The sequence below is a fragment of the Mesorhizobium sp. P2_E9 genome, from assembly GCF_056403815.1.
In genome coordinates this window covers 57,672-113,723 of record NZ_JBFUET010000014.1, presented here as the reverse complement: position 1 = coordinate 113,723, position 56,052 = coordinate 57,672, and the positions used below count along the sequence as shown (strand labels likewise).

General features: G+C 60.9%; 54 protein-coding genes, 3 pseudogenes and 1 riboswitch (2 of these 58 running past the window's edge). Of the genes and pseudogenes, 23 read left to right on the top strand and 34 right to left on the bottom strand.

The window, feature by feature from the left end; translation table 11 throughout:
* Positions 1-1,065: the 5' portion of a malonate decarboxylase subunit alpha gene (mdcA, locus tag AC1D05_RS24520; RefSeq protein WP_095774262.1), read on the bottom strand. The gene continues 582 nt to the left of window position 1, outside the view; only the first 1,065 of its 1,647 coding nucleotides appear in the window; it begins with the start codon at positions 1,063-1,065; its stop codon lies off the left edge, out of view.
* A 184-nt stretch (positions 1,066-1,249) separates the two neighbouring features.
* Between mdcA and madL the strand changes: the two genes are divergently transcribed.
* The 4 genes from madL (at position 1,250) to AC1D05_RS24500 (ending at position 3,531) form a co-directional block, all read left to right on the top strand.
* Positions 1,250-1,684 carry a malonate transporter subunit MadL gene (gene madL, locus AC1D05_RS24515; protein WP_477444393.1) on the top strand — a complete coding sequence of 145 codons (435 nt, stop codon included), beginning with the start codon at positions 1,250-1,252 and terminating at the stop codon, positions 1,682-1,684.
* A 14-nt stretch (positions 1,685-1,698) separates the two neighbouring features.
* Positions 1,699-2,463, top strand: coding sequence for a malonate transporter subunit MadM (gene madM, locus AC1D05_RS24510; protein ID WP_095774108.1), 765 nt, complete (start codon positions 1,699-1,701; stop codon positions 2,461-2,463).
* 9 nt (positions 2,464-2,472) lie between these two features.
* Positions 2,473-3,159 carry a GntR family transcriptional regulator gene (locus AC1D05_RS24505; RefSeq protein ID WP_477444307.1) on the top strand — a complete coding sequence of 229 codons (687 nt, stop codon included), beginning with the start codon at positions 2,473-2,475 and terminating at the stop codon, positions 3,157-3,159.
* A gap of 213 nt (positions 3,160-3,372) precedes the next feature.
* Entirely contained in the window at positions 3,373-3,531 is a 159-nt protein-coding gene (locus tag AC1D05_RS24500; protein WP_477444306.1) for a hypothetical protein, read from the top strand.
* 161 nt (positions 3,532-3,692) lie between these two features.
* Here AC1D05_RS24500 and AC1D05_RS24495 read toward each other — a convergent pair whose 3' ends face one another.
* The 5 genes from AC1D05_RS24495 to AC1D05_RS24475 all read right to left on the bottom strand — a co-directional run bounded on the left by AC1D05_RS24495 (position 3,693) and on the right by AC1D05_RS24475 (position 8,312).
* Entirely contained in the window at positions 3,693-4,103 is a 411-nt protein-coding gene (locus tag AC1D05_RS24495; RefSeq protein ID WP_477444305.1) for a type II toxin-antitoxin system HicB family antitoxin, read from the bottom strand.
* Positions 4,104-4,189: 86 nt separating this feature from the next.
* Positions 4,190-4,372, bottom strand: coding sequence for a type II toxin-antitoxin system HicA family toxin (locus AC1D05_RS24490; RefSeq protein WP_477444304.1), 183 nt, complete (start codon positions 4,370-4,372; stop codon positions 4,190-4,192).
* Between the two features lie 1,080 nt (positions 4,373-5,452).
* Positions 5,453-6,097, bottom strand: a complete 645-nt coding sequence (locus tag AC1D05_RS24485) for an FMN-binding negative transcriptional regulator (protein ID WP_477444303.1) — start codon at positions 6,095-6,097, stop codon at positions 5,453-5,455.
* Positions 6,098-6,133: 36 nt separating this feature from the next.
* Positions 6,134-7,036, bottom strand: coding sequence for a dihydrodipicolinate synthase family protein (locus AC1D05_RS24480; protein ID WP_477444302.1), 903 nt, complete (start codon positions 7,034-7,036; stop codon positions 6,134-6,136).
* 40 nt (positions 7,037-7,076) lie between these two features.
* Positions 7,077-8,312, bottom strand: coding sequence for a trans-sulfuration enzyme family protein (locus AC1D05_RS24475; RefSeq protein WP_477444301.1), 1,236 nt, complete (start codon positions 8,310-8,312; stop codon positions 7,077-7,079).
* Between the two features lie 73 nt (positions 8,313-8,385).
* Between AC1D05_RS24475 and pdxR the strand changes: the two genes are divergently transcribed.
* The 3 genes from pdxR to AC1D05_RS24460 all read left to right on the top strand — a co-directional run bounded on the left by pdxR (position 8,386) and on the right by AC1D05_RS24460 (position 11,585).
* Entirely contained in the window at positions 8,386-9,921 is a 1,536-nt protein-coding gene (pdxR, locus tag AC1D05_RS24470) for a MocR-like pyridoxine biosynthesis transcription factor PdxR (RefSeq protein ID WP_477444392.1), read from the top strand.
* A 216-nt stretch (positions 9,922-10,137) separates the two neighbouring features.
* Positions 10,138-10,629, top strand: a complete 492-nt coding sequence (locus tag AC1D05_RS24465; RefSeq protein ID WP_477444300.1) for an MOSC domain-containing protein — start codon at positions 10,138-10,140, stop codon at positions 10,627-10,629.
* A gap of 5 nt (positions 10,630-10,634) precedes the next feature.
* The gene (locus tag AC1D05_RS24460) at positions 10,635-11,585 is read left to right on the top strand and encodes a PDR/VanB family oxidoreductase (RefSeq protein ID WP_477444299.1); all 951 of its coding nucleotides are present in this window, start codon (positions 10,635-10,637) and stop codon (positions 11,583-11,585) included.
* Positions 11,586-11,813: 228 nt separating this feature from the next.
* Here AC1D05_RS24460 and AC1D05_RS24455 read toward each other — a convergent pair whose 3' ends face one another.
* The 3 genes and pseudogenes from AC1D05_RS24455 to AC1D05_RS24445 all read right to left on the bottom strand — a co-directional run bounded on the left by AC1D05_RS24455 (position 11,814) and on the right by AC1D05_RS24445 (position 14,011).
* Entirely contained in the window at positions 11,814-13,025 is a 1,212-nt protein-coding gene (locus tag AC1D05_RS24455; protein ID WP_477444298.1) for a trans-sulfuration enzyme family protein, read from the bottom strand.
* Positions 13,026-13,064: 39 nt separating this feature from the next.
* A pseudogene (locus tag AC1D05_RS24450) lies at positions 13,065-13,181 on the bottom strand (nickel permease); the annotation flags it as partial.
* 143 nt (positions 13,182-13,324) lie between these two features.
* Complete coding sequence (locus tag AC1D05_RS24445; protein WP_477444297.1) at positions 13,325-14,011, bottom strand: B3/B4 domain-containing protein; 687 nt, start codon at positions 14,009-14,011, stop codon at positions 13,325-13,327.
* 43 nt (positions 14,012-14,054) lie between these two features.
* On the opposite strand from AC1D05_RS24445, the gene AC1D05_RS24440 reads away from it, so the two are divergent.
* Positions 14,055-14,678 carry a helix-turn-helix domain-containing protein gene (locus tag AC1D05_RS24440; protein ID WP_477444296.1) on the top strand — a complete coding sequence of 208 codons (624 nt, stop codon included), beginning with the start codon at positions 14,055-14,057 and terminating at the stop codon, positions 14,676-14,678.
* Between the two features lie 209 nt (positions 14,679-14,887).
* Here AC1D05_RS24440 and AC1D05_RS24435 read toward each other — a convergent pair whose 3' ends face one another.
* Positions 14,888-15,790: a LysR family transcriptional regulator gene (locus AC1D05_RS24435; RefSeq protein ID WP_477444295.1), complete on the bottom strand. Its 903-nt coding sequence runs from the start codon at positions 15,788-15,790 to the stop codon at positions 14,888-14,890.
* A 109-nt stretch (positions 15,791-15,899) separates the two neighbouring features.
* Between AC1D05_RS24435 and hglS the strand changes: the two genes are divergently transcribed.
* Genes hglS through AC1D05_RS24410 form a run of 5 tightly spaced genes read left to right on the top strand, consistent with a single transcriptional unit; the run spans position 15,900 to position 22,826 of the window.
* Entirely contained in the window at positions 15,900-17,300 is a 1,401-nt protein-coding gene (gene hglS, locus AC1D05_RS24430; RefSeq protein ID WP_477444391.1) for a 2-oxoadipate dioxygenase/decarboxylase HglS, read from the top strand.
* A gap of 9 nt (positions 17,301-17,309) precedes the next feature.
* Entirely contained in the window at positions 17,310-18,731 is a 1,422-nt protein-coding gene (locus AC1D05_RS24425) for an FAD-binding oxidoreductase (RefSeq protein ID WP_477444294.1), read from the top strand.
* Between the two features lie 21 nt (positions 18,732-18,752).
* Positions 18,753-20,288: an L-piperidine-6-carboxylate dehydrogenase gene (gene amaB, locus AC1D05_RS24420; RefSeq protein ID WP_477444293.1), complete on the top strand. Its 1,536-nt coding sequence runs from the start codon at positions 18,753-18,755 to the stop codon at positions 20,286-20,288.
* 10 nt (positions 20,289-20,298) lie between these two features.
* Positions 20,299-21,549, top strand: a complete 1,251-nt coding sequence (locus tag AC1D05_RS24415) for a pyridoxal phosphate-dependent aminotransferase (protein ID WP_477444292.1) — start codon at positions 20,299-20,301, stop codon at positions 21,547-21,549.
* A complete protein-coding gene (locus AC1D05_RS24410; protein ID WP_477444291.1) occupies positions 21,543-22,826 on the top strand; it encodes an NAD(P)/FAD-dependent oxidoreductase in 1,284 nt (427 codons plus the stop codon). Before AC1D05_RS24415 ends, AC1D05_RS24410 begins: the two co-directional genes overlap by 7 nt.
* A 171-nt stretch (positions 22,827-22,997) precedes the next feature.
* On the opposite strand, the gene AC1D05_RS24405 is transcribed toward AC1D05_RS24410, so the two are convergent.
* The 3 genes and pseudogenes from AC1D05_RS24405 to AC1D05_RS24395 all read right to left on the bottom strand — a co-directional run.
* Positions 22,998-23,282: a VOC family protein gene (locus AC1D05_RS24405; protein ID WP_477444290.1), complete on the bottom strand. Its 285-nt coding sequence runs from the start codon at positions 23,280-23,282 to the stop codon at positions 22,998-23,000.
* A 43-nt stretch (positions 23,283-23,325) separates the two neighbouring features.
* A pseudogene (locus AC1D05_RS24400) lies at positions 23,326-23,682 on the bottom strand (transposase); the annotation flags it as partial.
* A gap of 189 nt (positions 23,683-23,871) precedes the next feature.
* Positions 23,872-24,124, bottom strand: a pseudogene (locus tag AC1D05_RS24395) (MFS transporter); the annotation flags it as partial.
* A gap of 233 nt (positions 24,125-24,357) precedes the next feature.
* Between AC1D05_RS24395 and panB the strand changes: the two are divergent.
* The 3 genes from panB (at position 24,358) to pmtA (ending at position 26,762) form a co-directional block, all read left to right on the top strand.
* Positions 24,358-25,203 (top strand): 3-methyl-2-oxobutanoate hydroxymethyltransferase, encoded by an 846-nt coding sequence (gene panB / locus AC1D05_RS24390; RefSeq protein WP_477444289.1) that lies wholly within the window; start codon positions 24,358-24,360, stop codon positions 25,201-25,203.
* Positions 25,200-26,090, top strand: coding sequence for a pantoate--beta-alanine ligase (gene panC / locus AC1D05_RS24385; RefSeq protein ID WP_477444288.1), 891 nt, complete (start codon positions 25,200-25,202; stop codon positions 26,088-26,090). Before panB ends, panC begins: the two co-directional genes overlap by 4 nt.
* Before the next feature lie 75 nt (positions 26,091-26,165).
* Positions 26,166-26,762: a phospholipid N-methyltransferase PmtA gene (gene pmtA, locus AC1D05_RS24380; protein WP_477444287.1), complete on the top strand. Its 597-nt coding sequence runs from the start codon at positions 26,166-26,168 to the stop codon at positions 26,760-26,762.
* Positions 26,763-27,436: 674 nt separating this feature from the next.
* Here the strand turns inward: pmtA and AC1D05_RS24375 are convergent.
* The 11 genes from AC1D05_RS24375 to AC1D05_RS24325 form a co-directional block, all read right to left on the bottom strand.
* Positions 27,437-28,192, bottom strand: coding sequence for a hydroxymethylpyrimidine/phosphomethylpyrimidine kinase (locus AC1D05_RS24375; protein ID WP_477444286.1), 756 nt, complete (start codon positions 28,190-28,192; stop codon positions 27,437-27,439).
* Positions 28,183-28,788 carry a thiamine phosphate synthase gene (locus AC1D05_RS24370; RefSeq protein ID WP_477444285.1) on the bottom strand — a complete coding sequence of 202 codons (606 nt, stop codon included), beginning with the start codon at positions 28,786-28,788 and terminating at the stop codon, positions 28,183-28,185. The genes AC1D05_RS24375 and AC1D05_RS24370 overlap by 10 nt, the downstream gene beginning before the upstream one ends.
* Positions 28,785-29,558, bottom strand: coding sequence for a thiazole synthase (locus tag AC1D05_RS24365; protein ID WP_477444284.1), 774 nt, complete (start codon positions 29,556-29,558; stop codon positions 28,785-28,787). Before AC1D05_RS24365 ends, AC1D05_RS24370 begins: the two co-directional genes overlap by 4 nt.
* 1 nt (position 29,559) lies before the next feature.
* A complete protein-coding gene (gene thiS, locus AC1D05_RS24360) occupies positions 29,560-29,757 on the bottom strand; it encodes a sulfur carrier protein ThiS (protein ID WP_477444283.1) in 198 nt (65 codons plus the stop codon).
* On the bottom strand, positions 29,726-30,727 hold the full coding sequence (thiO, locus tag AC1D05_RS24355; protein ID WP_477444282.1) for a glycine oxidase ThiO: 1,002 nt from the start codon (positions 30,725-30,727) through the stop codon (positions 29,726-29,728). Before thiO ends, thiS begins: the two co-directional genes overlap by 32 nt.
* A complete protein-coding gene (gene thiC, locus AC1D05_RS24350; RefSeq protein ID WP_477444281.1) occupies positions 30,724-32,559 on the bottom strand; it encodes a phosphomethylpyrimidine synthase ThiC in 1,836 nt (611 codons plus the stop codon). The genes thiO and thiC overlap by 4 nt, the downstream gene beginning before the upstream one ends.
* 103 nt (positions 32,560-32,662) lie before the next feature.
* Positions 32,663-32,779, bottom strand: a riboswitch (TPP riboswitch).
* A 277-nt stretch (positions 32,780-33,056) separates the two neighbouring features.
* Entirely contained in the window at positions 33,057-33,794 is a 738-nt protein-coding gene (gene queE / locus AC1D05_RS24345) for a 7-carboxy-7-deazaguanine synthase QueE (protein ID WP_477444280.1), read from the bottom strand.
* Positions 33,791-34,147: a 6-carboxytetrahydropterin synthase QueD gene (queD, locus tag AC1D05_RS24340; RefSeq protein ID WP_477444279.1), complete on the bottom strand. Its 357-nt coding sequence runs from the start codon at positions 34,145-34,147 to the stop codon at positions 33,791-33,793. The genes queE and queD overlap by 4 nt, the downstream gene beginning before the upstream one ends.
* Positions 34,147-34,845 (bottom strand): 7-cyano-7-deazaguanine synthase QueC, encoded by a 699-nt coding sequence (gene queC / locus AC1D05_RS24335; protein ID WP_477444278.1) that lies wholly within the window; start codon positions 34,843-34,845, stop codon positions 34,147-34,149. The genes queD and queC overlap by 1 nt, the downstream gene beginning before the upstream one ends.
* Before the next feature lie 504 nt (positions 34,846-35,349).
* A complete protein-coding gene (locus tag AC1D05_RS24330) occupies positions 35,350-35,811 on the bottom strand; it encodes a phasin (RefSeq protein WP_477444277.1) in 462 nt (153 codons plus the stop codon).
* 680 nt (positions 35,812-36,491) lie between these two features.
* Positions 36,492-36,680 carry a hypothetical protein gene (locus tag AC1D05_RS24325; RefSeq protein ID WP_477444276.1) on the bottom strand — a complete coding sequence of 63 codons (189 nt, stop codon included), beginning with the start codon at positions 36,678-36,680 and terminating at the stop codon, positions 36,492-36,494.
* Positions 36,681-37,007: 327 nt separating this feature from the next.
* On the opposite strand from AC1D05_RS24325, the gene AC1D05_RS24320 reads away from it, so the two are divergent.
* Positions 37,008-37,442, top strand: coding sequence for a hypothetical protein (locus AC1D05_RS24320; RefSeq protein WP_477444275.1), 435 nt, complete (start codon positions 37,008-37,010; stop codon positions 37,440-37,442).
* Positions 37,443-37,507: 65 nt separating this feature from the next.
* Here the strand turns inward: AC1D05_RS24320 and AC1D05_RS24315 are convergent, their stop codons facing one another.
* Entirely contained in the window at positions 37,508-37,705 is a 198-nt protein-coding gene (locus AC1D05_RS24315) for a hypothetical protein (protein WP_477444274.1), read from the bottom strand.
* Between the two features lie 374 nt (positions 37,706-38,079).
* Positions 38,080-39,729, bottom strand: a complete 1,650-nt coding sequence (locus AC1D05_RS24310; RefSeq protein ID WP_477444273.1) for an MFS transporter — start codon at positions 39,727-39,729, stop codon at positions 38,080-38,082.
* Positions 39,730-39,798: 69 nt separating this feature from the next.
* Here AC1D05_RS24310 and AC1D05_RS24305 point away from each other — a divergent pair, with 69 nt between their 5' ends.
* Positions 39,799-40,464, top strand: a complete 666-nt coding sequence (locus AC1D05_RS24305; RefSeq protein ID WP_477444272.1) for a DUF309 domain-containing protein — start codon at positions 39,799-39,801, stop codon at positions 40,462-40,464.
* A 108-nt stretch (positions 40,465-40,572) separates the two neighbouring features.
* Here AC1D05_RS24305 and AC1D05_RS24300 read toward each other — a convergent pair whose 3' ends face one another.
* Together AC1D05_RS24300 and AC1D05_RS24295 are read right to left on the bottom strand one after the other, a co-directional pair.
* The gene (locus tag AC1D05_RS24300; RefSeq protein ID WP_477444271.1) at positions 40,573-40,995 is read right to left on the bottom strand and encodes a hypothetical protein; all 423 of its coding nucleotides are present in this window, start codon (positions 40,993-40,995) and stop codon (positions 40,573-40,575) included.
* A gap of 37 nt (positions 40,996-41,032) precedes the next feature.
* A complete protein-coding gene (locus tag AC1D05_RS24295) occupies positions 41,033-41,284 on the bottom strand; it encodes a hypothetical protein (protein WP_477444270.1) in 252 nt (83 codons plus the stop codon).
* Positions 41,285-41,909: 625 nt separating this feature from the next.
* Between AC1D05_RS24295 and AC1D05_RS24290 the strand changes: the two genes are divergently transcribed.
* From AC1D05_RS24290 to AC1D05_RS24275, 4 genes are all read left to right on the top strand, one after another.
* Entirely contained in the window at positions 41,910-44,330 is a 2,421-nt protein-coding gene (locus AC1D05_RS24290) for a bifunctional diguanylate cyclase/phosphodiesterase (protein WP_477444269.1), read from the top strand.
* A 557-nt stretch (positions 44,331-44,887) separates the two neighbouring features.
* On the top strand, positions 44,888-46,846 hold the full coding sequence (locus AC1D05_RS24285) for a putative bifunctional diguanylate cyclase/phosphodiesterase (protein WP_477444390.1): 1,959 nt from the start codon (positions 44,888-44,890) through the stop codon (positions 46,844-46,846).
* Between the two features lie 405 nt (positions 46,847-47,251).
* Complete coding sequence (locus AC1D05_RS24280; RefSeq protein WP_477444389.1) at positions 47,252-47,554, top strand: DUF982 domain-containing protein; 303 nt, start codon at positions 47,252-47,254, stop codon at positions 47,552-47,554.
* Between the two features lie 211 nt (positions 47,555-47,765).
* The gene (locus AC1D05_RS24275) at positions 47,766-48,014 is read left to right on the top strand and encodes a DUF982 domain-containing protein (RefSeq protein WP_477444268.1); all 249 of its coding nucleotides are present in this window, start codon (positions 47,766-47,768) and stop codon (positions 48,012-48,014) included.
* Between the two features lie 306 nt (positions 48,015-48,320).
* Here the strand turns inward: AC1D05_RS24275 and AC1D05_RS24270 are convergent, their stop codons facing one another.
* Positions 48,321-49,796: an NAD-dependent succinate-semialdehyde dehydrogenase gene (locus tag AC1D05_RS24270; RefSeq protein ID WP_477444267.1), complete on the bottom strand. Its 1,476-nt coding sequence runs from the start codon at positions 49,794-49,796 to the stop codon at positions 48,321-48,323.
* A gap of 440 nt (positions 49,797-50,236) precedes the next feature.
* Between AC1D05_RS24270 and AC1D05_RS24265 the strand changes: the two genes are divergently transcribed.
* Positions 50,237-50,449, top strand: a complete 213-nt coding sequence (locus tag AC1D05_RS24265; RefSeq protein ID WP_023749661.1) for a cold-shock protein — start codon at positions 50,237-50,239, stop codon at positions 50,447-50,449.
* Positions 50,450-50,689: 240 nt separating this feature from the next.
* Here AC1D05_RS24265 and AC1D05_RS24260 read toward each other — a convergent pair whose 3' ends face one another.
* The 5 genes from AC1D05_RS24260 to bioD form a co-directional block, all read right to left on the bottom strand.
* Positions 50,690-51,160, bottom strand: a complete 471-nt coding sequence (locus AC1D05_RS24260; protein WP_477444266.1) for a Ros/MucR family transcriptional regulator — start codon at positions 51,158-51,160, stop codon at positions 50,690-50,692.
* Between the two features lie 1,510 nt (positions 51,161-52,670).
* Positions 52,671-53,123 carry an aspartate 1-decarboxylase gene (gene panD, locus AC1D05_RS24255; RefSeq protein ID WP_477444265.1) on the bottom strand — a complete coding sequence of 151 codons (453 nt, stop codon included), beginning with the start codon at positions 53,121-53,123 and terminating at the stop codon, positions 52,671-52,673.
* 65 nt (positions 53,124-53,188) lie between these two features.
* Entirely contained in the window at positions 53,189-54,172 is a 984-nt protein-coding gene (locus AC1D05_RS24250) for a beta-ketoacyl-ACP synthase III (protein WP_477444264.1), read from the bottom strand.
* On the bottom strand, positions 54,169-55,428 hold the full coding sequence (locus AC1D05_RS24245) for an adenosylmethionine--8-amino-7-oxononanoate transaminase (protein WP_477444263.1): 1,260 nt from the start codon (positions 55,426-55,428) through the stop codon (positions 54,169-54,171). Before AC1D05_RS24245 ends, AC1D05_RS24250 begins: the two co-directional genes overlap by 4 nt.
* Positions 55,428-56,052, bottom strand: the 3' portion of a protein-coding gene (gene bioD, locus AC1D05_RS24240) for a dethiobiotin synthase (protein ID WP_477444262.1). Its footprint extends 11 nt past the window's final position; only the last 625 of its 636 coding nucleotides appear in the window; its start codon lies off the right edge, out of view; the stop codon is at positions 55,428-55,430. The genes AC1D05_RS24245 and bioD overlap by 1 nt, the downstream gene beginning before the upstream one ends.

Here is a 56,052-nt window from a genome sequence, read left to right as displayed (position 1 = left end):
TTCAAGGTCGATCTGCAGGGTCGAGCCAATGAACATGTCGCACGCATAAAGCCCCGCCGTCTGGCAGTAGGCGCGGTTCGAGCGAAGCGAGCCGTCGGAGCCGGTAAAGAAAATGTCGGAGCGCGCGCTGATGTACTCCTCCATTCCCACCTCCGACCCGAAACAGTGCACCTGTTCGACCCAGCCGGTTTCGATCGCCGGGATCAGGGTCGGATGAGGGTTGAGCGCCCAATGGGTGCAAATTTTGCTCTTGAGGCCGAGCTTCTCGCCGTAAGTGGGTAGCAGGAGCTCGATTGCGGCGGTGTTGAAACCGATACCGTGATTGAGCCGGCGGACGCCATAAGGGGCATAGAGGCCCTTGATCGCGAGCATCGCCGTGAGGATCTGAGTCTCGGTGATGGCCGCCGGATCGCGGGTGAAAAGTGGTTCGACGTAGAAAGGCTTGCCCACCGGAACGACGAAATGGACCTGGTCGCCTGGAATATCGACACGCGGCACCTTGTCGACAATCTCCTTCACCTGCGCGACGACCAGGCCTCCCTTGAAACTTGTCGCCTCCACGACCGTCGGCGTGTCTTCGGTGTTGGGGCCGGTATAAAGATTGCCCTGGGCATCTGCGCTCACGGCTGCGATCAGCGCGACGTTGGGGGTGAGGTCGATGAAATAGCGGGCAAAGAGCTCCAGATAGGTGTGGACCGCCCCAAGCTCGATCTTTCCGCCAAAAAGCATTCGCGCGATCCGCGCCGACTGGGGCCCCGAGTAAGCGTAGTCCAATCGCTTCGCCACGCCGCGCTCGAACACATCCAGGTGCTCGGGAAGGACCACGCCCGATTGCACCATGTGGAGATCGTAGATCTTCGTGGGATCAGCATGAGCAAGAGCTCCAGCGAGAATGTCGGCCTGCTTCTGATTGTCACCCTCCAGACAGACCCGGTCGCCCGGACGAAGGATTGCTTCCAGGAAATCGGACAGATCCGTGGCCGCAACTGCCTTGCCGCGCGCGTGGCGTGATCCGGCCTCAATGCGGGCTTGCCGGGCTTCTTTCTGCCCTTCCCAGTTTTTCATCTTGATCTCTCCGCGGGATGACAGGTCTCGATTGTATGCGGTATTGACGTAATATCGCAAGTGTGTATACATGGCAAGCAATTCTATGGGCTATAGAAATACAAACTGGGAGGATTTTTGGTATGATGTATTTTTGTTTGCGCAGGAAAACGTGTCTCTGCCATTGCCGATATGGGAGGCAGAAATGACGATTTCCGGCGTTGCGCTTCTTGCGATCTGCACCTTGCTCGGCGGGTATCTGGGCGACCTCCTCGGAGCCGTGCTCGATGTCAAAGCCAATGTTGGCGGCGTTGGCATTGCCATGCTCTTATTGATTGCCGCGCGTCTTTGGCTGGTTCGCCATGGGTACTTCAGCCATGGGCTTAGGCTCGGCGTCGAGTTTTGGGGTTCGATTTACATTCCGATCGTCGTCGCAATGGCCGCCCAGCAGAATGTTGTCGCCGCGGTTAAAGGCGGGCCCCTCGTGCTGCTCGCCGGTGGCGGAGCTGTCGCGATCTGCTTTGCTGCAGTTGCACTCATCAGCCGGCTTGGTGGAACGGCCGAAACGATGGACGAAATCGAAGCGCGCGAAGCGATCGCGCAGGAAGCCGCGCGCGTTGCCGCCGGCGATGTCCGTTAGGTTGGGAGGTCACCATGGACAAGCTCTCGCATATCTTCATCGCCAACGGCCTGCTCGTCGCCTTTGCTGCGGTGGGCCTCATCATGTGGGCCTCGCACGCGGCCTCAAAGCACCTCACATTTGGGCGCATCCACGGCTCGGCAATTGCGATCGTCATCGGCCTTCTGCTAGCCTTTGCTGGCGGGCTCGTCACCGGCGGCGAAAAGGGGCTGGCCGACCTGCCAATGCTGGCGGGCATCGGATTGATGGGAGGCGCAATGCTGCGTGATTTCGCAATTGTTGCGACCGCCTTCGAAGTTGACGTGGTCCAGGCGCGCAAGGCGGGCCTGATCGGTGCCATAGCACTGGGATTGGGGACAATCCTGCCGTTCGCCCTCGGCGTGGTCCTGGCCGCCGCGTTTGGTTACAAGGACGCCGTCTCGCTGACAACGATCGGGGCAGGGGCGGTCACCTATATCGTGGGCCCGGTCACGGGCGCAGCACTCGGCGCCAACTCGACGGTCATAGCCCTTTCGATCGCGACCGGTGTGTTAAAGGCAGTCTTGGTGATGATCGGCACGCCCTTGGTCGCCAGGATGATCGGCCTTGACAATCCCCGCTCTGCGATGGTGTTTGGCGGGCTGATGGGCACCGTCAGCGGCGTTTCAGGTGGGCTTGCCGCAACCGACCGTCGTTTGGTGCCATACGGGGCACTGACGGCCACCTTCCATACGGGCTTGGGTTGTTTGGTCGCCCCTTCCATCCTCTATCTGATCGTCCGAGCAATTGCGGGAGGCTGAGGCATATCAATGTTGCTGGCAACTGAAGAAAAAGGGAGTGAAGAACGGTCGCTGCTGTCCGACCGTATCCGCAATGCGCTAACCGACGAAATAGCAGCCGGTGTGCTGGCAGCCGGTACAGCGCTCGACGAACAGCAACTTGCTGAACGTTTCGGAGCCTCGCGGACCCCGGTGCGCGAGGCTCTGCGTCAACTCGCCGTGAGTGGGCTCGTCGAGATGCGCCCGCGCCGCGGAGCCGTCGTCACACGAGTGACGGCTGAGCGTATCATGGATATGTTCGAAACATCGGCCGAGATCGAGGCGATGTGCGTGCGTCTCGCGACCTATCGCATGACGCCGCTGGAGCGCAGTCATCTTCTCAGACTGCATGATGCTTCAAAAGCCATGGTCGAGGTCGGAGACTATGACGCCTATGACGCGTTCAATCTTGAGTTCCACGAAAGCATCTACCGCGCCACACATAACGGCTTCCTGGTCGAACAAGCGATCGCTGTCCGCACCAGGTTGACCGCTTTCCGGAGGACGCAGCTCCGGCAAGACGATCGTATCGTCCGTTCCCGCCACGAGCATGACGGCATAATAGAGGCCATATCGCGTGGTGATGGCGAGGAGGCTGCACGTCGCATGCGCGCGCATATGCTGAACGCAGCCAGCGCGCTTGACCGATACATCGCGGCACATACCACGAAGAGTTGACCGACCTACGCGAGAAAGAGGTTCGAACTCAGATACCACCGTGGCAGGACGGGGCCGCTCCCCACGTGGACCCGGAACGGAGGTACACCTGCCCCCGCGAGCCTGGGCGCTTTTGGAGGCGCCGGAAGGGTCAAGGCTTATCACTTAGGAGCGAGAAGCATCACAGCGAGGGCTTCGTGTGCATACGGAATTCACTGCATCTTAGAAAGGCGTATGGGGTTCGTCTGCCATGCGATCGCGCTCGACCAGAATAACAAGGCTACATCGGCCTTCAACACGGCGCGCGAGTTGAACTCGGCATCGATGAAGCCGAATGGCACCATAGCGGCGGTGGGAAAGAGCCCCGCCAACGCACGTCCAAGCTGGCCGTGAAAAGGTCCGCTACAAGATTTCGACCGATTGGTATGACCCTGCGGTCAAGCGCTACATCCGGCCGCGGGAGGAGCCCGGTTGCCGGTGTGTCGGCAAGCGTCATTAAGGCTTCTCTTGAGCCCCCGCCTGATCGGCATGGCAGGGACCCAATTGGGAAGTATTCAGGCGGTTCCCCGGATCTTATCCCTTAGAGCGGCCGCGACGAAAGCCGATCGAGTAACACCCAGCCGATGGGCCGTCTCGTCAGTGTCGGCAAGTAAACCGGCATCCAACGAGATATTAGCCCGAGCCGGGCGGCCCGCGTCACGGATTAAGGGTACTGACATCAAGACGGCGCCAGATGCAAAAGCGGCCCGAACGTCGGCGTCAGCGACAAGCTCCTCAACCGTGCGAGGGGCGGGAATAGGGCGGCCATCCGCGAGTTCTTCGGCCACCCATTCGGACAATGCGGCCATAGCATCATTAATTGCCTCGTCCCGGCTTTCCGACTGCGCGACGCAGCCAGGAGCATCGGGAAACGAGACGCCAACAAATCCGTCGGCAGTGTCCACGAGTGCGACATAGCGAGACATAGTTACGATAGTTCCTTACTTGGGTTTCGATTTTGGTTCGGTTTAGTTTTATAGTTAGGGTTCCGGAGCGTGGCGGGGGCCCGGGATTACTCCCAGCCCGCCGCCTTGGCGATAGACCGAGCCACCAGCGGCGTCAGGGTCTTGTGACGGGGAACCATGATCGTCGGCATCCCCTCTTTCTTGTATTTGTCGTGTTTCGTGCCACCGACGTTCTTCCAGCCGTCCTTTTTGAGGCGGCCTTTGATCTTGGTGGCGTTGGTCTCAAGCATTTCTTAGGCTCCGGTCGATGTGCAAATATTTGCACATGAACGGTCGAAAAGTCAAGGCTAATTGTGCAAACAAATGCACGAGATGCAGGCCCCCTTCATAGGGAAATCTGATGCTTGCCACTTCTGAGACCCAACGGCGCGCGATGTATGCCGCGGCCGAGGACCGGAGCACGCTCGGCATTCCGCGAACTCCGCCCCGACGCCAGGATCATCAACGAGATGAACGTCGAGGGGCGGCGCAGCTCGTGCGGACGTTGTGGCGGTTCTACCGGAACGCCTCTCGATTTGCGAGATCAAATCCGAGCGCGATCCGACAACGTCGATGAAATGCGACGGAAAATCGTCGCCTTCGGCGTCAAGGTACTCGATGTTCCAGATCCTCACCTCTACTTCCAAGCGCCGGGCGGACAGGTCTTCCGGGTCGTTGGGATCAATGAGGATCTGTCGAAATGTGAGCGGGACAATTGAGGCGGATCTCTCCGCCGGAGCTTGGGCCCCCAACCCCGCGCCGACCGATCTGCCACTACCCTAATAGTGGCAGCTGGTCAGCAAAAGATGTCCGCCACGGCGCCCTCCAAGCGTCTAGAAACGCACAGTCAACCACGAGGAGCAGCCTCCATGACCGAATTTCTCTTCCTCTTTCGGGGCAGTCAGATGGCGTCTCGCTCGCCTAATCAAATGCAACGGACATTGAGAAGTGGCGCCATATCACCGGAATGGGCTTCGCTCTACGAGAGAATTGTAAAGAGCGAACAGGACTTGGACTTAGCCCAATCGAGGAAGTCAGTTTACACAAATCTGGCTCACTCGGTCGTTGGCACTTCGCGACTTACCCGTCCGGAGTTGGCTTTCACTGAAAACTGATGGCGTGGAAGCCCTCTGCGTAGGTACGGGTTTCTCCTCACATGAATTGCCCATAGAATCGGCCACGTCTGTGAGGGGTTCTGCGCGCAGATTCATGCCGGGGTGGGGGATCGATTGCTCGAGGAGCCGCCTTTCAATGCTTGGCCACATTGGGTCTCGGTGCCCCGGCACATGAATTCGCGGCATAGTAGCTTGCGACCCGGCCGGCTCGGGACTTCAACCCCGTTCGGATTTGCGGGCTGCGGCCGCCAACATCGCCTGACCGACGCCCACGTCGCCCTGCGCGACAAGCACTTCGCCAGCATTGCGAATATCGCGCGGCTCCTTCGTCTGGCTCAACTTGGCTTTGCCGACCAGACGCGTAATCTCGATCTCCAGCCCGACGATCTCCTTGACCAGGGTGTCAATAAAGTCTCTCGGCGCATCCCCGATCTTCCATGGGACGGGCTGGGTTGATTCATGCCGATGGGTCAGTTTCGCCACGTTCCGACGCACAAAGCGCTCATCGTCGTGAACGGTGATGCGTCCGTGTGCATGTGCAACGAGGTAGTTCCAGGTCGGCACCTGTTTGTGGAACTCGTGCTTGCTCGGATACCACTGCGGAGAAATGTAGGCGTCGGCGGCCCGGAACACGACGAGGACCTCATCGCCGGTCGACACGTCCTGCCAGACCGGATTGCTGCGCGCGACGTGACATCGAAGCACGCCGAATTTTCCTGCCAAACTGTCGAGTTCGAAGGGGATGTGATTGGCGTCGAGTCCACCTGAGCCGTGGGTGATCAAAACGCCAAGGACGTTGTTCTGGATCAGATCAAAAAGAACCTCACGGCTGGGCTCTTCGTTATGCGGTGGGACATACATGAGTTTGTTCCGTTCAATGATTTGGAAGTTGGCTGTTCACGAACCGGCTTCTGATCGCAGACGTGCCAGTGCCTCGGCTACCTGGTGCTTCGCCGCGGTGGGAAGCGGCATGATCGGAAGCGGGGGTACGGCCCGGCAGACGTCGAGGACTTCAGCAAGTGCATAGACGACGCGAAGGCTCGAATACGTCTTGAAGAGTTCCCATAGCGGGACCAGCATGGCGTCGATGCGGCGCGCTTGCGCATGGTCGCCTTGCTGAGCAGCCCTGACGATCTTCAGGCAAGGCTCGGGCAAGATGCCACCCAACACGCTGTACCATGTATCGGCGCCGGCAATCATGGCCGGGGTGGCGTTCCAGTCGCCGCTGTAACCGATCGAGAATTCTTTCGGCACGATTTGCCTCTGATCCGCCAGCTGGCCTTGGATCGCATCGCCCCGGTCGGTCGGGTTCTTGATGGCGACGATGCCAGGCACCTGCGCAAGGCGTGTGACAAGCGCGGGCGTAAAGCGAAAATGCGTGGTTCCAGGATTGTCGTAGATGACGATCGGCAGTCCGCTTCTGCGCGCAACCGAGGAGAAATGCTCGAACACCTCGTCATCGGTGAGCGGGGCATAAGAGACGGCTGCAAGCAAGCCTGCGGCCGCGCCGATGGCCTTTGCGTCTCTTGCGTGTTTTATCGCCTCGTCGGTGCGCAACGCGCCGACGCCCACGATGACCGGGATACCTCCGCCTGTCTCGTCCAGCGCCTCGGAAAGGGCCCGGCGTCGTTGCTGTCGCGACAGATACATATAAGTGCCGGTGCTGCCAAGAAGTCCGATGGAATCCACCTTTGCTGTGCAAAGCCGTGCAATCAGCTGGCGCAGCGCCAAGGTATCGACCCGGCCGTCATTGTCGGTAGGCGTGATTGGGAAGGCGCAAAGGCCGCTCAGGAAGGCCATGTTCAAGCTCCCGTCGTCTGATTGGTTGCGGCGCTCGGCATCAGACCGCGTCCAGTCCCTGCCGAAGATCCGCAATCAGGTCGGCGGCGTCTTCGAGCCCCACCGACAGGCGCATCAGGTCTTCGCCGACACCATCGGCCAGATGCGCATCCTTGCGGATTGCCTTGCGCGCGCGGGTCAGGCTCGCAGGGTGATAGATGAGGCTGTCGGCGTCGCCGAGGCTGACCGCACGAGTGATCAGCTTGAGCTGATTCATCATCTGGCGAGCGCCATCGAAGCCAGTGTGGAGGCCGAAGGCCAACATGCCCGAGCCCTGCGACATCTGTCGGCGCGCGATCTCCCGATCGGGATGAGAGTCGAGAAAGGGATAACTCACCCAGGACACGGCCGGGTGCGCCTCGAGCGCCTGCGCGACCGCAAGGGCGGAGGCGCTGTGACGGTCCATACGCAAGGTGAGCGTTTTCAACCCGCGCAAGATCAGGAACGCTGACATCGGCGATAGCGCTGCGCCGGTAATATAGCGCAGGCCCGTTTCGTGCAGGGTGTGAAGTGTTTTCGCGTCGCCGAGGATTGCCCCGCCCAGAGCATCGCCGTGGCCGTTGATGTATTTGGTCAGCGAGTGGATCACGATGTCGGCCCCGTGTTGCAGAGGACGCTGTAGCGCGGGCGAGGCAAAGGTGCTGTCGACCGCGACCTTCACGCCGCGCGCATGGGCGTGTTGGGCAATGGCGGCAATGTCGAGGATGCGGCTCAGCGGGTTGACCGGCGTCTCGAAGAAGATAAGCCTGGTCCTGTCAGTGATGGCGCCTTTGAGATTGCTTGGTACGGATAGATCGACCGCAACGACCTTGATGCCAAACCGCGGCACCGCCTGTTCGACCATGGCGAGCGTGTTGGCATAAAGCGTCTTGTGGACGATGAGTTCGTCGCCTTGCGACAGCAGCGACAGGATCAGCGTGCCGAAAGCCGCCATCCCCGAAGCAACGACCAGCCCGGCTTCGGCTCCTTCGAGATTGGCGAGCCGTTTTTCAAGAATGTCGGTCGTCGGGTTGTATTCGCGTGCGTAAAGCCTTCCGCCAAGCGCTGCCGCGGCCTCGTTTGCGGCCACACTTTCGAACCCGTAGGTCGAGGTCAGAAACACCGGCGGCTGAACGGCATTGGAAAAGCCGGCCGGATCATAGCCATGATGGATGGCCCGGGTGGCGAATGCGAGATTGGCGTCGTGAGGGGACGGCGTCGGTGCCCCGGTTTCGGATTGGTCTGTGGTGCGGGGCATCGATCTTTTGAAATCCTTTTGGTTTTTTAGAACATTGCCGGCAAACTGGTCTGGATGTAACGTCCAGTTGGCGATGAAACAAATGGTCCAGTCTTCTCGTGCCGTGTCGGCAGGTCACTCGCAGGGTCTCGGCGCGCGCCAGATCTACGAAGCGCTTCGCGAGCAGATCCTGAGCGGTGTCTATGAAACCGGCAGTCAGCTGCCGTCGTCTCGCGGCCTCGCAAATGACCTCGGCGTTTCGCGAACGACCGTCACCGTCGCCTACGAGCAGCTGGTTGCGGAAGGCTTCATTGAGGTCAACCAAGGCGCACGGCCTCGCGTTGCTGCTTCCCTGGTTCGTCGCGAAGCCAGCAGCGCGTTCCCAAAACGGACTGGCCCGGTACATCTTTCCAGCTATGGCGAGCGACTGCGTGGCAGCCCGCCATGGCCCGATTATCTGCCAAACCGGTTGAAGGTCGATTTCCGTTATGGCGACCTTGCGCCATCTGATTTCCCGGCGCTGACCTGGAAGCGCGCAATGAACGCGGCAATGTCACAACGGCCAGGAAGGCTGGCCTATGACGATCCACGCGGGTCGCCTCGCTTGCGCCAGGCTCTGCAGGGATATTTGTGGCGCGCTCGAACGCTAAGCTGCGAGATCGAGCAGATTCTCGTCGTAAGCGGGTCGCAGCAGGGCCTGGACATGTGCGCGCGCTTGCTGCTGGATCCTTCAGACAGCTTCGTCATCGAGGACCCATGCTATAGAATGGCGCGCCAGGTGTTTGCCAGTACAGGGGCGACGCCTGTGTCCGTCTCCGTTGATAGCGACGGCATGAAGACGGAGCTGCTTGAGGGGATCACGGCGCGGCTGGCCTATGTGACGCCGTCGCATCAGTTCCCGCTCGGCGGCGTCCTGCCGATCTCGCGGCGGTATCAGCTTCTCGAATGGTCCCAAAGAAACGACGCCTACGTGATCGAAGACGACTATGATGGCGAGTACCGCTATGACATTCGTCCGGTGCCTCCGCTGCACAAACTGGAAGACCGCAGTTCCGTCATCTATCTCGGCACTATCTCCAAGACGCTGTCGCCTATGCTGCGCATTGGCTACCTCGTGGTTCCGCTGGAATTGCAAGGCGTCTTTGCGACGACCAAGCAGCTTCTGGACAGACATTCGCCGGTTGCGGAGCAGGAGGCCTTGGCCTCGCTAATCGAGAGCGGCGGATATGAAAGCCATGTGCGGCGCGTCCGCCGTCTCAACGGCGAGCGACGAGGAGCCTTGCTCGCCGCCCTTCGGCGCGCCTTCGCAGATCGAATCGTCATCGAGGGCGCCGACGCCGGGCTGCATGTCGTCGTCTGGTTCAAGGATCTCTCTTGGCCATTGGAAGACGTCTTGATCGACGAGGCGCGGCGGGCCGGCGTGGGCGTCCATCCGATATCGCCGCTCTATGCTCACGAAACCGACGAACGCCGTTCCGGCAGCATCGGATTGGTGATGGGCTATTCCGCCTTGACCATGCGGCAGATCGAGAACGGCGTTCGGCTCCTGGCCGGCGTTGTGCAACGGCTGAGTAAGGGCTTGCCCTGTCAGTTCAGCAACAAGCTCCGCAAGGACAGCGACATCGCCTGACGGCGCCGCCCCCGAGCTCAACACGATATGGTCGACTGGATTAGCAAGACTCGCGAAAACTGGCTCTGTCTGTCGGGCCAGTGTCCGGGCACATCGTGATGCCGGCAACGCTGCGTCTTGGAGCGTGGAAGCAAACATGGCAAACGGACATCTCGATCAGATCCTCGGATCCGGCCGGAAGCTGGGCGCCGCGACTGCGGTCTTGGAGGGCGAAGCTTGACGTGGAATGGAACACTGCTTCACATCCACGTCGCGCCGGCAGCCTCTTACGAGATGGAGGCGCTGACCCAGGCACAGCTTGTTCCTGGTCGCGGTATCGTTGGAGATCGATATTTTCTGGGAACGGGGACTTACTCTCCGAAGCCGGACGTTCGCGAGGTGACGCTGATCGAGGTCGAAGTCCTGGAAGCGATGGCTCGCGGCGAGCCAAAGATCCCGGGCTTCAAAGCCAGGCTCGAGGCGGAAGACCATCGGCGCAACTTGACCACCCGGGGCGTTCCGCTCGGCCACCTCGTCGGGAAGCGCTTCCGCGTTGGCGAGACCGTGCTGCGAGGCGCACGGATGAACTTTCCCTGCAAGTACATCGAAGAGCTGCTTGGCATTCCCGGCCTCTACGAAGGTCTGCTGAACCGTTCCGGTCTGAATTGCGCAATCGAGATCGGCGGCGTGATCCGCCCGGGCGATCCGATCTTTCCGATGGATGAATGACCTGCATGGCTGCGCCCCGCATCATCATGAAGTTGACGGTAACCGCCATCCGCAAGGAGCCCGGCGACGTCCTTGTCATCGATTTGAAGCACCCGCGCAAACCTTTGCTGCCGCCGTTCGAACCTGGCTCCCATGTGGATGTGCACCTGCCCGACGGCAAGGTGCGCCAGTATTCGCTCTGCGGAGACCCGAGCGATTTGAGCCGCTACACGATTGCGGTGAAATGCGAGCAGACAGGCCGCGGCGGATCAAGCTGGATTCACCAGGCTGTTTCCCCGGGATTCACATTGCCGGTCTCCGCTCCGCGCAATCATTTCCCCCTCGGCGAAAGCCGCGGGCCGATCCTGCTTCTGGCGGGAGGTATCGGGATCACTCCGATCCTGGCAATGGCGTGGGCGCTGGAGCGGCGGGGCAGACGCTACGAACTCCACTACTTCACGCGCAGCAGCGCACTCACGCCGCTCTCGTCGGTTATCGAGAGCGTCCTCGATCCAGCCAATGTGCGGCTGCATTTCGACGATGAGCCCGAAACCCGGCAGGATCTTCAAACCCTGCTGTCAACGCTTTCGTCGGACAAACAGCTCTACTATTGCGGGCCACCTGGTTTCATGGCTGCCGTCGACCGGGCAAGCGCCCACTGGCCGGCAGGCACGGTGCATTTTGAGGCTTTTCAGCCGCCTGAGTACGACAATGCCCCACCTGAACCTTTCACGATCATGCTGCGAGATGGGACATCGGTCCCCGTCGCAGCCGATACGACCGCGCTCGCGGCACTTCGAGGGGCGGGCGTGCTGCTCATGGCTTCGTGCGAGAACGGCGTTTGCGGAACCTGTGAATGCGGAATGCTGGAAGGCCAGCCGATCCACCGCGATGCTGTCCTGACCAGGCAGGCCCGGGACAATCGGTTTATCCCGTGCGTGTCTCGCGCGAGAGGTGTGCTCAAGCTCGATCTTTGAGCAAGTGGCGACGTCGATCAGCAGGCGAACGTTTTGGGATCTCCGTCCGACCTCTTCATAAAATACGGCCAGACGATCTCAAGCAGGCCGGCGCCGAACAGAATTATCCAGTGCATGGTATCCTCCTGGCGGACTGCTGAACCGCCGCGCGGGGCGCGTTGAAGAGAAGCGATGTGAATTGCCCGCGAGGGGCAATTCACATGAGACGATCCAGAGCCTCGATCACTCTCAGGATGCGCCGAACGTCTCATCAAGCGCGTGTCTGATGTCGGCGATCAGATCCTCGGTGTCCTCGAGGCCGATCGAAAGACGCAGATGCCCATACTTCTGGAAGCTCGCCGGGTAACGATCGGATCCGCCACGGCCGCTGCCGCCGACATGCACGATCAGGGTTTCGTCGTGACCAAGCGAAACGGCGGAAGTGATTACCTTCAGATTGGCAACGAACCGGTTCTGCGTGTCGGGATCGCCTTCGACCGCGAAAGCCATGACCGCGCCGTAGCCCTTGCCGGCGAACTGGCTTTTCGCCAGCGCGTGCTGGTCATGGTTCTCGAGCCCGGGATAGGTGACGTAGGCGACGCGCTTGTCTGTCGACAGATAGTGGGCGACGGCCTCGGCCGATGCGTACTGCTGCTTCAGGCGCAGGGGTAGCGTGACCGAGCCGCGCATGATCAGCCAGGCGTTGAATGGCGATATCGTCCCGCCAAGGTCGACAAGCGCGTCTGCCTTCATGTGATGGACGAGCTCCTTGGAGCCGATCACCACGCCGCCCATCGCGTCGCCATGGCCGTTGATGTACTTGGTCAGCGAATGGATAACGAGGTCTGCCCCCAAGGTTAGCGGCCGGAAGAAGGGGGGAGGGGTGAAGGTCGAGTCGACCGACAACAGCGTGCCAGCTTGTTTGGCGACCGACACCAGCGTTGCGATATCGGCAACCTTTGTAGTCGGGTTTGCAATCGTTTCGGTGTGGATCAGTTTGGTGTTCGGCCGCACGGCGGCTCTGACGGCATCCATGTCGCCCATGTCGACGAAGGTGGCTTCAATCTTGTAGCGCTGCGGCAGGAGTTCGGAAAAGAGCCGCCAAACCGCCTCGTAGGTGACGTCGCCGACGATCACATGATCTCCGCTTTTCAGGAAAGTGAAGAATACGGCATGTAGGGCGGCAACGCCGGTCGCGAAGACGGCGGCATCCTGACCGCCTTCCAGCGCGGCAAGCTTGCGCTGTAGGCACATCTGATTGTGGCCCGAATTGCGCGTGTAGGACGGTGTCTCGGTATCGGACCAGTCCATCGTGGAAGGGTCTTCAGGAAGGAGATAGGAATTGGCCATGACGATCGGCGTGCGGATCGCTCCGGACGTCTTGTCGATCTCGTTGCCCCCATGCACCGACAGCGTATTGAAGGAGAGCGTGGACAGTTCGTGTTTGTCTGGTCTCGACATTGTTGGCCTCTGCTTTTTGGGTTGATTGCTCAAGTGCGGCTAACGTCGAACCGGCACCGCGTTTTCCAGCTTCTGGAAGACCTGCGTGATGACAAAGGTCAGGCCGATGTAAAACACTGTTACCAGGAGGAGGGGCTCGTAGACCGGAAGCGTATCCTAGGTCCGCTCCTGCGCAGGCGGCGGAATCATTTCGCGGCTGGTCAGTGGAAGGAGCCGTTCGCACAAACCGCCGCTTGTGCGACATCGAGACATCGCAAGTCACGTCCACTTGCTTTCTTTCGGGATTGGTCGCCGGCCGGTTAGCTGACGCTGATTTTCTGTTTATAAACCTCACACCCTGGCGCCAGCTCGATTAGACCGCTCACGAGCATCTTGCCCGCCTCCTCAAGCGCTTGCTCCGGCATCGTTGCCAAGCTTTCCAAAATGAACCACATCCGGCCGCCCACGGTTTCCAAGCGGGTGCGCGTGCCCTGCCGCCAATTCCAGCGCCGACATGTAGCGCCCACGTCGTCGCGCCAGATGACTTCCCCCTTGGATGGGCTTTCGACGATCGCATCGCCATTCGCAAAAGTGTCGAAAGGCTCCGTTCCGTCGGCAACCGTCAGCCGCGGACCTCCAACATACGCATCGAAGTTTTCACCCCCTACCGGTACTGCGAAACGCAGGCTCACTGCGTTGTAAAGGTCGACGACAGGGTTGATCGATGGAATGCGACCATCCTTCTCCACGCGCTTCTTCAATGCCTGCGCGGAGCACGGCGTGCGGTTTGGTTTTGCTCCGAACCGGCTGTATACGTCACCCCAGCTGGCCAGATGCGCGGCTCCCCACTCCGGACCGCCGGAGGAGACGTAGTCGCACGCAGTCAGCAAGATGTTGGGATCGATCCGCTGCTTCTTTGTACCATTGGCATCAACGAAAATGCTGATCGCGCGGAAGTCGGGGGCGATGCCCGCAATTTCCTTGTCGATCACCGGAAAATCCAACACGGGCTCTAGCTCCTATTGACCAATTTAGTCTATGATAACGACTATGAAAAAGAAAGTCAATATATCGACCGAGGCGGTCGCTGATGTTGAGCGCGTCAGCGCCACGGTGTCTCAAAACCTCAAGACGTTCAGGCGGCAAAGCGGTCTGACACTCGATCAGCTGTCCCAAAAATCCGGTGTGAGCAAAGGCATGCTTGTCGAGATTGAAAAAGGGACCGCCAATCCCAGCATCGCGACGCTCTGCCGTGCAGCGACCGCGTTGGGTGTATCGGTGGCCGATTTCGTCGGCGTGGCGGTCAGCGTGCCGGTACGTATCGTTCCACCGCAGGACGCTTCCACCCTTTGGCGCGGTCCCAAGGGAGGCAGCGCTACGCTCCTGGTCGGAACGCAAGGACCCGACGAAATCGAACTTTGGCGCTGGACACTGTTTCCCGGCGAGACATTCGAATCCCCTGGGCATTCGCCGGGAACACTCGAACTGCTGAATGTGGAGGCTGGCGAACTGACGCTGAAATTGGGCGATAGCTTACATCTTGTTCCAGCCGGTTCGTCCGTGCTGGCTCGCACAGAAGACAAACACGCCTACGTGAACAGTGGCAAGCAGGAACTCCGGTTTGTCATGACCGTGGCGGAGTTGCAGCGACCACGGGTGAGAACGGCTCTCTAGCATTAACATCCTTGGCGCGGTGTCAGGTTCTGCGCAGGTAGAGGTCTTCGAACTCGTCGCGCAATGTGCCGAGCGACTGTTCCGTGCTCTCTCCATCCAGGATGGCAAAGCCAAAGTCGGCGCCCGTGGCAAAGCCGTAATAGGGACTGTTCTATATGACCGCCGGCAGATCGGGGGCGGTGGCCGATGTTTTGCCTGTCGGCAGCAGTTTAGGTCGAACTTGCCACCTGGCGTACCAGCCACGCCGTGAAATTTTGCCCAAGCGGATTTGTGCTCTTCGCTTCCGGCATGACGACATAGTAGCTGTTCTCGGTCTGCATCGGCAAATCGAGGACAATACGAAGTTCGCCTGATCTTAGCTCTTGCTCGATGAGGTATCGCGGAAGAAGTGCAAACCCCATGCCCGCAACCGCCGCCTCGATGATCATTGAAAATTGATCGAATCGGTGCCCCCGGTAGGCCATTTCGGCCGACACGCCTACCTGCTCGAACCACAGGGCCCAAAGTTTGGGACGCGTTGCGAGATGGAGCAACGGCTTAGTCAGCAGATCAGCGGCGGCGATCTCTTTGCAAGTTGTCAACAGCGCACCGCTTGCCACCGGCAGGATCGATTCGCTGCAAAGATAGGTACATACGCCGCGAGCCCAAACCGGCTGTCCGTAATGGATGGCGAGTTCGAAATTCTCTTCGTCGAAATCGAACGGCGCCGAGCGCGCGCCGACATTGAGGATCACGCCCGGGTGCTGGCGCAGGAAATCAGGCAAGCGCGGACTGAGCCAGCGGCTGCCGAATGTCGGCAAGGTGGCGATACTCAGGCTCGATCTAGCGTAGGCGGATGACATTGCGCGCAGCATCGTCTCTTCGGCTTGCTGTAGCAGCTTCCGGGCTTCCGGCAGGAAGCGCCGCCCATCCTCGGAAAGCACCACGCGCTGCCGGATACGCTCGAACAGCAGCGCGCCGAGATAGACTTCCAGATCCTTGACCTGACGGCTGACGGCGCTCTGGGTCAGGTTGAGTTCCCGGCCGGCGCGCGTGAAGCTCGCGTGTCTTGCCGCGCATTCGAAGGCCTGGATTGCAACCAGGTCTGGCATCAACTTTCTGCTCAATATCATGCGTATCTCGCATCAACCTAGTCGAAGTCGTCGCGATCCATGCCGGATGAAATCCGATATCACTCTTTTCCGGAATGATCTCATGTTTTCTCAAAAGCGAGACCGCACTGTGCCAAATGCTGCTTTCGTTGCATCCGATGACATTCGTTCTGCTTTTTCTGCGGCGATGTCAGCCATGTACCGGACCGAGGTTCCCGCCTACGGCACGCTGATGGAACTGGTCGCCGAGGTGAATGCCGAAGTGCTGGATGCCACGCCAGTGCTGCGCCAACGGCTCGATGCGACGGATTCGCTTGACCGCATCTCGCAAGAGCGGCACGGGGCGATCCGCCTGGGAACGCCGGCCGAACTCTCGATGATGCGGCGCGTGTTCGCGGTGATGGGCATGCATCCGGTGGGCTACTACGACCTCAGCACGGCCGGCGTGCCGGTCCATGCGACTGCGTTTCGTCCGGTTGGTGCCGAAGCGCTCAGCCGCAATCCTTTTCGCGTCTTCACCTCGTTGCTCAGAATCGACCTGATCGGCGACGAGGTTCTGCGGACGGAAGCGGAGGCCATTCTTGCCGCTCGACGGATTTTCACGGACAGCGCCATCCAACTCACCGAAAAGGCCGAGACGCAGGGCGGGCTGGGTCATGCCGATGCGGATCGGTTTGTCGCCGAAATCATCGAGACATTCCGCTGGCATGATCAGGCCTGTGTCAGCATGGAGATGTACCACAGGCTGCACCAGCAGCATCGGCTGGTCGCCGACGTGGTTTCCTTCAAAGGCCCGCATATCAACCACCTGACGCCGCGCACGCTCGACATCGACGCAGTGCAGACGGGCATGCCGTCGCGTGGCATCGAGCCCAAGGCGATCGTCGAGGGTCCGCCCACTCGCCAGTGCCCGATCCTCCTCAGGCAGACATCGTTCAAGGCGCTGGACGAACCGGTCTCGTTCAAGTCAGGCAGCGGCGGTTGGACGGCTGGCTCGCACACGGCGCGTTTCGGCGAGATCGAGCAGCGCGGCGTGGCGCTGACTCCCAAGGGCAGGGCGCTCTACGACAGCCTGTTGGATGCCACGCGCAAAATCCTCAGGCCGGCGGCCGACGGGTCAAATGCTGCTGATTACGTCGAGGCGTTGTCGCGGACATTCCAGTCGTTTCCCGACACATGGGACAGCATCCGCACTGCTGGCCTTGGCTATTTCACCTATTCGCTGACCGAGCGGGGGCGTCAGGTCGGCAGCGTCCATGTGGAAGGTGTCGATCGGCTGGTGGCGGATGGCTTCGTCCGTTTCGACCCGATCGTCTACGAGGATTTCCTGCCCGTCAGCGCGGCCGGTATCTTCCAGTCCAATCTGGGCGATGAAGCGGGCCAGGATTTCGTCGCCAGTCCCAACCAGAAGCACTTCGAAGCCGCTCTCGGCGCCGGCGTCCTCGATGAATTCGCGCACTATGCGGCGATCGAGCAGGCGTCGATCGACGACTGCCGACGCGCTCTGCGCTGCGTTCAGGCAGCGGAGTAGACAGTCGGCATGATCGGCGAGCGGCACAAGACAGCTTTGGTCGAAATCCTCGGCGAGGACGGGGTTGTCCAGGATTCCGCCAGCCTGGCCGCCTATGAGAATGGCGCGCGCTATGACCGGGGTAGCGCCGCATTGGTGCTGCGCCCTCGCGGCACGGCGGAGGTATCCGCTTGCGTCGCATACTGCGTTCGCGAGCATATCGCGCTCATCCCGCAGTCCGGCAACACCGGCCTGGTCTCCGGCTCGACGCCGGATACCAGTGGAACGCAGGTCGTGCTCAGTCTCGACCGGATGACACCGATTTTCGATCTCGATATCGACAACCGCTCGATCCACGTCGACGCTGGAACCAGACTGTCGGACATCAACGGACGGCTCGAGCCCGGCGGTCTCTTCTTCCCGATCGACCTCGGCGCCGATCCGCGGGTGGGCGGCATGCTGGCAACCAACACCGGCGGCTCGCGGTTTCTGAAATATGGCGACGTGCGCCGCAATACGCTGGGCTTGAAGGTCGTCCTGGCAGACGAGGCTGGCACCGTGATCGACCTGCTGTCGGGGCTGCGCAAGAACAATACAGGCGTCGACTGGAAGCAGCTTTTCATCGGGACGTCCGGCGCGTTCGGCATTGTCACCGAATGCGTGCTCCATTTGGAGCATCTGCCGAGGCAGGTTTCGACAGCCTATCTGGTGCCGCGAACCGGCACTGCCGTCATGCCCCTGCTGCGGGCGATGGAAGAGCGTCTCGGATCGTATCTGTCGGCTTTCGAAGGCATATCGGGGAATGCGATTACCGCAACGCTTGCCCATGTTCCGTCGCTGCGCAATCCATTCCAGAACGGCGACATTCCCAACTATGTCATTCTGGCTGAAGTTTCCCGCAGTTGGCTTCCGCGTGATGACGAGCAGCCGCTCGATGCCGTCCTGGAAACGGCGCTGGCAGAAGTCTGGGAAGCGGAGGGCGCGCCGCTCGCCAACGCCTTTGTCGGTCCAGCCCATGAGATGTGGGCGCTGCGTCACGCCCTGTCGGAAGGCGTCAAACATGCTGGCCGACTGGTCGCCTTCGATCTGTCGTTCCGCAGGGCCGACGTACTGGCGTTCTGCGACTGGATGAAGCTCGAACTGCCAAGCCATTTTCCCGATGTCGCAATCTTCGACTTCGGCCATATCGGCGACGGCGGCGTGCATTTCAATCTGGTCGTCGACGAGGCGCGGGCTGGTCCAGTCGATATCGCCTTCGAACGGCGATTGCGCGACTGGGTCTATTCGATCACGGTCGATCGTTTCGGCGGCAGCTTCAGCGCCGAGCACGGCGTCGGCCGCAAGAACCAAGGCTACTACGATCTCTATACTCAGAAAAAGCACAAGGACCTTGCCGCTGGCCTGAAGCAACTGACATCGCCAGGGCGCCTTGGTTCGGTGTGTTTCGGATAGGTCAAAACAGGAGTTTGCCGGATGAACATTGCAGTCAAATCCATCGATGTAGCCAAGGAAACGACCGAACTTCTGGCGAAACTGGGTGTCGCCAAGGAGGCGCTTGTCGGGGGCGACCTGATCGTGCGCAGCCCGGTGACGGGCGAGCAGATCGCGACGCTGAAGACGATCTCGCCGGCTGACGCGGCCAAGACCATCGATGCCGCGCACAAGGCCTTTCAGGCCTGGCGGATGGTGCCGGGTCCGAGGCGTGGCGAGTTGGTGCGGCTGCTCGGCGAGGAGCTGCGCGCGCACAAGGCCGAGCTTGGCCGGCTGGTCTCGATCGAGGTCGGCAAGATCCCGTCCGAAGGGCTTGGTGAAGTCCAGGAGATGATCGACATTTGCGATTTCGCCGTCGGCCTCTCCCGGCAATTGTACGGCCTGACCATCGCCACCGAGCGCCCCGGCCATCGGATGATGGAAACCTGGCATCCGCTCGGCGTCGTCGGCGTCATTTCCGCCTTCAATTTCCCGGTCGCGGTGTGGTCGTGGAATGCCGCATTGGCGCTGGTCTGTGGCGACGCGGTGGTGTGGAAGCCATCGGAGAAGACGCCGCTGACGGCGCTCGCCTGCGAAGCGATCTTTGCCCGCGCGGTAAAGCGTTTCGGTACGGACGCGCCGCAGGGCCTGGCGCCGGTGCTGATCGGTGACCGCGCCGTTGGCGAGATCCTGGTCGATCACCCCAAGGTGCCGCTGGTATCGGCCACCGGCTCGACCCGCATGGGCCGCGACGTTGGCCCGCGCCTGGCCAAGCGCTTTGCCCGCGCGGTGCTGGAGCTTGGCGGCAACAATGCCGGCATCGTGTGCCCGACAGCCGATCTCGACATGGCGCTGCGCGCCATCGCCTTCGGCGCCATGGGCACGGCGGGACAGCGCTGCACGACGCTGCGGCGCCTGTTCGTGCATGACAGCGTCTATGACGCCCTGGTTCCCCGTCTCAAGAAGGCTTACGAAAGCGTGTCGGTCGGCAATCCGCTGGAAACCTCCTCGCTGGTCGGGCCGCTGATCGACAAAGCGGCCTTCGATGCCATGCAGAAAGCGCTGAAGGAAGCCACCGCCCATGGCGGCAAGGTGACCGGCGGGGCGCGGGTCGAGAACGGCCACCCGGACGCGTATTATGTGCATCCGGCGCTGGTCGAAATGCAAAGCCAGGTTTCGCCGGTGACGGAAGAGACCTTCGCGCCGATCCTCTATGTGATGAAATATTCGGATTTCGACGCCGTGCTCGACGAGCACAATGCGGTGGGAGCCGGCCTGTCGTCATCGATCTTCACCCGCGACCTCCAGGAATCCGAGCGCTTCCTCGGTGTCGACGGGTCGGACTGCGGCATTGCCAATGTCAACATCGGCACTTCGGGCGCCGAGATCGGCGGTGCCTTCGGCGGCGAAAAAGAAACCGGCGGCGGCCGCGAGAGCGGCTCTGATGCGTGGAAGGCCTATATGCGGCGCGCCACCAACACGGTGAACTATTCCAAGGCGCTGCCGCTCGCCCAGGGCGTGTCCTTCGATATCGACTGAGGATCGGGCCATGACCGTCAACACAAGCATCGATGAGGCCGGCTTCGTGCCGGCGTCGCGCATATCGGCGATCGGGGTTTCGCAGATCCTGAAGATCGGCGCCCGCGCGCAAGCGATGAAGCGCGACGGGGCGCCGGTGATCATCCTGGGGGCGGGCGAGCCGGATTTCGACACGCCCGACACCGTGAAACGGGCAGCCTGGAAAGCCATTCAACGCGGCGACACCAAATACACCGCGCTGGACGGCACGCCGGAACTCAAGCAGGCGATCCGCGAAAAGTTCCGCCGGGAGAACGGCCTCGACTATGCCGCCGACGAGATCACCGTCGCGACCGGCGCCAAACAGGTCCTGTTCAATGCCATGATGGCGACGCTGAATGCTGGCGACGAGGTTATCATTCCAACGCCGGCATGGACGTCCTATTCGGATATCGTCACCATTGCCGAAGGCAAGCCGGTCTGTGTCCCGTGCAGCGCGCAAGCCGGTTTCAGGCTGACGGCGAACCAGCTCGAGGCAGCGATCACGCTGAGAACGAAATGGCTGATCCTCAACTCCCCCTCAAACCCGTCCGGTGCTGCCTATAGCGCGACCGATTATCAGCCGCTGATCGAAGTCCTCCTGAGGCATCCGCATGTCCGCTTGCTGGTCGACGACATGTACGAGCACATTGTCTATGATGATTTCCGTTTCGTCACGCCGGTTGCGTTGGAGCCACGCCTGAAGGGGCGGACGCTCACCGTCAACGGCGTTTCGAAGGCCTACGCCATGACTGGCTGGCGGATCGGCTACGCCGGCGGCTCACGCGAATTGATCAGGGCAATGGCGGTGGTGCAGAGCCAGTCGACGTCTTGCCCGTCATCGGTCAGCCAGGCCGCAGCGGTCGAGGCGCTGTCCGGTCCTCAGCACTTCCTTCAGGAACGGACGGAGAGCTTCCGGCGCCGTCGCGATCTCGTCGTTGCCGGGTTGAACGCCATCGATGGTGTCGACTGCCGCGTGCCGGAAGGGGCCTTCTACACCTTCGCGGATTGCGCTGGTCTGGTCGGCAAGACAACGCCCGCTGGCAAGCCGATCGAAACCGACACCGACTTCTGCGATTATCTGCTTGAGGAAGCCCACGTCGCGGTTGTCCCGGGCGCGGCTTTCGGCCTGTCGCCGTTCTTTCGTATTTCCTATGCGACCTCCGAAACAGAGTTGACAGAAGCGATCTTGCGCATCGCCGCGGCCTGTTCACGTCTTGGGAGCGACAGCGACCGATGCTGAATGATCCCCGCTCACACGGTCTATGGCAAGCGACCGCGCCCGAACCGCCGGCTACAGCGTCATTGGACGCAGTAGTGTCGGCCGATGTGGTTGTCGTCGGCGGCGGTTATACAGGCATGTCCTGCGCCCTTCATCTGGCCGAGGCTGGCCGGAGGGTGGTCTTGCTGGAGAGCCGTGAGATCGGCTTTGGCGGCGCGGGCCGCAATGTCGGGCTGATCAACGCCGGCTTGTGGCTGATGCCCGACGACATGATCGCCGCGCTCGGCCCTGTCCATGGGGAGCGCTTGCTGCGGTTGCTGGGCGACGGCCCGGCACTGGTGATGGATATCATCGACAGGCATCGCATCGACTGCGAACTGGAAAGAAACGGCACCCTTCACTGCGCCGTCGGCCCGGCAGGGCTGAAGGAGATCAAAGAGCGCGCGGCGCAATGGCAAAGGCGCGGCGCGCCGGTGCGTGTCCTCGATGCCGAGCAAACGAAAGCAAGGCTGGGTACGCCGGCCTATTGCGGCGCCTTGCTCGACGAGCGCGCCGGCACGCTGCAGCCGCTTGCCTATGCTCGTGGTCTCGCGCAGGCTTGCCTGGCTGCCGGGGTGACTATTTATACGTCCAGCCCGGTTGTTGCGGCCGATAAGAAGGGCGATCGCTGGGTGGTCAGCACAACGGGCGGCACGGTCGACGCCGAGTGGGTCGTGGTTGCCACCGATGCGTACAGCACGGGACCGTGGCAGAGCGTCCGGTCCGAACAGGTGCATCTGCCATACTTCAATCTGGCAACGCAGCCGCTCGGCGTCGATCTGTTGCAAACCATCTTGCCCGGGCGCGAGGGCGCTTGGGACACCAGGACAATCCTGTCTTCCTTCAGACTGGACAGGTCGGGACGGCTGGTCTTCGGCAGTGTCGGTGCGTTGCGCAACACCGGCACGGCGATCCACAAAGCCTGGGCCCGGCGGGCACTGGCGAAGCTCTATCCGCAGCTGGGCGCAGTCGAGTTCGAGCATGAGTGGTATGGGCAGATCGGCATGACTGCGGATGCGTTGCCGCGGTTCCACAAGTTCGGCAGGAATGTCGTCGGCTTCTCCGGCTACAACGGCCGCGGCATCTCGCCCGGCACGGTATTCGGCCGCGAATTGGCGTACCTCATCCTCGGCGAAAGGGCCGAAGCCGATATGCTGCTGCCGCTCACCGAGCTTCAGGAAGCTTGGTTTCGTCGCTCCAGGGAAATCTACTACGAAATTGGTGCGCAGGTCGCCCATCTGGGCTCGGAACGATTCTGAACGGTCGTCGCCTCCGCCAGAAAAAAGCCTTTGTTGTTGAGGGCAGCGAGCGTGGCCTCAACTGTGTTCGAGCACCAAGCCCCTCGGCGAGATAGGCGCTCATCATTTCGGCACAGCCGCCGTCGCAGGTGAAACCGTGTCGCCTCTCTAACTGGGGCAACTGTCGCATTACTAAATGGTTGCCGGCCAGACGATGAGCTGCTCGTAGCAGATCAGCGACGCAACCTTGCGCTGGAGGTACTCGATCGCATCAGAGATCGAATCGACTGCGAACGCAAGGTGCCTCAGGCCGCGGGCCTCCGGTCTACTCGGGCGTGGTGGGGACGTAGGGAAACTCAAAAGCTCAAGGCGCGCGCCACCGCATTCGAGATCGCACTTCGAGGATTGACGTTCGGCACGCCAATGCTCGTCGACGACGCTGAACCCAAGGTGCTCAACATAGAATTGCTTCGACATTGGGGTCGGAACAAGAGCAGTGCGAAATCGTACGCGGCCTTTATCAACCAAAGGCAGCTACGGTTGATTTGATGATGATTCCGCCGTCCGGGCTTCGGCGCATCTGACGCCCCGTGGCGGCGCGAAAGACGCTCAGTAGTTGCAGCGCCGGCGGCACGCGCGACCAGATGGTTCTCAAGACTTCACGACCATGCCGGGTTTTCCGAACGGCGCTTCCAGACACCACGCGCTGCGACCATCGGAAACCGATCTCGTGGAAATACAGGTCGGCATGCTGCGGGCTGATATGATGAAAAACCCCGGCGATGGTACGGCGGACGCGGGAGTTGAAGCCCTCCACCGAATTGACGTGGACGGCGTCGCGAACATACTCACCACTGGAATGTTTCACGGTCTCGTGAACAGACTGCTCGGCAGTTTGGGTGTCCCTTTTGCGCAAGCCCGGGGATTCGTAACGCCCAATTTAAAGCGGGCGTTGACCTCCAAACAAAGCAACGGCGATGGACTGCGCAGGTCTCAACCCGTGTCCAACCCCCACAAAAGTTACCGGTCGCCTTACGGGCGCGATACAAAGGGCACAGGCTGGACTTGGCTGCCGGGGGGCAGGATTTGTCGACCGCTCGATCGAAAGCGCGAGATAAGAAGGACAACCACAAACCTGCAGAGCGGGAAGACGCTCGCCTACCTCCCGGTCAGTCACCGTTAGTCGATGGTTTAGACGAAGATAGTCCGTCCATGTCGGTGCGGAATGTCTCGGTCCAAAGAGTCAGCTTCTGAAGGTCGCGCTGGAGGGTCCAGTCCCGCCCACCGGCACGGCTCTGAACACGCCGCCTTTCGCGCATGTCTCAGAAATTCCGCGATATTCTCCCTTTCTAGTTGGCTTTGCCGATGGCCATGATCCCGTAACTGGTTGGCAGAGTGATATGCTGCGGAGGCAGCTAAACCGATTTGATTGTTTCTGACGATGAATGGCGGCGCGTCACACACTCGCAATTGCGAATTTAGCTCTTCGCACCTGCACAAAAATGTGCCAAACGCAGCCCCTATGGTTGGTAACGTTGGGGAAGGAGCCTCGTTGAGTGCGGTTGCTAACACCAGGGCGATCACACCGCCCGATATCCGTTCCCGGAAGGGTGGCACTCCGCTTGTCTGCCTGACAGCCTATACCACGCCGATTGCAAAGCTCGTTGATCGGCATTGTGACATTGTTCTCGTTGGCGACAGCGTCGGCATGGTGCTTCACGGCTTGCCGTCGACGCTGGGCGTGACGCTTGAGATGATGGTCATGCACGGTCAGGCCGTGCGCCGCGGCCTCGAGCAGGTGCTGATGATCGTCGACATGCCGTTCGGCTCCTACGAGGAAAGCCCCGAGCAGGCCTTCCGCAATGCTGCACGTGTCATGGCGGAAACCGGCTGCGCGGCGGTCAAGCTCGAAGGTGGCGAGGCAATGGCGGAGACGATCCGCTTCCTGGTTGCACGCGGCATCCCTGTCATGGGCCATGTCGGCTTGACGCCGCAGGCGGTCAATACCTTCGGCGGCTACCGCGTCCAGGGCAGGGGCGGTGATGCGGAGCGCGTGGGGGCCGACGCGCTTGCTGTGAGCGAAGCGGGGGCATTCGCGGTGGTGCTGGAGAAGGTCCCGGAGGCGCTCGCCCGCCGGATCACCGCAGAGGTAGCGATCCCGACGATCGGTATCGGCGCCTCGGCGGCCTGTGACGGGCAGATTCTCGTCGTCGACGACATGTTGGGCATCTTCGGCGACTTCCGGCCCAAATTCGTCAAGCGCTATGCCGAACTCGGTGAGATCGCCGAGGCGGCGATTGCCGCCTATGCGCAGGAAGTGCGCGACCGCCGCTTTCCAGCGGCCGAGCATCTGTTCGGCGATGCGCCAATGACGGTCAATGGTGGAGAAGGCGCATGAGCATTCCGATCGCACGAACCGTCGCCGAATTGCGCATGGCTGTGGCCGGATGGCGTCAGAATGGCCTGAAGGTCGCTGTCGTGCCGACTATGGGTGGTTTGCATGAAGGCCATCTGAGCCTGGTGCGTGCCGCGCTTGCCAAGGCCGATCGGGTTATCGTGACGCTGTTCGTCAACCCGAAACAGTTCAACAGCGTGGCCGATCTCGCGGCCTACCCGCGCACTGAGCATGACGATGCCGCCAGGCTCGCGCCGCTCGGCGCCCATCTGCTCTACGCGCCGAACGCGGCGGACATGTATCCGGAAGGTTTCGCCACTACGATCTCGGTGGGCGGGGTGAGCGAGGGCCTGTGCGGTTCGTTTCGACCCGGCCATTTCGACGGCGTGGCAACCGTCGTCGCCAAGCTCTTTCTCCAGACGCGTGCTGATCTCGCTTTCTTCGGCGAGAATGATTTCCAGCAACTGCACGTCGTTCGCCGGCTCGTCCGCGATCTCGACATTCCAATCGAGATAATAGCCTGTCCAACGGTGCGTGAAGCCGACGGCCTGGCGATGTCGTCGCGCAATGTCAGGCTCTCGACCGCACAGCGCCTGGCAGCGCCAAAGCTCGCCGAAGTCCTCTCGGCTTCGGCCGAGCGGCTGTCGGCGGGAGCGCCGGCGGAGCTTGTGCTTGCCGAGGCCAGGCAAGCGATCCTCGCTGCCGGTTACGACGAGGTCGAGTATCTCGAGCTACGAGCAGACCAAGACCTGTCGCCGCTTTCCGCCGCGGATCGACCGGCCCGTCTAATCGTCGCCGCCTGGCTCGGCGGAACGCGGCTTATCGATAACGTCGGAGTTCTGCCCGGGCGGCGCAAAGGCGAGCTGCTCGCGGCAGCCAATGCCGCATGATTGAGCAGCCGCAAGGCTTGGACAAACGTGCGTCGTCAACATGACCCAGACAAATAGCCGTAGCAGGGAGTGGATATGGTCTTTCGATTGAAGGAGCGCCTCGCCAGAAAGTTTGAAGAAGAAGTGCAATTCTTCAAGGGCTGGCAGAAGGACAAGAAGCGAGTGGGCGCGCTGATGCCAACGTCCGTTCATGCCGGGCGTCGTATGGCAAGCGTCATTAACCCGGCATCCGGATTGCCGGTTCTTGAACTTGGCGCGGGAACTGGCGTCATCACCAAGGCAATCCTGGAAAGAGGCATCAAGCCGCATCAGCTGGTTTCGGTCGAATATTCCAAGGATTTCTATCAGCGCCTGACGCGAGTTTTTCCGGGCGTGGATTTTCGATTGGGCGATGCGTTTGCGCTCGGAGAAGTGCTGGCCGAACGGCGCGGGGAGCAGTTTGACTGTGTGATAAGTGCGGTGCCACTGTTGAGCTTTCCGATGGAACAGCGTGTTGGCCTGCTCGAGGATCTGCTGGCCCGCATACCCGCTGGCAGACCGGTGATTCAGATCACCTACGGACCTTTGTCGCCGGTGATCAAAATGCCAGACCGCTACGTCGTGTCTCACTACGATTTCGTCGTCCGCAATATCCCGCCCGCACAGCTTTGGGCTTACCGACGAGCAGTCTGAAGCGCGCGAGACGCGGAAAGCGGCGGCATTCCGCAATAGCGTGCTGAAGGACAGGACGGTGTCGTCACGAAATTCGCATCGATAGCGTTTTTGTAGCCGCCACCGTTTTGCGGTGCCCGCTATGCCTTTCGCACGGGCAGGTGCTCGATCATCTGCTACGCACATCGCGCTGCGGACGACAAACGGCGAAGCCACCACGGCCGCGAAAATCTCGCGACGGCGTCTCGGTGCCGGGACCGGCCTGCCATTTTGGAGGCGCATGACGCAAACCATGCCGTCTCGTCCCCGACCATATCATAGCTATCGCCCTGTTTCTGCCGGGCGGGCCTCCCTACCGCCGGATCGTTGATGACGATTCCCCTAGAGAATATTCTTCTTTCAAGAGCGTGACGGTCTGTTCCGTCTTGTGGTGCCTCAGCTTGTACGACGGCCTCCTGGCCTTCCGTGCCACGCACGAGATGAGGTTCGGTCACTCTACCGTGCAATGGCGTTCGGAAATACGACAGGCAAACCACAATAGTCATGTTTAGGCTGAAGACTTTTCAGCGGACCGCGAAAAAAGGAAACGCGAGTTCTTTCGCTCCCTGCGAGGCTCCTCGGCTCGCTTTCTTTGGAGGAGGGGGTTGCTCGTCAGCCATTACGGCGCGATCGGCAAACCGCCGCAAAACGGTCACTCACTGTTTTCGGCGCAGCTTCTCGAACACAAACAGCTTGCCGTCGCGCACGCTATGTTCGAGTGATCTCCCTTTCGCCAGATGCGCCGCTATCGCACTGGCCAGCATGCAGCCCGTCCCGCGCATCGACGCGGCAAGGCGCGGTGTGTCGAAGCGGACTGGTTCGTGACCGGAGCGTAACAGGATATCGGTTGATCGAGGTCCCGATGCATGGCCGCCCTTGATCAGCAGGGCCTGCGCTTCGGCGTTCAGCAATTCCTGGCCTTGCAACAGTGCGCGGTCCTCATCCACTGCCAGTTCCGAGCCAACCAGGAGCGCCAGCTCGATGAGGTTGGGTGTGACGAGACGGCAAAGCGGCATCAGACCGCGCTTCATAACGGCGATGGCACCTGCTTCCAGCAGCGCCCGGCCTGAGGTCGAGGAGAGCACGGGGTCGAGGATTGCCGGCACCTGCCGATTCTCGCGCAGCACTGCGGCAACGGCAACGATGATCTCGACCGTTGCCAGCATGCCGATCTTGATGGCCGCCACTTTGTTGGCCTGCAGCGCGGCGCGCATCTGATCGGCCACCAGGCTTGGCGACGAATGACTGATTGCCATGACGGCGTCATGTGTCTGCACCGTCAGCGCGGTCACAGCAAGGCAGGTGCGCACGCCAATTGAGGAGATCGTCTCGATATCGCGGGCAATTCCAGCTCCACCGCTGGAGTCCGATCCGCCAACGACAAGCACATGCGGTTCTCGCTTCAGCGCCATCGCTCCGTCTTTTCGATCCATTCTCGCGTGCGCGCTTCGGGGTCGCCGTTCAGCGTGATGTCGGTCACCACCGCCGCGCTCTCCGCGCCAGCCTCGAAGATACCGTCTAGCCGATCAGGGTTGAGGCCGCCAATGGCGACCAATGGGATCGGGGCGACCCGGCGCTTCCACTCGCTGATCCGTTCGACGCCTTGCGGCGCCCATTTCATCTTCTTCAGGATGGTCGGGTAGATGGGGCCGAGCGCGATGTAGTCGGGCTCGGCGGCCATCGCCGTTTCCAGTTCGATATCATCATGTGTGCTCAGTCCGAGCCTCACGCCGGCTACCCGAATCCGCGAACGATCGGCGGTCTGCAAATCCTCCTGGCCGAGATGGACGAAGTCGCAGCCTTCCTCGATTGCCAGGCGCCAATGGTCGTTGACGATGAGCTGGCATTGGTGCTGGGCGCACAAGGCCTTTGCCTTGCGGATCTCCGCGCGCAAGCGGGCCTCATCCATGGTCTTGATGCGAAGCTGAATCAGCTTGACGCCAAGCGGCACCAGCCGTTCGATCCAGGCAGCGCTGTCGACGATCAGGTAGAAGGGATCGAGCTTCATGAAAAAACTGCCCGGCCAATTGTCGGCGTCGATGGCACGGCGACGTCGCGCGGTTCGAGCATTCCCGAGCTGTAAGCTTCACGACCGGCCTCGACAGCCTTGCCGAACGCACGCGCCATGCCGACCGGATCAGCCGCCCTGGCGACCGCCGTGTTCAGGAGCACGGCGTCAAAACCGAGTTCCATGACGGTCGCCGCGTGCGATGGTCGCCCGAGGCCCGCATCGACGATCAGCGGGACGCCAGGCAAATGTCGACGCATCGAGCGCAGCGCCGGGATGTTGACCGGCCCGAGCGCGGAACCGATCGGTGCGCACCACGGCATCAAGACCTTGCAGCCCGCCTCCAGCAGCCGCTCGGCGACGACAAGGTCATCGGTGGTGTAGGGGAATACTGCAAAGCCGTCTTCGCACAGGATGCGCGCGGCCTCGACAAGGCCGAACACGTCCGGTTGCAGCGTGTCCTGGTTGCCGATCACTTCGAGCTTGATCCAGCTCGTGCCGAACACTTCCCGCGCCATGTTCGCGGTGGTGACCGCTTCCTTGACGGAGTGGCAGCCGGCCGTGTTGGGCAGGATTCTCGTGCCGAGCGAGCGTATCAACGACCAGAATTTTTCGCCGGCCCTGCCGCCTGCCATCTCACGCCGCAAGGAGACCGTCACCATCGACGCGCCCGACACCTCGACCGCATCGGCAAGGATCGCGGGCGAGGGATATTGAGCCGTGCCGAGAAGCAGGCGAGACGGGAGCGTCGTCCCGAGAAGTTCGAACATGCTAGCCTCCCTGCATGGGCGAGAGGATCTCGATCCGGTCGCCGTCACTCAACTGGAACTCGGTCCGGCTGGCCTTGTGCACGAGGTTGCTGTTGACGGCCGTCGCCAGCCAATCGCCTTCATAATCAAGCGCGGCAAGCAGCGCCGCCAGCGTTGAGGCGTCTATCTCAAGCACTTCGCCGTTGACGATCAGTTTCATTGGCAAGCTCCATGGATTTGTCGTGACTGAAGAGAATTTCGGCTGCCCGGCGCGCCATGGCGGGCGCCAGAAGAAAGCCGTGGCGATAAAGCCCGTTGATCGCAACCGTAGTTCCAAGTGCTTCGACACGCGGCAGATTGTCGGGAAAGGCCGGGCGAATGCCGACGCCGGTTTCGACGATGCACGCCTCGCCGAATGCCGGATGGAGCGCGCAGGCGGCGCTCAGAAGCTCCATCATCGAACGCGCCGTAACTGGGCCCTCGGATTGGCTTTCGATCATCGTCGCGCCAACCATGAACCGGTGGCCGGTGCGCGGCACCATGTAGAGCGGGAAGCGCGGATGAAGCAGCCGGACCGGGCGCGACAGCGAGACATCAGGCGTGCGCAGGAACAGCATCTCGCCGCGAACGCCACGCAGCCTGTCATTGGCTGCCGCCATTCCCGTGCAGTCGATCTGATGATCGAAACCGAAGACCTGACTGGCGTCGGCGCCAAAGTGGAATTCGACGCCTATCGCCGTCAGCCTGTCATGAAGTGCCACCATCGCCTGGCGCGGGTCGAGATGGGCCTCATCGGGGAAGAACAGTCCACGGCGAAAGCGGCCGGCAAGGTCGGTCTCCAACTGCGCGATTTCCTCCTCATTGACCCAACGATGACCCGAGGTGCGGCTTGCAAAACGGTCAAGCTCCCCGGCGTCCCGCGGTGCCGCAACGACCAGGGTTCCGGCTCGAGTCACCTGGCCCGGGAGCACCGCCTCCCACCAACCGGCGGCGTCGCGCCCGAGATCCAGCACCGGCTGCTCGGCGCTTTCACGCTCGCACCATGGCGCCAGCATGCCGCCGGCGAACCACGACGCATTGCCGCCGAGGGCATGTCTTGTCTCGGCGACTGCGACCGTCGCGCCGCGGGCGGCGAGTTCGAAGGCCGCGGTGAGGCCGGCGACGCCGGCCCCCTTTACCAGCATCCTCATGGTCGCTCGTGCGCCTCCGGCACGAGCGGTGCGCCGGTCTCGTCAGCTGGCATGTAGAGATCGCCGCCTTCACGGTATTTCGCCGCCATCGCCGCCATCCCCTCCTTCTGTGCTTCGGCGCGAATGTCGTGGGAGATGCGCATGGAGCAGAATTTCGGTCCGCACATCGAGCAGAAATGTGCCAGCTTGTGCGCCTCCTTGGGCAAGGTCTGGTCGTGGAAGGAACGCGCGGTTTCGGGGTCGAGCGACAGGTTGAACTGGTCCTCCCAGCGGAACTCGAAGCGCGCGCGCGAAAGGGCATCATCCCTGGCTTTCGCTGCCGGATGGCCCTTCGCCAGGTCCGCGGCATGGGCGGCGATCTTGTAGGTGATCACGCCGATCTTGACGTCGTTGCGATCGGGAAGGCCGAGATGCTCCTTCGGCGTCACGTAACAGAGCATGGCCGTGCCGAACCAGCCGATCATGGCGGCACCAATGCCTGAGGTGATGTGATCGTAACCCGGCGCGATGTCGGTCGTCAGCGGTCCAAGCGTATAGAACGGCGCTTCGCCGCAGACGGCGAGCTGCTTGTCCATGTTCTCCTTGATCTTGTGCATCGGCACGTGGCCGGGCCCCTCGATCATCACCTGGCAATCTTTCGCCCAGGCGATCTGCGTCAGCTCGCCGAGCGTTTCCAGCTCGGCGAATTGCGCCGCGTCGTTGGCATCGGCGATGGAGCCGGGACGAAGGCCGTCGCCGAGGGAAAAGGACACATCATAGGCACGGCAGATGTCGCAGATTTCCGCGAAATGCTCGTAAAGGAAGCTTTCCCGGTGATGGTGCAGGCACCATTTGGCCATGATAGAGCCGCCGCGCGAGACGATGCCAGTGACCCGGTCGACGGTCAGCGGGATGTAGTGCAGCCGCACGCCCGCATGGATGGTGAAATAGTCGACGCCCTGTTCGGCCTGCTCGATCAGCGTGTCGCGGTAGACCTCCCAGGTCAGATCCTCGGCGATGCCGCCGACCTTCTCGAGCGCCTGGTAAAGCGGCACCGTGCCGATCGGCACCGGCGCATTGCGCACGATCCAGTCGCGGATGTTGTGGATGTTGCGGCCGGTCGACAGGTCCATCACCGTATCGGCGCCCCAGCGGATCGCCCACACCATCTTTTCGACCTCTTCGGCCATCGACGAGGTGACCGCGGAGTTGCCGATATTGGCATTGATCTTGACCAGAAAATTGCGGCCGATGATCATCGGCTCGCTCTCGGGATGATTGATGTTGGCGGGAATGATTGCGCGTCCGCGCGCCACCTCGTCGCGGACGAATTCCGGCGTGACGAAGTCGGGAAGCGCCGCGCCGAAGGCTTCGCCGTCGCGTTGCAGCTTGCCGCGGACGATCTCGCGGCTGAGGTTCTCACGGATGGCGACGAACTCCATTTCGGGCGTGATGATGCCAGCGCGCGCATAGGCTAGCTGCGTGACCGCCTTGCCTGCCTTGGCCCTGAGCGGCCGGTTGCGAATGGGAAATTCCGGTGTCAGGCGCTCGCCCGTGACGAATCCATTGTCTTCCGGCCGGACATGGCGGCCGTCATAGGCCTCGACATCGCCGCGCGCCGTGATCCATTCGTGGCGAAGCCGTGCGAGGCCCTTGTCGATGCTGGTTTCGACAGTCGGGTCCGTATAGGCGCCGGACGGATCATAGACGATGACGGGCGGTTCGCCCGCCGTCGGATGGACGGAGATTTCGCGCATCGGCACCCTGATCTGCGGATGGAGGACGCCGGGCTTGTGGATTTTCCGCGAGGCGGGCAGTGGTCCCGTCGACACGGCGGGGGTGAGGGCATTCATCGTGAGGCTCCTTTGCTCGTGCATTGGAGACCCAGTTCTGTGCCGGAAGGATGAAAAGACGCTTCTGTTGACCTGCCGAAACAGGATCTCGGGCGTAAACTCCCGCAAAGCGCTTGCACCGTCCCTACGCCAGTATGAACTGGATCAGGTTCAACGGGTCACTGCGCCGCGAAAGCCAGCAGTATCTCAGCCCCTTGCCGGGACTCCCCTGGTGAATGCTCCGAATTGAACGGGCCGGCGCTGCTTTGTCAAGCGCCTTCGGCCTGAGGCGGCGATCGGCGACCAATCAAACCCAGCGGAAGCGCGTGCACGTATCGAGAGCAAGTCACGCCTGGAGGAGCGGCGATGCGCCAACGATAGGCGAGCCATCATGCGGGTTCGAAACCTTTTTCAGCACGGCATTTTCGCGCTTGCCGAACCGACGTTGCTATCGCCCAATTGGGTGAGATTGCTTTAGATGTCTGTCTCGCTCGTCATCGGCAATCCTTCCGCCTGGGCTAGACGCCCCGTTTGTTACCCCACAGCAGAACATGAAGCTGCGGCAGTACACGCGCCTCGAACCACCTGTCACGGGTCACCTTTTCGACCAGCCATTCCATGCGTTTCATCACACCGGCCATGTCGATGGACGCGTCTTCATTACCGGGACGCGGCGGCGTGTGATTGCCGGGCTGCAGATAGACGAGTAATTGCGGGTAGCGCGCCGCCGCGTCTTTGGCATAAGCATAGTCATCATCGTCGAAGACGACGAGCTTGAGCGCCATCCGCGGCTTATCCTGTGCCGCCTTTACGCAGGCGTCGAACGCGGCCCAATCTGTCGTCATTTCGCTTGAGGGCGGCTTGGGGCTGAGCACCAGCACGTCGAGATCCGCGAACCATTGGTTAGGCACCGAGCCTTGGGTTTCCAATGCAAAGCGGTAGCCCTCACCATGCCCGCGCTCGATCAACTGGCCAAGCGGCTGGATGGCCGGATTGCCGCCCGACAGCGACACCATCACGGGCTGACCGCCGGAAAGCGAAATGACCTTTTGCCAGACCGCATCGGTTGACATCATCTCCCAATCATGGCGGAAGCGACTTTCCACCGCATGCAGGCTGTCGCACCAGGAACAGCGATAATCGCACCCGCCCGTTCTTACGAACACCGTCGGCAAGCCAATCAGCATGCCTTCGCCCTGAATGGTCGGACCAAAAATCTCGCTCACGCGGATTCCGGACTGCAACGCGCAGGTCATGGCCGGTATTCCGCCCAGGTTTTCGGCGTCTCGCTCACCCGCACGGCGGAGGTTTGTGGTAACCGCACCTTGCACCAGTCGTAGAAGTGCCTGGCCAGACATTCCGCTGTGACACGGTCATGCCCCAGTACGTCGTTAAGATGCCGATGGTCGAACGTCCCATCGATGTAGTGCTTGAGCGCCGCCAGGTCGTGGTAGTCGCGCACAAAGCCATGTTCGTCCAGTTCTCCACCTGAAAGCTCCACTACGACGATGTAGTTGTGGCCGTGTAGACGCGCGCACTGATGATCTGGTGGCAAGGAGGTGAGCTGATGCGAGGCCGAGAAGTGGAACTCTTTGGTAATGCGGAACATCACGCGCTCCTTGTCTGGATAGCGTGCAGCCAGAAGTCTGCATCCTCATAATCTGTCGGGTCGGTGATGCCGGCCAGATCGAATGCTTCGCGCCGTTCGACGCATGTCCCACAGCGACCGCAGTGACGTGCACCGCCCTTGTAGCAGGACCACGTCGCCTCGAACGGTGTGGCGTACTTTGGCCCCTCGCTGACGATGTCGGCCTTCGACATATTCACATAGGGAGCGTAAAGGCGGATATCGGCGTAGCCTGCGAGCGCATGGTTCTGCATCGTCTGAAAGGCGTCGATAAAAGCGGGTCGGCAATCGGGATAGATGAAATGATCTCCGCCATGGACGGCAGTGGCCACCGCATCGGCCTTCTGCGCGGCGGCAACCCCGAAGGCGATAGCCAGCATGATGGCGTTCCTGTTCGGCACCACCGTGATCCTCATGGAGTCTTCGGCATAGTGCCCGTCGGGCACGTCCACACTATCAGTCAGCGCCGAGCCGCTCAGGCTCCGGCCGACATCGCGGATATCGACGATCTGCTGCGGAACACCCAGTCGCTTGGCGCAGATGGAGGCAAAGCCGAGTTCCTTTTTGTGCCTCTGGCCGTAATCGAACGAAAGCAGGCCAATGAGTTTCTGCTCGGTCGCCACCTTGTGAGCGAGCGAAACAGAGTCCAATCCGCCGGAGCAGATGACGAGGGCATTCATGTTTGAATCCTTGTTTTGACCGGGTAAGGCTGCGACCGGAGATTTCTCTGCGCTCCCCCTACTCCACGGAGCCGGTTTTGTGAATGGGGTGGACGCGATTGAGGCGCACGTACCTTGGTGTCAGCGTCCCCAACATGACTTGCACGCGACTTGTCGCGCATCTTCGACCGCCAGCGGCTGGGGTCGCCGCGACCTTGGTGCATTGGCAGGAGACCCCGAAGCGGTGCGCAGCGCGATTGTCGAGACGGCGACAAGCGGTGCATTCCCCGACTGGCCGCACACCACCTCATTGCATGAAAAAATCGCGCGGCTTGTCCGCTACAGCGGGGGGAACCGTGACTAGTGCCCGCCGGACCTAGAGGCTAAGAAGTGCCGAAAACAGTGAGGGCGACGTCACTGTGATGCGGTCGGGCAGACAAGCCGTCCGACCAAATGGAAGTAGGTCGGCGCGATGCGCCCAGTGGACGAGGCCACTGACCGCCAGCCGCCGATCGCCTAAAGTAATCAGGCGGCCTTGCGTTCCTTCAAAGCCTTCTCAAAGGCATCCTTGATCGGCTTGGATACGTCCTCGCCAGCTCTCAACATCAATGCCTGGATGGCCTTCGCCTGCTCGGCGGACTTCTCGATCTGTTTGCGCACGAATGCGGCCTGCAGCTCGAAGAACTCGGACGGCGACTTCACGGCAACCAGTGCTTCGAGGTGCGTGAAACCGGCCTCGGCATTGGCTTGCAGTGCGGCAATTGTCTTCAGGAGCATCTCGTTGCTGGTGGTCTTGGCCATTTCAAAGGTCGACTCTAAAGCCTTTTGAGTCGTTTCGGTGTCCGAGCTCAATTTGGAAAATATTTCCTTCGATTGCTCAACGCTCTGATCGGCAACAGCACGGACTTGCTCGCCAGCCTTGGACGGCTCGATGGTAGGGAATTCGGCGGTCTCGATCGTTTCAGTCTTGCCGGTGATCTTGGACATTTTTCCATCCTTTTCCAGGGGCGGCCGCAAAGCAAAGCCGCCTTCTCCATCTACGAAATCGCCGCAACGGATTTATGAAGCTGCCATGAATTTGCGCGAGTGGGGCTGCGCCCAGTGCTGCGTGAATAGCGGTCAGCGAGGGCAAATTGGGGCTGACCGACCGCGATGGCGGTATCCATCCCATCTCATCTGCTGCGCGCTTCGCCCTGTGGACAGCAGACGGCGAAGCCTCCACGGCCGCGAAAAGCTCGCGACGTTGACTCGACTCCGGGCCCGGGCTGCCATTTTTGGGAGGCGATCCGTGCCGGTGCCTGGTCCGGACCGTGCCATTTATCTCCTGAGCGCGTCATAGCCGTCGTCCATTCACCGGCCGAACCTCCCGATTGCCGGACCCCTGATGAAGATTCCCTCTGGAAAGTGACGCCTTCTTTAGAGCGTGACGGTCTGCGCCGTCTTTCTACCGTGCGATGGCCGTGGGAAATACGACAGGCGAACCACAATAGTCAGCTTAAGGCTGAAGACTTTTCAGCGGACCGTGAAAAAAGGAAACGCGAGTTCTTCCGCTCCTTGCGCGGCCCCTCGAACTCGCTTGCTTTGGAGAAAGGAGGCAGCTCGTCAGCCGTTCCCGTGTGATCGGCAAACCGCTGTAAACGGTCACTCGCTGTCTTTTGCGGTATGCTTCAGAGCTTCTCGAACAAAAACAGCTTGCCTTTGCGCAGCGGCGTCGCGTTTGGCAGATGCGCGCGGTCGCGCTGGCCAGCACGCAGCCCGTTCCACGCATCGATGCGGCAAGGCGCAGCGTGTCGAAGCTGATTGGTTCGACGCTCAGGGCTTATCTGATTGTCGAACTGCACGACCAGCCCGAGCACTTGCCCGCCTACCACTATGAGCACTGAACGTGCTCGGGGCCTCAAGACGGTCTGGTGCGGCTGAAACGGCACGCCGCGCTCGACTTCCTGAAGGTTGAGCACTCGCTAGACAAAGAAGCCCCCTCAACGGGCGCGTTTTTCGCGGGACCTTTTTTCCAGTTTCCGAAGCCGTGCCGTTAACGCAGCGGTTTTCGGCCTCTTGGATTCTTGAAATAATCTTCGATGCTTCCGCTACAGGATCAAAGTGAATTCAGGCATCGGGCGGTGTGGGCCTACCGCCCCCGCCCAGCGATGTGTCGTCGTCAATCGCAATATCGCACGAAAATTATGGACGCGTGGCTTTTCATCGGAGGATGCACATGGCAGAAAATGGTGCCTACAGCCGGATCGCAGGTTCCGGTCTGCCTCGATGAGAGAATTGCCGCGCTGTGTCGTTCAGATCGGGCGGCAATTTACAGCCATGAGATGACGTTCTCAGACAAGAAACAGGGCCCGTCTAACCATAGGCTTGAATTCGCGCGTGATTGTCGGAAGCCGCCCAAAGCGACGCGAGTAACCATGAAACGTGTGGAAAAAGCACGGCCTTTCGTGCCGACGGAAATCCATGTCGGCACGGTCATGGACGAGAAAGGCACCTTTGGCATTCTCTCGATCCGGACAACTGAAGGCCTACTAGACATCGCGCTGGACCGGCAAGCCGCCGACACCATCATGAAGGCGATCGGCACAATCCGCTCAAAACTGGACTCCAGGGGGAGCTAGATTCCGTCCGGCCGAGGCGAGTAAGGACGTCTTGGCAACACCGAATAGTTTGGCGGTCGGCGTGCCTAGCTTGCGATGCTGTCCTGACTGCCGGATGCCGGCCATACTTGTCTGTCACCAAGCATCAAGCGGTAGCCATCGACCATACAGCCTAAGACGGCTAATGCCTCGGCCGCCGAATAGAAAATCGCAACAGGTATGGCGCGACCATTGTCCATGCGCTCGAGGCGGTAGGCGTCGCTATGCGCTTGCTGTTCGTCCACAACGATGAATCGCTCCCTAAGGAAGACCACGTTAGCCGTCGTTCATGACACTTCCGTGAGGGAACCGAGCAACGACACCGTGTCTGTCAAACTCGTCAGCGCCGAGTTTTCGAAGAACGCGTATTACTGGACGCAAACCTGGCGCGTCACTTCGCAAGGCCGGCGGTTGCGCTGATGGCACTCGGAAAGAGCCATCTCTTCGCCGTCCGGGATCGTCGCTTCCAACTACAGTTCATAGCGCGCGCGCTCCGTAGGGATAACCCTGCGCCATGGCCGCACAGGTGTTGCGGACCCCCTGTTTCACCTCAATTTGGCTTACTTCCAACCATTCGCGGAGCACCCGCTCTCCAAGCCTTACCGGCCTAAACCTGCGATCACAGCCTGAAGAAAAATCGCGTCGATTGAGCCCGCTTTCGGGTTGCCCCGGTCGGTCGTTCAATCGACAGCTTGGTAAGAGGTGGAACTCCCATGTTCAATTCGAGCAGGTGTTGGTCTAACTCCTTGTCTGCGGTCGTGAGGCGATGATTCAGCCGCAGATAGTCCATCCAGGTCGGCGTGCGAAAGGTCTCTGTCCAAAGCAAAGGATCCTGAAGATCGCGCTGGAGGTTCCAGTGCCGCGCACCGACGCGGCTTTGCACGCGCCGTCGTTCCTGCATCCGGTCCAGGAAAGCTTCGACGTTTGCCTCCGGGATCGAGTACTCGATCTTGACGACGATCGGCCCGCTTCTCGGTTTCAGGTCGAGGGCGAGCTGTGGCGTTTCGAAGCCAAAAGGATCCTGATCAGAGTCCTGCCATTGGCGGATAGGCATCAGGAAGCCGGTGGCCGCGACCATTACGAGCGCACCAGCGGAAACCTCGAGGGCCAAGGTAAGCGAATAGGTCTCAGCCACCGTGCCCCACAGCCAACTGCCGGCCGCGATACCGCCAGACGAAAGGGCATAGTGGATCGAGAGCGTACGGCCGACGACCCACCTTGGGCTTGCCAACTGGACACTCACATCGAGCCCCGTCCAGGTGACAACCCAGCCCGCGCCGCCGAGCGCCAGCGCAATAGCCGCCACCACGACTGAAGACGTGAGAGCAAGAGATAGACAACACGCCGCACAGGCAATGCATGCCAGCGTTGTCAGCCGCTCCTGGGATAGAGACCGCCTCAAGACATTGTTGCAAATGCCGACGCACAGTGCGCCCACACCGAAGCCGGCCATCAGGACACCATAAACAATTGGGCCTCCGCCCAGTTGATCGCGGGCGACGAGAGGCAGAAGCGCGAGTATGGAGATGCTGGTCAGGCCAAAAAGAGCTCCTCGCGCGATTGCCGCCTTGATCTCCGCCGACAGGGCCGTGAAGCGCGCGCCGTCATGAATGGCAGTGGTCAATGGCTCGCGCGGGAGAGGTGAAGCGCGAACATCCCATTTGCGGCGCCCTATGGTCCACAGTAGCGCTACATAGGTCAGCGTCGCCACAGCGAAAGCTGTCAGAGGTCCAAAGGATGCAACGACGACGCCACCCAGCGCCGGGCCGACGCTTCGAACGGCGTTATATCCAACCGAGATCAGCGTGACCGCGGCGGGAACTTCGCGTTTTCGCAGGATATCGCCCACCGACGCGTGCCAAGCAGGATCGGTGAAAGCGGCCCCCGCTCCGGCCAAACAGCTGAAGGCGAGAACCATCCATGGATTGAAAATCCCCAGCGCCGCAAGAACAGTCAGCATCGCCGAGGACAACGCTATCGCACACCAGCCGGCGAACATGAGATTGCGGCGGCTGTAGTTGTCAGCCAGGGCCCCGGCGAAGATCGACAGGACGAATACGGGCAGTGTGGTCGAAGCCTGCACCAAGGCGACCATCACGTCCGAGGTCGAGATGGTCGCCATCAGCCAACTGATCGCGACAGTTTGAATCAGCCAGCCAAGGCTGGCGACCTGCGTGGCAAGCCAGATCGAACGAAAGGTCGCATTCTCGAGCGGCGCAAATGTCGCCGACGAAGCTGGACTCGCATCTTCGCGCGCCACCCTGCTCATTGGGTTGAGCCCTCCTCGGTCTATCGGTCGTGTTAGAGGTGCCCTCCCGGCGCACGTGCCCATGGAGGAATGGTCCATGAGCGCATTTTATCGGGGCAGCGCAAGATATTTCTTCACCGCTGGCACTCTGGAGCAAGCGATTACTTCATCTGGAATTGCCATCAACGCGCTTTCATGATTGCTGGGTCTATGTCACGTCCTCGCCTGCTGCCCGAAAGGAATTTCCCGGGCTACGCCTACCAGCCTGGCAAAAATCCACATCCGGTTCGTAACCCCTTGGGTCACAGTTACCGAAGCGAGCCGCTGACCGTTGTCACGGTCGAGGAATCGCTCAGCTCACACGTGTTCCGATGGGGCATCGACCTTTTCAATCACGGCTATTACTGGGAAGCTCATGAGGCGTGGGAGCCTCTATGGCATGCAGCCAAACGCAGCGCTCAGCATCGCCTGTTCTTCAAGGGATTGATCCTGTTGGCGGCGGCCGGGGTGAAGATCCGCGAGGGAAAGCGGGTCGCTGCCATGCGCCATGCGACAAGGGCTGCAGCGCTCTTTCGTCAGGTGGCGCTTCTGCCAAGCCGGCTCTTTGAGGCCGCAATCGGAATGACACCCGACGCCCTCGCGATAGAGGCCGAAGCGGCCTCAACTTTTCCGACTGTTTTGCGAGATCCGACACCTGGCCAGCTGCCTGAGCCCGTTTTTGATTTCATTCTTGCACCCAAATCCGAGAGCGGCTGATAGGCAATACCTACGGTACGGTTCAAGCTTTGCTATTTGAATGTGCTGCAGGGTCGTTATGAACAGTCTGACAAGGGCAGCTTCAATCCTGGAGCAGTCGATCTACGGCTAGGCCCGGATCTGGCGGAGCACCCAAGGCAGGCGCCGCTTCCATCGCTGACCTCGCGGCAAAGGAACATCTTTCTGCCAGCGCTTTAATTTGCGAGTTCGTCTGCCTCGAGTCTGTGCGTTCGATGCTTCCGGCATCGGCGCTTCCTCAACCGTCGGCGGCTGAGGAATCGATACGTCGGGCACGATCACGCCCTTGGCGTCGGACGCTGTTTCACCGGTGGTGAGCATTGGCTGAGGACGAACATCTTCGGGAAAAGTCGGCTGCGGTGTCGCTTCGGCGATCGCACCTTCCGTCTTCGCTTCCGCGACCTCGTTCGCGATGGCAGCCAAGTCGATGCCACCCCAGATCGACTGTGGCCGCTTCACGAGCCCACGCTTCTGTTTGATCTCGACGACAAAGGGTCGCTGCGGCTGCCTCATAGTGATCTCGCGGACTTAGGGGAGTTGCGAGTGTCCTCTAGGCGGAGCGCACGCCTTCGTCCACCCGCCGCCACGCATTCTCCAAAGGTTTTCGTAGACGTTGCCGCTGTCCAAGCCACGACTGAAGCGGCTCGCCGCCGGCACCCGGGCGCGCGCTCGCGATCTCTTGGCCAGCTGTCAGCATGATCGCCACGACGATCATATCGCCCACGCAGTCGCCTTTATTAGGCCCATCGCGAATCCGCAAAATATTCAAAATGCAATGAAGATGGCCGCCACCCTTGTCCATATTCCCATGTTCCTGAGCATATAGGACCCGTCCAACGCATTTTTGGAATCGGTCACCTGCAACTGATTCATGTTGCTGATGGAAGCATGCCGGATGTCATGGGTGGCTGGGCACGGATTGCCGCTGGGCAAGCGCTCGGCAATCCCAAAGCCGTACTTCGTGCACATCGCATCGGCTTCCCTCCACCGGGTCGAGAAGTCGCAGGAGGTGGCGCTGACCCAGGCTTGTTCCGCAGCCCTCGTTGATCCAGACGCGCGGGGTGGTACGGCACCCTGCTCGATTGGCTGGATCACCGGCCGTCAGTGTAGAGCGGCAGCGTAGCGCCTGCGCTGGACCTTGAGCTCCGCCGGCGACATCGTCGACCGCAAGCGTAGCTCGACATCGACGGCCTCCGCTGAGTTCGCCTCACGCCCGTAGCGCTGAGGCAAACATGAGGGCCAAGCCTACAATCAGGCGTTCCCATATACGGCGCCACCGGCCCGCCCATTCTGCAGCGAGCCTGTGGAGTTCCTTCACAACCTTCGGTAACGATAATCAAAGTGGATTTTCCGCTTAAGCGCTTTATTCAAGTTTTGGCCGTAGATTTCTTCCCAGACGGGGTGATCATCCTGCCTGGGGGAAGAGCATGTTGAAAGTCTACACTTGCATTGCGACGCAACACGATCTGCGTCTGGTCGCGCTAGCGGCCTTCATCTGCGCCCTGGCCTCCTTCACGGCCGTGAACCTCCTCCACCATGTCGGGCGCAGTGAAAGCGAAATGCGACGGATCTGGCTAGCCGTCGCCGCGGTCGCCACCGGCTTCGGCATCTGGGCGACGCATTTCATAGCGATGTTGGCCTTCCAGCCCGCCGTATCGAGCGGCTACAACATCGCCTTGACGATCTTGTCGTTGCTGGCCGCGATCGCCTTGACCGGGACGGGTCTCACGATCGGCATCTCACCACGCGTTCCACATGGACGCTGGATCGGCGGTGCGATCGTGGGAGGCGGCATCGCGGTGATGCACTACACCGGCATGGCCGCATTCGAGATCGCGGGCCGCGTCATCTGGGACGTGCCGCTCGTCGCCGCCTCAATCATTCTTGGTGGGCTGTTCGGCGCGGCCTCATTGCCGGTTGCCCTTCACGCCAACACGGTCAAGTGGAAGTCGCTCGGCGCCCTCGTGCTGACGGTTGCGATTTGCAGCCACCATTTCACGGCGATGGGCGCGGCCGCAATCATGCCAGACCCGCGCATTGTCATTTCCGCAACGGCGTTGCCCGCGGACTGGATGGCGGCTGGCGTAGCCCTCGTTTCGATCCTTATCATCCTTTTGGCCATCATCGGCCTCGCCCTCGATGTGCGCGATCTCCGTCGCGCCGGCGAGGCAGCGCGTATGCAGGAGCTGGCCGACGCGGCCGTCGAGGGGCTGATCGTGTGCAACGAAACCGAGATCGTGGCAGCCAATCGCAGTTTCGCCGCGCTTGCCTGCGTTGACGGCTCTCAGCCGGCGGGCCGGCCGCTCGCCTACTTCTTTCCCACGGTTTCCCAAGGCGAGTTCACGGGCACTGCGCAAACGCCGCTTGAGGTGGGGCTACGCGCGACGGACGGCAGTACGGTCCCGGTTGAGCTGATCCGGCACAGCATTCTCTATGCCGGCAAGCAACACCAGGTTCTTGCCGTGCGCGATATCCGCGTGCGCAAGCGGGCGGAGGAGGAAATTCATTTCCTTGCCCACCACGATCCCTTGACCAAGCTTCCAAACCGCACGAGCTTCAACGAAAAGCTGGAGGCCGAGTTTACGACGCATCGCGGCGCTGAGCGGTGCCTTGCCGTCCTCTTCCTCGATCTCGACCGCTTCAAGGAGATCAACGACCTCTTCGGCCATCTCGTCGGAGACGCCGTGCTGCAGTGCGTGGCCGAGAAGATCCGGGGCGTCCTTAAGCCCGGGCAGATGGTTGCGCGCTTGGGCGGCGACGAGTTCGCTGTGATTGTTCCCGGTCTGCCGAGCGCGGGCTATGCGACGCGCACTGCAGAAGCCATCCTGGACGCATTCAACGACACAGGCGCCAACCTGCCCGCTGGCGTCACCATCGGCACCAGCATAGGCATCGCTGTATTCCCGAACGATGCACCCGATCGGGAGACGCTTCTGAGCCATGCCGACGCAGCGCTTTATGAGGCAAAGATGCAGGGGCGTGGCCTCTATTGCGTTTTTGAGCCGTCCATGGGCGAGCATCTGCGCGATCGCCGCCAGTTCGAGCACGACATCCGTCATGCGATCTCGCGCAAGGAACTCCGCCTCGTCTATCAACCGCAGGCGCAACTCTTGTCCAACGAGGTCTTCGGTTTCGAAGCGCTGCTGCGGTGGGATCATCCGGAACGCGGCGCCATTCCGCCGGCGGTGTTCATCCCGGTCGCTGAAGAATGTGGCGCCATTCTGAAGATCGGTGAATGGGTGCTGCGGACCGCCTGCGCCGAAGCGGCAAGCTGGCAACAACCGCTGGCAATCAGTGTCAACGTTTCTGCTATGCAACTCCACGGCGGGAATTTACCCGAGCTGGTCGGGGCAGTGCTGAAAGAAACCGGTCTCGATCCGTCCCGCCTCGAGCTGGAAATTACCGAAACTTGCCTGATCAAGGATATCGGGCGGGCGCTCGCTGTCTTGCGTCAGCTCAAAAGCCTTGGGGTTCAAATCGCCATGGATGATTTCGGCACCGGATACTCGTCGCTATCGAATTTGCGGGCATTCCCGTTTGACAAGATCAAAGTCGATCAGTCCCTTATCCGGGCGGTGGATACCAGCGATGAGGCGGCTGCCGTCATGCGTGCGGTCTTTGGCCTCGCTCGGGGCCTCAAGCTCCCGGTCCTGGCAGAGGGTGTCGAAACGGACGCGGAGCTGACCTTCCTGCGGCAAGAAGCCTGCGATGCGATCCAGGGTTACCTACTTGGCCGACCCTGCCCGATTTCCGACTTCGTCCAGCATACGAGCGGCAAAGGCAGGACGCCCCCTTCCCGACGGCAGAGCAACCACGAACTGCGCCTGGTCAAGAACAGCGCGGCATAGTGCGCAAGCGCGTCGCACGTTTCGTTGGTGACACTTACGCAGGTCGACCGTTCCTATGCCGAGATGGTGGCGCATTTCAGCAAGTCGGTTCTGTCCGCCCGGCCGCGATCGACCGCTGCCTTCCCGCCCTTCATCGAGCGGCGTAGCGCCTGGAGCAGCGGTTCGCGGTTCGGGCGCACCCAAACGCCACCAGTAAGACAAAACGCGGTCGGGATAACGGTGTTCTCCCGAGCGACGAGCTCGAAGATGGCGAGGTCGGAACCATCGCCGAATTTCGATCACTTCGAGTATGAGCCGGCTCATTGAACCAGCTTAGCCTGGCAGGCGTCGAAACAGAAGCGCGATCGCCAGCCGCCACAATTGCGAAAACATCGATCACGTTAGGTCGACGATGTCCTAAGTAAGCATCGCGGTTTTTCGCTATCTTCGAGTACCGGAGCCCTTCGGTTCCCAACCCAGCCGTCCAAATTTGCAGTTGAAATTTACTTTTTCCGAAGTGTTCGATGCTAGGGGACCAGCACGCAGCTACTACTCTAGCGTGGGGGAGTGAAAGAGTGATGCAGCGTCTGTATGCTACAAGGTTTGGTGATCTTCTGGCGGGAGACCTGCGAGTTTTTGGCGGGCCCTCGACAATCGAACCACTTGCAGGCCGAATCAGGGCGGAGCAGGTCAGTATCGTGCTTCGCAACACGCCTCTTGGCATGGTTGCGAACATACTCAATGCGGCCACTCTTGTTATGGCGCTTTGGGGCTCCCCGGACCAAACGACAGCCATCCTCTGGGCGAGTGTTATCATCGTCGCCGCCGGGTTCGTAGGCCTAAGAGCGAGATCATCATTTCAGTCAGTGAAACCAAGGTCGGTGTCTCGCCGGACAACGCAAAACCTGGTGCGCAACGCCTTCTTGTTCGGCACTTGGTGGGGCGCACTTCCCGTTCTGCTCTTCGGTGGGGCAACAAGTGCCGCCCAGGTCGTCATTACCTGCCTGAGCGCCGGGATGATCGCAGGCGGTGCCGCTTCTTTTTCCACGATTCCTGTTGCAGCCGTCGCGTATACGCTCCCGATTTTCGTCGGTTCGATGCTTGCGATCGCGTGGGTGGAAGGCGACGTCAATCTGCCCGTCGCAATCCTGATAATGAGCTACGCCATCACGCTGTTTCGTGCAGTGCTTGCCCACGCGTTCGAATTTACCCGACGCTTCATTCTGCAAGCGGAAAGCGAAAATGCCATTCGCAGGGATGTTCTAACGAGACTGCCAAACCGGTTCAGCTTCAACGAGCGGCTGGAGAATGCGTTGGTGGACGCAAAGCAGTTTGACCAGCACTGCGCGTTGCTTTTGTTCGATCTTAACAATTTTGCCGAGGTGAATGATCGCTTTGGCCGAGCCATGGCGGATGCCCTTTTGGTCGAAGTGGCTGCGAGACTTCGGAGATCGACGCGGGAGAGCGATGGCATTGCCAGATTGGAGGGCGGCGAATTTGCAATAATTGCTACGCGCGATATCAGGCCAGATCAGATCAGGTCCTTGGCCAAACAGATCATAGATGCCATGCGCGCCCCGTTCTTGATCGAAGGGCGCGAAATATATTGCAGGGCCTCTATCGGTATCGCTTTGGCCCCCGCGGACGGTTTGGATGCCAACCAACTCCTGCGGAGCGTCGACACCGCGCTATACAGGGCCAAGACGCTGGGGGCGGGCTCTATCCAGTTTTTCAGCGCAAGCGACGATGAAGCCGCTGCAAGGCGCCGTGCCCTTGAACGCGATATGGCATCGGCGCTCGCCAATGACCAGCTTTGGCTCGCTTTTCAACCCTTTCTCGACCTCGGGAGCGATCGCATCCGAGGTTTTGAAGCGCTTCTGCGGTGGCAGCATCCGACCCTTGGCCAGATCCCTCCGACGGAGTTCATACCCATCGCTGAAGAAACGGGTTTGATTCACTCCATCGGACACTGGGTCGTCAAAACGGCTTGTTTGGCAGCGGCGCGCTGGCCGCGCGACTTGCGGGTCTCCGTCAACTTGTCGGTAATGCAGCTGAAGAACAAGGCCTTGCTGGATGGAATTGTAGTGGCCTTGGCTGAAGCCGGTTTGGAGCCCCGAAGACTCGAGGTCGAGATCACAGAAACTGTGCTGATTTCGAATTTTGAAGAAACGATTTCGTTCTTACAATCGTTAGTTTCTCTATCCGTCACAGTTGCTCTTGACGATTTTGGCACCGGCTATTCATCACTCACTTATCTTCGTAAGTTGCCTCTTTCGCGGCTCAAGATCGACCGATCTTTTGTCCAGGATATGCTCACCGATGCGGACTGCGCCGCGATTGTACGATCATTGGTTGAGCTGGCGCATGAGCTTCGAATTGAGGTAACGGCCGAAGGCGTAGAAACTCCCGAACAGCTCGACTATCTGCGCTGCGTCAGATGTGATGAAGCTCAAGGCTATTTAATCGGGAAACCTCTCCGGATAGGCGAAATTCCTGGCATTGCCGCGGAGCCGGTGGGTCAGGAGCTAGGTACTTGAATAGCAGGACCGGCACTTTTGCGGCGATGGTCTGGTTGTCTCGTATCTCGACGGTCACGTTGCCTTGCTCAGGTAGGCTGAAGGCGGCAAGTCCGTACAACCCTGGGAGTAGCCGTGTGACGAAGCGGAGGGTGTGGAGCCGCTTCCTCGTGGCGAGTCAACGCCGGAAGATGTACCAAGCGTTTCGTACGAAATGGTCGGAACGATGCAGATTTTCTTGCCACCTGATGAGCCGCACTTGCAACAGTATGTATGGAATAGGCCTGCTGGCCTACCGGAACGCATCACGCCGCTGCCTTCATCTTGAACCGTCATTGCCCTGACAACACATTCTGCCATCGTGCGCGGGTGTCGATGAAGCGCCTGTTCACGCAGACCAGTCGTTTAGCAGGTTGGGAGGAACCCATGAACCCTGAAGCTTTCAGCAACCCAGTTTTCGTGAAGCGTGCAACCTATATCGTCCAGGAAATTGCCAGCCTTGCGGACGCTATCGACTTCCTCAATGACTGGTCAGAAGATCGCCGAGACCTGATCCACGAAGCCGCCCTCAGGACCTGCTATGATGCATACGACGGGCGAAAACCTGTAAGCGCGGCACGCAATGCATTTTTCGGCTTTGCGAAACGGGCCGCCATATTGGAAGATGCAATTTCCGCCATGCAATGGCTCGCTGCCTGCAAGGCGGGTCGGGGAAAGGTGCAGGTATAGGCATGTGGCACGGGGGCAGGCCGAGGGGGCATTGTGTCGAGATTTCACGGATAGCCGAAAGCAGAAGCAGGTCTCGACATTAGGGGCGTAATCCCACCCCACCTGAATCAGATACCGCACATAGATCGCGAGGGGCGATGTTCAGCGACCAGCGGAACCGTTCGGCTGGGCCAAGGTGCGATCGAGGCTATTGCGTCACAGGAGCGGAGACATGACCGGCTTGAGCAGATTTGAGAGGCCAGTCGTTGTTCAGGTTAGCCACCACGGCTCAGAGCGGATCGTCTTCGAGGTCAATGATGCTGCCGCTATCTTGTTGCGTGATCTTCAACGTCAGACCGTGAAACGGAAGGCCGCGATGGATGCCTGTCTGCAGGTGTTGCGCGGTGAGGCTCATCCAGCAGCTGCTCGAAGAGCTTTCGTGGTAGCCGCGCTTGAAGCAAAGATACTTCGCAGCGATTAAGAAAGCTGGGATGCGCAGCAACTGCTGACTGACCATCGCCGGGACAGCCGTTGTTGGAACGATGATGTGAACACTGGTCCAGGTCCGGTATCCCCAGGCTTTGCAGGGCCGCGCTCACCTCGAGGCGACGACCTAGCCTGACTGCGGCATAACGGCGGCGGCGGTGCGAAGCTGACCTCAACGTGACGAACGCGACGGTTTCAGCGGGTCCCGGGGCCGCCGCCGGCGCCTATCAAGCAGCGACTGTGCTTCACATGTTCGGAGATCCCTTGCGCCTGCTTACCCGCGATTTGGCAAGCAGATGCTTCAGATACCACCCATGCAGAGGTATTTCATTTCGAGGTAGTCTTCGATCCCGTGGCGCGAACCCTCCCGTCCGATACCGGACTGCTTCACGCCGCCGAAGGGTGCCGCTTCCGATGACATCCGTCCGGTGTTGATGCCCACCATGCCATACTCCAGCGCCTCGGCGACACGCCAGACACGCTGCAGGTTCGAGGCGTAGAAGTAGGCGGCCAGGCCGTAGATCGTGTCATTTGCCTCATGCACGACCTGATCCGCATCGTCGAAGCGAATGGTTGGGGCCAGCGGCCCGAAGGTCTCCTCCTGCGCAATCGTCATCTCGCTGGAGACTTGAGTGAGGACCGTCGGTTGGAAAAACGTGCCGTCCTTGCCAATGCGTTTGCCCCCGCATTGAATTGCACCGCCTTTGGCGACGGCATCGGCGATATGTGATTCGATCTTGGTGAGCGCCTGCCTGTCGATCAGCGGGCCAATGGCGACACCTGGATTGAAACCGTCACCCACCTGAAGCTGGCGAACCCGTTCGACGAATTTTTCGACAAATTCATCGTGAACGCCCGATTGGACGTAAAGGCGGTTCGCGGAAACGCAGGTCTGGCCGGCATTGCGGAACTTGGCCTGGATCGCGCCGTCGACCGCCGCATCGACGTCGGCATCGTCGAAGACGATGAAGGGCGCATTGCCGCCGAGCTCGAGGCTGACCTTCTTGATCTGGTCCGAGCACTGGCGCATGAGCAGCCGGCCAACCTCGGTCGAGCCGGTGAAGCTGATCTTGCGGACCCTGGGGTTGGTGCAGAGTTCGCGGCCGACGGCATCGCCGTCAGGCGCGTAGACCAGGTTGACCACGCCTTCGGGAAAGCCAGCCTGATGCGCAAGGGCGAACATTGCGCCGGCAACGAGCGGCGTCTGTTCGGCGGGTTTCAATACGATCGTGCAGCCCGCCGCCAAGGCCGGCGAGATCTTGCGCGCCACCATCGAAGCCGGGAAATTCCATGGCGTAATCGTGCCGACGACGCCGATCGGTTGCTTGATCACCAGCAAGCGACGGTCCGTCGATGGCGCGGAGATGGTCTCGCCATAGATGCGGTTGGCCTCTTCGGCGTACCATTGCAGGTACGCCGCCGCATGCGACACTTCCGATTTGGCCTCGGTAAGGGGCTTACCCATTTCCGCGGTCAATATCGCGGCAAGGTCATCGGCGTGGTCGATAATCAGCTGATGCCAACGCCACAGAACGTCGCTGCGTTCACGGGCCGTCAACGCCGCCCATCCAGGCTGTGCTTTATGGGCTTGGTCGACCGCGGCCCGCGTCTCCTGGACACCCATGTCGGGAAGCTCCGCCAGCACTTCGCCAGTCGACGGATTGAGGACCTCGAATGTCCGCTCACTGACTGGTTTGCCAAGCGCCGGCAGGCGGTCAAGGCTGCCAAACAGGTCAGCAGATTTGAGGTGGCGGGTCAGAGGCGGCAGCAGCGGCAATGTCGATTCCCCAGAGGCTCTTGGCCTTTCCGGCCGGGTGGACATCTACTGCGCACGGATGGCTTTTGCATAGGACCACCGCTCACGAAAAGTCGCACGTCTCTTGGGCCGCGGGGAAGGCCGACGGGCTGCTTCCGTTTAAACCGGCGGGGCCTCAACCGCCCGCCAGCGGCGTCATCCACAGCCCCATTTGCCCCAAGCGATCAACTCCTCGTCGCCTGACTGGTAGCTCTTGCCCTTCTAGCCGTCCGTCTCGGGTAGCGTGTCGTAGCGAGCCCCTAGGGGCGGACGCTGGACTGTACACTAGGAGTTACAGCCGCCGGTCAAACCGAGCCTTGCAAATTTCTCGTTTTTGCTGCCCTGACGCAGAAGTTTCGGTTATGAATCGGGACTGGCCTGAGGGCCTGCCCACATTGCAATTGTTACAAAGGAAAACGCATATGGCGACTGGAACGGTGAAGTGGTTCAACAGCACGAAGGGATTTGGATTTATCCAGCCCGACAATGGCGGTCAGGATGTTTTCGTCCACATTTCCGCCGTTGAACGAGCGGGCCTCTCGACCCTCGCTGATGGCCAGAAGATCAACTACGAAATCGAACAGGACCGCCGCACCGGCAAGTCCTCGGCTGGCAGCCTCAGCAAAGCTGGCTGACTTTTCTCCCGCCTGCTGGCAACAGCGGGTGGACGCGATAGGCCCAGGGTGGTCTGACGCCGTATGATAAGAGCCGGCGAGCACAGGGCTCGACTGGATGCTGCAGCCCGCGCGAATTGTTGGGCAAGCCAGGCTGTCTTGAAAGGGAAGGCGGGTTGACCCCGCCTTTTCATATTCCGTTCAGATGCAGATTATGCCGATGGCACTGCGCGCACCCAGAAAAAACCTCGATTTCTGAAATCAAGCTGCGACCTTCTTGCGGGCCCGCTTTGCAGACGCTGGCGGCGTTTCCGGCTCTTTCGGTTTGCGACCAAGACCCATCGTCTTGGCCAACGCCGAGCGCGCCGCGGCGTAGTTCGGCGCGACCATGGGATAATCCGCCGGCAGAGCCCATTTGGTGCGATATTCGTCCGGCGTCAGCCCATAATGGCTCGACAGATGGCGCTTGAGCGATTTGAATCTTTTCCCGTCCTCAAGGCAGATGATGTGGTCCGGTGTCACCGACTTCCTGATCGATACGGCAGGCTTCAGAACCTCCGGGACTTCCGCAGAAACATTGGCGCCGGCCGTGCCCTTGAGTGCCGCGTGCACCTGGCCAATGAGGGCAGGAAGTTCACCGACCGGGACCGGATTGTTGGAGACGTAGGCTGAGACGACATCGGTGGTGAGCTCGATGAGGACGTCGATGTTGTTGTCGGCTTCTTCTGTCATGAAACTCTCCGGGTGGCTTGAAAGACAGGCGGCGAAGTGTCGCTACATAGTGGCGGTTGCCGCTGAAAGCAATAAAGCCCCGGCAAGACTGTTGCGATGCTCGTCTTGCACTGCGGTCAATAGCGACGCTTCCCGTCGTCTTGCGTCTATTGATCGAACGCGGTTGGCAGCATCGCTGCTCGATGTAGCATGAGGGAGCGATCCTGACCTGAAACGCTGCCAAGCCTGTTCTCGATCTCTTTCTACGCTGAAGATCGGAAGCGATCATTCGGAGAATTCCGATCCGGCACGCTCGATAGTGGCTCCCTCTGCGAGCAGAGCTGGCCGCCTGTGAAGCAGCAGAATCGAACTCGCCGGTAGGACAGGCGTTCTCCTGTTCCTCTGCAACGATCTGGTCGAGACATGAAACGATTGCCACGAGAACCCGGGCGCCAAGGCTCGTGCTTCGGGGAGGTGTCCGATGCCCAGCCGGCGGCTGGCGCGTTCGGCTTCGTCCTCGACGAGCCTTCGCCCCGAAAAGTAGCGCCGCGACATTGATGGAAGGGGGCAGGGAAGGCGCCCACGGCGCTTGTGCTGTGGCAGCATGCGCACCGACCGCGTCAGTGTTCACAACCGAAAAACCCGCCACTCTTGGGGGCAAGAGCGGCGGGCTTTTTGTAGAGCTACTCGAACTGAATACGCGTTCTCACTGACATTAGCTGTGGATAATTAAGACAGCATTAACGTGCAAGATCGGGTCATCTAAATCGATCCGAATGCAAGATGCGGCCGGCTCGGGATAGCCCGGGCCAGAGCCGCTGTCGCCGTCAAATCCATAAGGCGCCAGCTGTCAAATAATAGGCGCTTGACGTTACGTAAGGTCCCGTGTTTTTCGCTGTGCGGGGAACGACTTCCAGTCTCGGTTCCAGGGCGACGAAAATGAGGGGCAGCGATGGTGGCTGGCGAACCAAACGACGTGCGCGTCAAGCGTTGCGGTGGCGGATGGGTCGTTCATGTTGTTGAGGACGGCAAACTGACAGTTCATCGGTTCAAGACACAGTGTCCCGCCGAGAATTTCGCCGATGGCCAACGAGCCAGGCTCGGCCTTGCTAGCAGGCCACCAATTGGCGAACACTGATGTCTGGGGGAGACGTTGATGGCTGGCGCGCTCTTTGCGGTGGGCGGAAAGACACATCAGCCGCAAGGCCATTTGCACGCTGCTTATGGCTGATCATCCGGCTAAGATCGCGAAAAGCCAGGTAGTCAAGGATCTGGCCGCGGCGCCCGAAAAAGCGGCATGAATTTGCAAGCCGACACCGCAACTGACTTCAGACAGAAGTCGAGCCGCGTGGCTGTTGGCCCAACCGTGAGATGCGGACAAGCGCCATCTGCCGAAAGCCCGCTGTTGCGAAAGGCGCGGCGGGGCCTCTCCTCGAAGCTGCAGTGTCATGATCCGTGAGGCTAGGTCTTCTCTCCAGCGCTGGGCGAGTTGTAACGGGCGGAGAGCCTCTCTCACATATGCAAGCGCAAGTCACGCTCCGGAGACCAGCGCAGGAATGGCCAAAGGCTCATTCGCCTCGTCAAGGATCGAGAAACTATAGCGGCCCTGCGCGTCAAGATCGACGGAGTAGCTCAGACGGTCCAGTATGTTGTTATCCTGGTCGAAAGTGATGACCCGCGGCTTTAGTGAAGTTATGTGCGCTTCGTCCAGATAGATGGAGTTGCAGACAATGATCTGGTCGTCGGGTTGGCAGGTGCGGGCAGCCGCTCCGTTGAGAATACAGCATCGTGAGCCGCGCTCGCCCAGAATGACATAGGTCGAGATTCGCGCACCGGAATTCTTGTTCCATATCTCCACGAACTCCATGGGCAGGATCCCGGCTGCCTCGCAGTGGTCAGGGTCGAGCGTTATCGAGCCGTGGTAGTCGAGGTTCGCTTCGGTGACGTGGATGCCGTGCAGCTTACCGGCGACTATTTTTCGCATTGGTCTTGTTTCCTATCATCATGGATGACTTGTCCCGCCATCCTCTGGGCGGCCGGGTTGCCCCGCTAAATTCCGACGACGAGGGCACCGCCGCTGAGGCCCGCACCTGCTGCCGCCAGAAGGACTTTCTCGTCCGGCCGAAACGGCTGCGTGCGATGGGCGAGCGACAGCGAGAGCGGGATCGTCGCAGCAGAAGAATTGCCGTATTCGACGATCGTCTTGACGATCGCTTCATCCGCAATGCCGAGGTTTCGCCCGACCGCATCGAAAATGCGGGCATTGGCCTGGTGCGGCACGAACCGGTCGATGTCCTGGGGTCGCACTCCGGCAGCGGCAAGCGCGCCTATCGAGCAATCGGTCATCATCTCCACGGCCTTGGCGAACACTTCGCGGCCATCGGTGATCGTCATCCGGGTCTGCTCGAGGTCGAGGCCGTCATGGAACGGATTGTTGCTTCCGCCGGCCGGGATCTGAATCAGCCCGTAGCGCGAGCCGTCGGAATCCACCGAAGCGCCGAGGACGCCCCGCTCCGGGTCCTCACACGGACCAATCACCACGGCACCAGCTGCATCGGCAAACAGGACCGAGCTTGCGCGCTCGGCTGGATTGATGCGGCGGCTGAGGATGTTGGCGGCGATGACCAGCGCCGGTTTGCCGTGCAGGCGGGTGAAACCATCTGCGAACATCAGCGCATAGATGAAGCCGGCGCAGGCGCCGGTGAGATCGATCGCACCTGCGCGACCAAGGCCGAGCTTGTGCGCGACCAGGGGCGCGCTTGGCGGCAGGAGGTGATCGGGCGTCGAGGTGGCAAGCAACAAAAGACCGATGTCGCCACGGTCGATGCCGGCATTCGCCAGCGCCATGTCGCCGGCGTGCGCGGCTAGGCCCGACAGCGTGTCTTCGTCGTTTGCCCAGAAGCGCGACCGTATCCCGGTGCGCCGCTCGATCCAGCCGGGTTCGAGCCCAAGACGGTTTTCGATCTCCGGGTTCTCGACCTTGCGAGTGGGCGCATGATGGCCGAACCCGAGAAGGCGCGACGATCGGCTCATGGCCTTGAACCGAAGCGTTCGCCGGCCTCCTCGATGGCGTCGTAGAGCCCGTCCAGTTCCTCGCCGGTGATGCAATAGGGTGGCAGAAGATAGAGGACATTGCCAAGCGGGCGAACAAGCAGCCCCTGATCGAGGAAAAACGCGCGCAGCTTCGCACCGATTTCGGCGAGATAGCCGGCAGAGCCGGTGCGTAGGTCGAGGGCCGCGATCGTGCCGGTGGCGCGGCAGTCGGTAAAATATGGATTGTCCCGAAAGCGCTGAACCCCGGCGGCCTGCATCGCGCTCAGGGCCGCGACCCGCTCGGCCACCGGCTCGTCACGCCAGATCTCGACATTGGCCAGTGCCGCCGCGCACGCAATCGGGTTGGCGGTGTAGGAGCTTGAGTGGAAGAACGTCTTCGTCCGGTCCTCGGAATAATGGGCCTGGAAGATGGCATCGGTGGCGAGCGTGGCAGCCAGCGGGATCACGCCGCCGGTCAGGCCCTTCGAGGTGCAAAGGATATCCGGAGAGATCGATGCCTGCTCGCAGGCGAACATGGTTCCGGTGCGCCCCCAGCCTGTCATCACCTCGTCGGCGATCAGCAGCGTGCCGGAGGTTTCTGCGATCTTCTTCAATTCGGCCAGAACCCAGGCCGGATACATCAGCATGCCGCCGGCGCCCAGCACCAGGGGCTCGACGATCAGCGCAGCGGCGCGCCGGTCACGGGAGACTGCCTCGAACCGATCCAGCGTCTCCTGCTCTCGCCCCGCGGTCGGGAAGGGGATGGTGTCGACCTCGAAGAGCAGCGGCTCATAGGCGGCATTGAACACGCCGCGGGCGCCAACGCTCATCGTGCCGATGGTGTCGCCATGATAGCTGTGCTCCATGACGACGATGCGCGAGCGCGGCGCGACGATGTTGCGGAAATAGCCGAGCGCCATCTTCAACGCGACTTCGACGCAGGTCGAGCCGCTGTCGGAATAGAACACCCAGTCGAGGCCGGGCGGAGCGAGACCGACAAGCGCCTCGGCCAGCCGTTCGGCCGGCTCGTGCGTGAAGCCGGCGAAGATGATCTGATCGAGGCTCGACGCAGTCGTCTCGATCGCCTTCATGATGCGGGGATGGCGGTGGCCGTGGGTGACGACCCACCAGGAGGAAATCGCGTCCAGGATGCGAGTGCCGTCGGCCTTGTGCAGATAGGCGCGCTCGGTCAGCACGATTTCAGGGATCGCCGGCTCGAGCGCGTGCTGGGTGAAGGGATGCCAGACATGCGACATCAGTGATCTCCCGTGCACGAGGCGAAGGCGAAGCCGGCAATCATTGCGTCTCGCAGCGTTTTGTCCGTCAGCGGGTCGAGATGAGGCAGCCTGCCGAGCTGCGGCACCCCGCCCATTTCCACGATTGTCCGTTGCGTATCGGCCATCTCATCGCCGATGAAGGCAATGCCGGCCAGCGGGATGGAGCGGGCGCGCAGGGCCTCGATCGACAGCAGCGTGTGGTTGATGGTGCCGAGCGTGGTGCGGGCGCACAAAATGACCGGCAGCCGCCACTCAGCGAAGATGTCAATGAAGCTTGTGCGCCGGTTGAGCGGCACCATCAGCCCACCCGCCCCCTCGATGACGAGCGGCGTCGGCAGCACGGGAAAAGTAAGATCGGCAGCCTTGATCGCCACGCCGTCGATCTCGGCCGAACGATGCGGCGACAGCGGGCTCCGCAAGCGGTAGGCTTCCGGCAGCACGCGCTCCGGGGGCAAGCCGGCAAGCCGCGCAACCACCTCGCTGTCGGTCTCGTCGTCGAGGCCCGATTGAACTGGCTTCCAGTAGAAACCGTCGAGCAGGCCGGCGAGCCCGGCCGCAAACACGGTCTTGCCAATTCCGGTGTCGGTTCCGGTGATGACGATG

Coding starts and splice junctions, on each gene's coding strand:
- madL (WP_477444393.1), top strand. CDS start 1,250: ATGACGATTTCCGGCGTTGCGCTTCTTGCGATCTGCACCTTGCTCGGC.
- madM (WP_095774108.1), top strand. CDS start 1,699: ATGGACAAGCTCTCGCATATCTTCATCGCCAACGGCCTGCTCGTCGCC.
- AC1D05_RS24505 (WP_477444307.1), top strand. CDS start 2,473: ATGTTGCTGGCAACTGAAGAAAAAGGGAGTGAAGAACGGTCGCTGCTG.
- AC1D05_RS24500 (WP_477444306.1), top strand. CDS start 3,373: ATGGGGTTCGTCTGCCATGCGATCGCGCTCGACCAGAATAACAAGGCT.
- AC1D05_RS24495 (WP_477444305.1), bottom strand. CDS start 4,103: ATGTCTCGCTATGTCGCACTCGTGGACACTGCCGACGGATTTGTTGGC.
- AC1D05_RS24490 (WP_477444304.1), bottom strand. CDS start 4,372: ATGCTTGAGACCAACGCCACCAAGATCAAAGGCCGCCTCAAAAAGGAC.
- AC1D05_RS24485 (WP_477444303.1), bottom strand. CDS start 6,097: ATGTATGTCCCACCGCATAACGAAGAGCCCAGCCGTGAGGTTCTTTTT.
- AC1D05_RS24480 (WP_477444302.1), bottom strand. CDS start 7,036: ATGGCCTTCCTGAGCGGCCTTTGCGCCTTCCCAATCACGCCTACCGAC.
- AC1D05_RS24475 (WP_477444301.1), bottom strand. CDS start 8,312: ATGCCCCGCACCACAGACCAATCCGAAACCGGGGCACCGACGCCGTCC.
- pdxR (WP_477444392.1), top strand. CDS start 8,386: ATGAAACAAATGGTCCAGTCTTCTCGTGCCGTGTCGGCAGGTCACTCG.
- AC1D05_RS24460 (WP_477444299.1), top strand. CDS start 10,635: ATGGCTGCGCCCCGCATCATCATGAAGTTGACGGTAACCGCCATCCGC.
- AC1D05_RS24455 (WP_477444298.1), bottom strand. CDS start 13,025: ATGTCGAGACCAGACAAACACGAACTGTCCACGCTCTCCTTCAATACG.
- AC1D05_RS24440 (WP_477444296.1), top strand. CDS start 14,055: ATGAAAAAGAAAGTCAATATATCGACCGAGGCGGTCGCTGATGTTGAG.
- AC1D05_RS24435 (WP_477444295.1), bottom strand. CDS start 15,790: ATGATATTGAGCAGAAAGTTGATGCCAGACCTGGTTGCAATCCAGGCC.
- AC1D05_RS24425 (WP_477444294.1), top strand. CDS start 17,310: ATGATCGGCGAGCGGCACAAGACAGCTTTGGTCGAAATCCTCGGCGAG.
- amaB (WP_477444293.1), top strand. CDS start 18,753: ATGAACATTGCAGTCAAATCCATCGATGTAGCCAAGGAAACGACCGAA.
- AC1D05_RS24415 (WP_477444292.1), top strand. CDS start 20,299: ATGACCGTCAACACAAGCATCGATGAGGCCGGCTTCGTGCCGGCGTCG.
- AC1D05_RS24410 (WP_477444291.1), top strand. CDS start 21,543: ATGCTGAATGATCCCCGCTCACACGGTCTATGGCAAGCGACCGCGCCC.
- AC1D05_RS24405 (WP_477444290.1), bottom strand. CDS start 23,282: ATGTCGAAGCAATTCTATGTTGAGCACCTTGGGTTCAGCGTCGTCGAC.
- panC (WP_477444288.1), top strand. CDS start 25,200: ATGAGCATTCCGATCGCACGAACCGTCGCCGAATTGCGCATGGCTGTG.
- pmtA (WP_477444287.1), top strand. CDS start 26,166: ATGGTCTTTCGATTGAAGGAGCGCCTCGCCAGAAAGTTTGAAGAAGAA.
- AC1D05_RS24375 (WP_477444286.1), bottom strand. CDS start 28,192: ATGGCGCTGAAGCGAGAACCGCATGTGCTTGTCGTTGGCGGATCGGAC.
- AC1D05_RS24370 (WP_477444285.1), bottom strand. CDS start 28,788: ATGAAGCTCGATCCCTTCTACCTGATCGTCGACAGCGCTGCCTGGATC.
- AC1D05_RS24365 (WP_477444284.1), bottom strand. CDS start 29,558: ATGTTCGAACTTCTCGGGACGACGCTCCCGTCTCGCCTGCTTCTCGGC.
- thiS (WP_477444283.1), bottom strand. CDS start 29,757: ATGAAACTGATCGTCAACGGCGAAGTGCTTGAGATAGACGCCTCAACG.
- thiO (WP_477444282.1), bottom strand. CDS start 30,727: ATGAGGATGCTGGTAAAGGGGGCCGGCGTCGCCGGCCTCACCGCGGCC.
- thiC (WP_477444281.1), bottom strand. CDS start 32,559: ATGAATGCCCTCACCCCCGCCGTGTCGACGGGACCACTGCCCGCCTCG.
- queE (WP_477444280.1), bottom strand. CDS start 33,794: ATGACCTGCGCGTTGCAGTCCGGAATCCGCGTGAGCGAGATTTTTGGT.
- queD (WP_477444279.1), bottom strand. CDS start 34,147: ATGTTCCGCATTACCAAAGAGTTCCACTTCTCGGCCTCGCATCAGCTC.
- queC (WP_477444278.1), bottom strand. CDS start 34,845: ATGAATGCCCTCGTCATCTGCTCCGGCGGATTGGACTCTGTTTCGCTC.
- AC1D05_RS24330 (WP_477444277.1), bottom strand. CDS start 35,811: ATGTCCAAGATCACCGGCAAGACTGAAACGATCGAGACCGCCGAATTC.
- AC1D05_RS24320 (WP_477444275.1), top strand. CDS start 37,008: ATGGACGCGTGGCTTTTCATCGGAGGATGCACATGGCAGAAAATGGTG.
- AC1D05_RS24310 (WP_477444273.1), bottom strand. CDS start 39,729: ATGAGCAGGGTGGCGCGCGAAGATGCGAGTCCAGCTTCGTCGGCGACA.
- AC1D05_RS24305 (WP_477444272.1), top strand. CDS start 39,799: ATGGTCCATGAGCGCATTTTATCGGGGCAGCGCAAGATATTTCTTCAC.
- AC1D05_RS24300 (WP_477444271.1), bottom strand. CDS start 40,995: ATGAGGCAGCCGCAGCGACCCTTTGTCGTCGAGATCAAACAGAAGCGT.
- AC1D05_RS24295 (WP_477444270.1), bottom strand. CDS start 41,284: ATGGACAAGGGTGGCGGCCATCTTCATTGCATTTTGAATATTTTGCGG.
- AC1D05_RS24290 (WP_477444269.1), top strand. CDS start 41,910: ATGTTGAAAGTCTACACTTGCATTGCGACGCAACACGATCTGCGTCTG.
- AC1D05_RS24285 (WP_477444390.1), top strand. CDS start 44,888: ATGCAGCGTCTGTATGCTACAAGGTTTGGTGATCTTCTGGCGGGAGAC.
- AC1D05_RS24280 (WP_477444389.1), top strand. CDS start 47,252: ATGAACCCTGAAGCTTTCAGCAACCCAGTTTTCGTGAAGCGTGCAACC.
- AC1D05_RS24275 (WP_477444268.1), top strand. CDS start 47,766: ATGACCGGCTTGAGCAGATTTGAGAGGCCAGTCGTTGTTCAGGTTAGC.
- AC1D05_RS24265 (WP_023749661.1), top strand. CDS start 50,237: ATGGCGACTGGAACGGTGAAGTGGTTCAACAGCACGAAGGGATTTGGA.
- AC1D05_RS24260 (WP_477444266.1), bottom strand. CDS start 51,160: ATGACAGAAGAAGCCGACAACAACATCGACGTCCTCATCGAGCTCACC.
- panD (WP_477444265.1), bottom strand. CDS start 53,123: ATGCGAAAAATAGTCGCCGGTAAGCTGCACGGCATCCACGTCACCGAA.
- AC1D05_RS24250 (WP_477444264.1), bottom strand. CDS start 54,172: ATGAGCCGATCGTCGCGCCTTCTCGGGTTCGGCCATCATGCGCCCACT.
- AC1D05_RS24245 (WP_477444263.1), bottom strand. CDS start 55,428: ATGTCGCATGTCTGGCATCCCTTCACCCAGCACGCGCTCGAGCCGGCG.